The following is a 57,671-nucleotide window of genomic DNA, read 5'->3' on the forward strand; positions in this document are numbered from 1 at the left end:
CTTCCGCTTCAGCACGGCGGCGCAGAAGCCCAGCGACTTCGTCCCACTGATGCTGAACGGCGACAGCCGGGATGTCTTCCACACCCATACTGGCGGCTTCTTCGGCGACGAGACGGACATCGCCTTCACGATCCCCCAGGCCGTCGACCGGCTGGTCTTCATACGACGGCAGGGCGGGCCGACGGCCGAGGCCGACGCAGCCGAGATCATCGAATCCGTACGGCCGGGGCTGTCGGCGGCCGATGCGATGGCGGCGGGTCTGAAAGCCCTCGCCAGAGTTGCGCCGAGTGAATTCCTGCCGCTGGCCTTCGAGTTGCTCGACGTCTACTCCCACCGGTGGGACGCGTGGGCGACCTCCTTGGCCACCAAGAGGCTCGGCGAGAGCAGGGCGGCCGGCACCACCGGCATCCGCCTCGGCGGCTACGGCTGGGTGGAGAACCTCTACCCCGGTTCGGCGAAGCCGTCCGACGGGTACGTGCACGCCCCCTCGCTGCACCACGCGGCCACCGCAGCCGTGCTCCGGTCCGGCTATCTGGCTCATCGCGACGAGGCTCCGCCGCCCGTCGACGGGCAGCCCCAACCCCAGGCCGACGGTGCGCTCTCGCCGCTCGCTGTCGACCTGACCTCCCGGCGGGCCAGGACAGCCCGCTGGCTGCTCGGCGGGGTCCGGCGCGGTCAGAACCTGGGGGCGCTGCTCGGGTACCGCTTCGAGCGGGCTCTGCACGATGCAGATCTGGACCGGGAGAAGGACAAGTTCCGGCAGACGTTCCCCGCTCCGGTCACCCCCGAGCCCACGACCGGGCAGCCCGACCCCGAGCTCTGGGCGCGCAGTTCCGCGGCGATCGCCGCCCGGAACGTCGTCGACGGCATCGCGCTCGCGCGGGCCCACGCGGCCGGCACGGTGGACGGGCTGCTGCTCGCCCAGGGGCGGCCGGCCGCCGACCCGCTGGTCCTTCCCCTGCTGAACGATCTGGTCGACGCGCTCGACGCGGTGAGCGACCTGCTGCTCGCCGAGAGCGTGCACCAGCTCGTTGGCGGGAATCCTATTCGGGCAGGCCTGGCCGCCGACACCCTGGGCAGCGGTCAGCACGTACCGGACCGGTTCGACGTACTGCGCACCCCGCACCGGGGGCGGGCCGTCACCCACCGCATCGCGGCTGTGCTGCCCGCCTCCCCACCTCGTCCTGCCGGGTGGGGTGCGGACCTGTTCTCCGAACTCGAACCGCGGGTGGACGCCTGGGCGGCGGGTCTCCTCGGGCCTGCCGCCGCATGGAAGCTGGCCGGTAGAGTCAAGGACGGATCGGAGTCGAAGCCGTTCGACGTCACGCTCGAACGGATCGGGTTCAGCGCACTGGGACTGGTCCTGGATGCCGCCGGCAGCACGCACCGCAGGCTGTACGCCAGACTCGGTCGGCTGTCCCAGATCTCAGCGACGGAGGTCGAGTTCACCCGGGGCTGGGAGGAGCTATGCGCAGTCGCCGGCCGGATCCAGGGCCTGCTGGCGGGGGCCGGCCCCCTGCTGCTGGCACACGTTTCCGAAGACCAGCCCGGCGGCCCCGACCTGCCGGTCCCCGACAACGAGGAAGTGCGGCGGCGGGTCGCGGGCTTCGTCGCCGGCCTCGCCGACGCCGGGCTGCGCAACAGCCTCGGCATCGAAGGCGACCTGACCCGCCTCAAGGCACTTGCCGCGGACGCGACCGCTCCCGGCTGGCTGGGTAACGTGACCCGCGTCCTGGGCGAGCTGCTCGGCACCCCTCTTCCGCTCACCGCGCTGCTGCCCGGCGCCGCGCTGCCCGCTCCCGCGTCCGGTACGTCCGGCGCGGCCGTGGCCGACTGGGTGCGCCGCTTCGGCACGGTCCGGCCGGCGGTCCGGACCTGGCACGAGACGCTGCTGCTGGCGGGCGCCCGGGCCGGCAGGCCCTGCCAGCTGTCCGCGTCGCAGCTGCCCCGGGGCGGCGCATGGATCGGCGGGACCTTCGACCCCCTGAAGCGGCCCCCGGCCCGTCGGCACCTGGTCTGCCACACACCGGCCGATCTGCCCGCCGACAAACCGATCGCGGGGATCGTCTTCGACGAGTGGGCCGAGGTGCTGCCCGGCGCCGATGCGCTGGCCGCGACGAAGACGGGCCAGGACCCGGTCCCGGTGGAATCGGAGATGACCGGAGTGGCGTTCCACTTCGACCGGCCCGATGCGAAGGCGCCGCAGGCCGTCCTGATCGCCGTGCCACCCAATCCCGTGCGCGGCTGGACCGCGGACGGACTTGCACTCGTGGTCCGCGACACCCTGGAGCTGGTCAAGATGCGCGCGGTCGACCTTGCCGATCTTCCGCTGATCGACGACATACTCCCCGCCTGCCGGGTGGGCGACTTCGGCACCACGGCGCTGGCGTCGATGCTGGAGGACTTCTGGATCGAGCTGGCAGAGGAGTAACCGATGCCCCGGACAGCGTTTGAGCACAGCGGATTCTTCCGGTTCAGGCTGGAGCCGCTCTCGCGTACCCACGAGGTGGCCTCCGGGCTCGCGGCCCGCGTCCACGATCCGGCATGGGCCCTCGTCCGGCAGTGGCAGTTCGGCGAATTCGCCGGCCAAGACGCCGGCTCGCCCGTGCTCGCGCAGATCGACGGGCACAGCACCCTCATTTCCGCATGGCGGCCGGCAGGCCAGGGGGATCCGCCGACACCGGATGGTCCCCGGCCCTGGGTGACGTACGACCCGACGACCGGTCCGCTCGATGCGCTCGTCGAGTCGGAGGACGGCGGCGGGCCGGACGAATACCTGCGGGTGGAAGGCGGCGCGCATTTCGTCCGGCTGCTGGACGAGGCGGGCCTGATGGCCAAACTCCCGCAGGTCATGGCCGTATACGCGTTTGAGTCGATGCCGGCGGAGCCGGTGAGTCTCGTCACGCTGCTCGCGCCCGACGTCCCCGATGCGGTCTCACTGGCCAAGGATCTGGACGGCGACGGGCTGCGCGTACCGGGGCTGGCCGCCGTCGGCGAACAGTGGATCGGCTGGTGGCACGGGGTCGCGTCCGCGACAGCGCCCTCCGGACCCGGTACGCCCGATGCGCTCGACACCTTCGATCCGCACCGCTTCGAGCACAGCGCGGACTTCTCGTTCGGCGACCGGGTCTTCCATGCCGAGGAGTACCTCGGTGACGGCCTGGACTGGTTCAGTGTGGATCTCGACCCGGCCGCCTCACCGGCACCGGTAGCGTCCTCCGCTCCCGTCAGGTCGTTCCATCACGAGGTGGTCCCCTCGACCGTACGCTTCGGCGGAATCCCTGCCGACCGCTTCTGGGAGATGGAGGACGCCCAACTGGACTTCGGGTCGACGGACGTCTCCGCATTGGACACCGGCCGCCTGCTGATGATCGCCTTCGCCGAGGTCTACGGCAACGACTGGTTCCTGGTCCCGCTGGAAGTGCCGGCCGGTTCGCTGACGACGCTGAAGCCGATCGTCGTCACCGACTCGTTCGGCGCCACGCACACCGTCGAACGCGCCGGGCGCGACAACCCCCACTGGAACCTGTTCACGGTCACCGGCGCCGACGACGGACTGCTGCTCCTGCCGTCCGGACAAGGCGCCGTCGGCGAGCGGCTCGAATCGGTGATGCTGGCGCGCGACGAACTGGCCAATCTCGCGTGGGCCGTCGAGACATCCTTCACCGATGCCCGGGGCGAGCTCGTCGACCGCAGGGCGCGCTGGCTGCACATCGCCCCGCAGGGGCCGCCGCCCAACCCGGCCGGTTCGTACGCGGTGCAGACGATCGTGCCCGACTACTGGCTGCCGCTCGTGCCGCACGCGATGACGGCGGCGTCGATCCGGTTCGCCCTCGTGCCACTGCTGCAGCCCGGCGCGGACTCGAAGCCGCTCGGCAGTCTGCTGCACACCGACCACTGGGTGCACGAGGAGGAGGTGCCGAGGGAGGGGGCGCTGGTCACCCGCCGCCCGGTGCTCGCGCGGTGGTTCGACGGCTCCTGGCACGTGTGGGTCCGCCGCGAGAAGAACCCCAGTGGCGGTGAGAGTTCCAGCGGACTGCACTTTGATGTGGTCCGGCCGTCCGAGACATGGCCGTAGGCGGTACGTACCACAGCCGCGATGCAACGGTTACGTCACGCAGGCGGTTCGCCGACCATCGCGCTCGCCGAGAACGCCAGTTGGAACGGGCGCTGGAAGAGGATCCGCGCGAAGTTCGAAGCGGCCAGGCCCTCCCACCCGGGAGGGTCCTGGCCGGGGGCGAGGGCGGGCGGGCGTCCGCCGGTCACCCGGGGTACGACGAATCCGTTCACGGTCGGGACTTCGTCCCAGGTGAGGTTGGGCCAGGAGTCGAACGGCGGGGATTGGGGCGTGCGGACGTCGAAGCCGAACTGGGCGCCGCGCATGGGTTCGCGCATCACGAACATCCAGTGTTCGGCGACGGCCTGTGCGGCGGTCAGGCCGGCGAACCCGTACAGGTTGGTGCGTTCGTCGACGGGCAGTACGAACCTGGGTTCCTTCCAGGTGACGTCCGGGCTTTCCACCTTCCGGTCCACGGACTTGGCGGCGAGGACGACGGTGCCCGGATACCGCTGCAGTACCTCGCCGCGGATCAGGACGACGAGAAGGCTCGTGCCCCGGTCGGGGTCGTGGTCGCCCAGTTTGTCGTCCAGCGCCCAGCGGGCGATCTCGCCGTAGCCGGGGGCGGCGCCGCCCGGCGGCCAGAAGCGGGAGAACGGTGTGCCCGCCTCGTCCGTCGGATACTCGCGCCACCGGAGCTCGCGGTTGAACTCCTGGTTCAGTCCGACCAGCATCGCCTCCACGAAGGCCGGGTTGGGTTCGAGGAGCGTCGAAGAGTTGTCAGGGAAGGCCGAGATGCCCGGTACGGCCCATTCGGGCCAGCGGGTCAGCAGCTCCGCCCCGACCGGGAACCCGAACTCCGGGTGGGTCATGATCGGGCGCAGCGGGCGGGCGTCCTGGTCGGTGCGTTCGCCCATCACCACCTGGCCGAGACGCGACGTCATGTGTCCCATAGCCTGCGGGACCGGGCGGATAGCGCTCCGGATGCGCGTGACGAGTGTGCCGGACGTCATGCCCAGACCGGCTGCGGCCAGTAGGGGTGTGGCTCGCTCCTCGGCTCTGATCTTCCGACGGATCCCGCGCAGGGCCCCCTGCCGCGCTGGCGGCCGCGCCGCCGCATGAGGCTCACCCGGCTGTTCCCGTTCTTGCTTCATGACGAAGAGGGCTTCGAGCTCCTGTCTCGGGTTGCCGAACTCGGGGAACATCGGGCTTGCGATGCCTTCCTCGCAGAAGTCGACGGCGATCATCCACAGCCCGAACAGCACGTCGTTGAGGGTTTGGGATGCGAAGGCGGCCGACGGGTCGCCGGCACGGGCCTCCGATGCGGCCATCGGCCCGTGTACGACTTCGCCGGCCGGCGGGATCGCGGAGCGGTCGACCCCGGCAAGCCAGGTCGATGGCAAGGAGAGCTTCGAGGCGTCCAGGGCCCGGCTGAGGAAGGGCGCGGCGGCCGGCGCGCTCACGTCACTCGCCGGGACCGCTGCTGGCGCTGGCACCGTGGCCGCCGCCACCTGCATGGCCCGGCTGCTGCGGCGGCGGAGCGCGCCGCCGGGGCGGGTCAGCCGGACGAAGGCCGTCGTGGCGACGCCGTCCGGGACGGCTGAGTGGCGCAGCAGGCTCGCGACCGGCTGTCCGCCCGTGCCCTCCTCCTCGGTCTCGACGACGTCACGGTAGAGCGAGGACAGTTCGGTGAGCGGGGCGGTCCGCATGGGGTCGAGGTGTTTGGCCTGTGCCGCCCGGGCGGCCTCGGCGGCGAGTTCCGTGGCCGCGAGGGCCTGGTTCGCCTCGTTGACCTCCCCGACCTGCTCCCAGGCGCGGGCCATCAGGAATTCCTGTTCCAGCTGGACGTAGCGGGCGCCGATCGCGGCCGCGATGCGATATTTCACCTGTGTGTTCAGCTCGTTCATCCAGCCATCCGCGGGAACCTGCTGCGCGCCGGTGTGGTGGCTTCCGTACAGGGGTGCGGCGACGGCTTTCTCGTCGCGGTCCGGCGGCATCCCCACCCGGTCGGGCTGCCGCCGGGCCGCCGGCGCGTCCAGGTGGTCGACGATCAGCTCACGGAACTTCTGCATGCTGGCCGTGTCGCTCCACACGTCTTTCGCGGTGTCGGTGTGCGGCAGCCGCAGGGCGCCGTGGACGCGCACGGTGACCTGCGCGGGTGCCACGCCCTGCAGTACGTCCTTGTGCGGCCACGGGTGGCGTACGTCCACGGTGCGGGAGCCGAAGCCGTCGAGGCTGTCTCCCTCGACCGGTGCGACCTTGCGGGCGAGTTCCTCGAACGATCCTTTCGGCCCGGTGCGAAAGCGCCACGAGTGATAGACGGGCAGCCGGGCGTGCGGCTGTCCGGGCGACCATGCCGGGGCGGTGCCGTCCGGCGGCGGTGTGTCGCCGAGACCGGCGGCGACGCCCGCTTTGGTGGCAGGGACCACGCACGCCAGCCAGCCTTGGTCTGGATCGAGCGCGCGCGGGCAGATCAGCCGGGCGACGACGTTGTCGACGCCGCTGCGTACATCCCGGGTGACGGCGCCGTCGGGGGTCTCGCCGTCCTCCACCCGCGCCTCGACGTGTACCAACGCCCAGGCGTCGCCCAGGTCGGGCAGTGCGGTCGCGGGGGCTTCGACTACGGGCAGCGGGACACCCTGCTTCAGGTCGCCCTCGTCGTCGCGCAGGACGAGCAGGGCCAGCCATGGCACCTTCCGGGCGGCTGGGAAGCTGAGCAGCCACGGGAGGCTCGCGTCCGAGAACTCCACATGGGCGAGGTAGTTGGCCGGGCTGTTCGGGCATCCCGGCGGCGGTTCCTCCCGTACGACCACCGCGCGGTCGAAGCCGATGGTGTCGCCGGGGCCGAGGAGCTGGAGGGCGGGGCCGGGGCGGTCGGGGAAGGTCTCGTCCTCCATGCCTTTGATCGCCCGGGTGATACGGACGGCGGGGCTGAACGACGGCCTGGAGCCTGTCACCGATGTCGCGTCGGCCGCGGCGCCGACCTCTGCGGACGAGATGAACCAACGGCGGGTCATCGCAGGATCTCCACCTTCATCGTGTCGATCGGTCGTTGCGCGGCACGCCACCGGTCGGCCCTCTCGGGCGCGCGCACAGGGCGGGCGAAGCCTTCGAGGACGAATGCTCCGGTGCCGGCCAGGGCCCGGCCGTTCTGCGGCGGTGGCCCGGTGAACCAACCCGACTCGACCTTGTAGCCGGTCTCGTAGCTCTCGTCGACGAGGTGCCGTGAGCCGATCCGGACGTCGGTGTCGGAGAGCCGGACGCCGCTCGTACAGTCTTCGAAGGCAGGGCGGGACAACTGCTCTTCGTCGTTCATCGCGAAGAATTCGCCGGGTACGAACGGCTCCGTGAGCGGTCCGAAGGTATCCATCGGTTCGTCCGTCGCACGCTCGACAGGGGTGATCCGCCACGACTGCTCGGGCACGCCCACCCGGTGGAACCGGGTGATCGGCTTTTCGAGCGGAACGACCTTCTCGCTCACGCGGAAGGTGGCGTCCGGCGCTGCCACTTCGCCGCGGGCCAGCAATCCGTTGGCCACGTCGGTGTACCGCAGGCCACTGCGGTCCGCCAGGCTGCGCTCGGCCGTCCAGGCGTCCGGCTTGGCCAGTGCGTCGCGCAACAGCGGGAGGATGTCCTCGGCCCGGGCCGCCGACGCCGGGAGTTCGCCCCACCGCTCGTCGAAGTCCAAGGACACGTCCCAGAACAGCACGGAGATGGTCCCCGTGCCGAACGCGTGCCAGGGCGCGGGCCCTTCCAGGGTGAAGTCGAGCCCTATGGAGGCCAGTCGCTCGCCGAATGCAAGGACGGCGACCCCGGCGTACACGTGCACGGCGAAGGACAGCGTCGGCTCCCACACGAAGAGCGCGTCGAGGCCGAGGTAGCCCTCCACACCGCACCCGGCGATCACCGCGTCGAGGTGCAGCTTGGCGCCGAACTGCAGCGAGTTCGAGGTCAGCGCCAGGTATGCCTCCGCGCGCAGGCTGATGATTCCGTTACCCAAGTCCATGGACAGTCGCTGCAGTTGGGGTACGCCGGGCGGGCGGGCGTAGCGCGGGTGGAAGCCGCCGGCGGACAGGACGAACACCGCCTCGCGTCCGCCGCGCAGCTGCAGGAAAAACTCACCGGCGACGGGCAGGCCGACGATGCGCGACCCAGTGAGGGTCGCCAGCAGCTCGACCGACGGCACACCGGGATCGATCTTGCCGAAGACGTTGGCCTGGAGCCGGATCAGCGGCACGACGGGATCCGGCAGGGCGATCGTCAGCCGGCCGACAAGGAAGGCCCGTACCGGGTCGGGCATGTCGAGGATGAGCGCGGCGGACAGGGAGACGATCCGGCCGCCCCAGGTGATGCGCACCATCGGGCCGATGACGAACCGGCTCCTCGCGACCGGGAAACAGGCTTCCAGGGAGCCCGCTATCTCGTCGGCACGGGCGACGGCGTTGCCCGGGAACAGGATCCGGTCGGCGTTGCCATCGAGGACCAGCCCGCGCAGACGCTCCTCGTCGCCCCGCCGGTTGACGCCGACAAGGCCGCCGACCGCGTCGAGCGCGAAGCCGAAGCTGAGCTGGATCCCCGGGTACCCGAACTCCGCACCGAGCAGTACCAGGAACGACAACTGCTTTTCATTGACGGGGAGTTGCAGCAGTCCGATCGCCTGTACGCGGACCACGCCGAGGTCGACGTCCAGGACGCCCGCGTACGCACCGCTGCCGGCTTCACCGCGCTGCTGCACCGCCCCGCCGCCAGAGACCGGGCCCGCAGCGAGCCCGATGCCCATTCCGGTGGGGAAGTTCGCCGAGATGCGCAGTGGGTCGACACCGATCCGGTCGGCGTCGAAGCTGACGGGCAGGCTGAGCCCCAGGCCGTCGAGGTCGGCGCTCAGCGGGAGGGCGGCCGGCTTCGCGAACAGGGACAGCGTCGGTCTGAGGACGACTTCGGTGCCGTCGTCGTCGAGTTCCAGTGCGAAGCGCCGGGCGGTTGCGCCCGGAAGGTTCAGGCTGACGGGGAGTTCGAGGCGGGCGCCGCCGTCCTCGAACCGCAGGCCGTCCGCGCGGCTCGCCCGGATGGCGAAGTCGGTCTTGCGAGTAGTCGTGGCGCCGCTGTCGCCCAGGAAGGACGAGAGCGCGGGCGGCAGTACGGCTGCTTGGAAGCCCAGCACGCCGAGTTCGACGGTGAAGGGGACCTGGGGTGACGCTGTCGCCGTGAGGTGGAGGGCGTCCATCGAGATGTGCGGCCCGTCGGCCGGGCCGCAGGTGATCTGAGCACGATGGGCCAGGGTGATCGTCGCGGTCCCCGCCGGTGTCACGGACGCGCCGCCGGGAGAGAAGGACGCGGTCCAGGCGTCCTGGGACTGCGCTTCGGCGGTGACGCTCCAGAGGCCGTCGGGGTGTGCGCGGCTGAACGTCACGCCCGGGGTGACGACGACATCGACGGTCGGGCCGGTGTCGTCCGGCCCCGGTGACACGGCGAGCACGGCGCGGGAGCCGCCGTCGGTCAGAACCAGGGCCAGACCGCGTGCCGCTCCGGGTGCGCTCTCCCATCCATGGGCGCGGACGGGCGATCCGGCTTCGGTGACGTCGCCGAGTGCGTCGCGCAGCAGCCGGAGCAGGGAGTGGCTGTCGGGGAGGGCGGCCAGCGGCTCCAGGAGCCTGTCCTGCAGTGCAGGGTGCTCGCCGGTGAGCGCCTGAAGGCCTGCCAGCGGGTCCCGTAGGGTGCGGGCCGCGTCGTCGGCCAGCTTCCAGAACAGCGCCGACACGGTCTTCAACAGTGTGTTCGGGTCCATCGCCGCTCGCCTTCCCAGCGGATCGCGGGAAACGCCGTGCTCTTTCGACAGTAGGTCCCCCGCCTGCCCGCGGCGAGTTCACGGCCAGCGGTCGCGGATCGTGGCCGGTCCGCGACCGCCGGCGAGCAACGCTTGACGGATGCGGCGTGGAAACGGCTGCGGCCGTTCCTGCCGGTCAGCAACGGACGTTGTGGCCGGTGGCGGGACCATCGGCAGGTGATCGACGGGATCCTGCACCGCGTTCGGACCGGAGTGCAGTGGCGGGATCTTCCAGAGCGGTTCGGCCCCTGGAAGACCGTGTACGAACGGCATCGGCCGTGGTCGGCCGACGGCACGTGGGAGCGTCTGCTCCAGCAGGTCCAGGCCGCCGCGGACGCCGCCTCCAGCCAGCGCTCGCCATGCTCGCTCTCTGAAGCTCGAACAGGCACAGCTGCTCGCTCGGATGCAACGCCTGCGCTGACCGTGACAGACGTAGGCATCCCCGCCGCGTTCCTGCCCTCCGGCAGGGACTTCTGGCGGGGGAAGCCGCCGCCTTCGTGCGGCGTTCGGAGCGGCGGCGGGCTCGATCGTTTCCCGCCGCGCTACGGGGCGATGGGACCGTTTCTCTTGTCCGGGTGCGCCGACAGGACGTAGCGGGTGGCGGACAGATTGGACAGGCCGAAGAGCTCCATCAGCCGGACGGGGTCGGCGCAATGGCGGGCTTCGTCGTAGATCCGGTCCACGCGCAGGACGCCGGCTGGCAGGCCGAGCCGTTTGAAGGGTTTCTGGACAACGCCGGCGCTGATGGGCGGGGCGGAGTCGTCCACGGCGGTGTTGCGAGTGACGAAGAGGTGGGGGTTGGAACTGTCGGGCCAGCGTCGGTGGCGCTGGAGTTCCCACCTTGTGGCCAGGCGCAGGGTGAAAGCGTCGAGGTAGACGAGGTGGTCCATGCGTCCCGGCCGACGTAGGCGTAGCAGGCCCTTGCTGCGGTCGAGGTCGGTCCGTAGGAGGCGGACGAGTTGTCCGGGGAGGAGAGCGTGGATGGCAACGAGGGCGACCATGAAGCGGTCGCGGGGGTCATCGAGTCGGTCGAGGAGACCGGCGATGCGATCGGAGGGCAGCGAGGTGGGCAGAGTCCGGCTGCTGGTGAGAGAGACGCTGCGCGCGGGATCGCGGAAGACGAGGCGTTCGCGTTTGAGGGCCCTGAAAAGGGAGCGCAGCGAGGTGTGGAGGCGGCGGGCCTGGTCGCCTCGGAGCGGGTCCAGGGCATCCTCGATGTGCTTCTTGGTGATCTCTCGGGGATCGGTGAGCCCCTCGGCGATCCATGCTTCGAGGGTGTCCAAGATGGCGGCTACGGTAGTTCTCGACGGTCTTGGGGCTGCGTGCCCGGCTTGGGGTGCTGCCTTGACCGAGGAGCACGTCGATGAAGGTGTGGACCGCGGCGGTGAAGGCCGGTTGGCTGATGGTGGTGGCGTGGTGTCGGGCGCGGGCGAGGCAGGGGTCGCTGGGCAGTTGGGCATGGAGCAAGCCGCGTACACGGAGATAGTTGACGACGCGGGCGCCTTGGAGGCTGGCGCGCATGGAGGCCAGGGCCCGGATGTCGCTCTCACGGATGGGGACGTCGGTACCGAGGTGTCCCGTGACGATGCGCAGAGTGCGGAAGCTGCCGCTGAAGGAGTCGGTGTTCCATCCGCGGTCGCGCATGTAGGTGGTGAAGTCGGTGACCAGGCTGGCGGCCGCCTCGGTGAGGGCGGGTGGCCTGGTGGTGTCCAGGCGCGTCCAGTCCCGGGGCGGGGCCGGGAAGAGCTCCAACTGGGCCCCGTCGAGGAGGTGCTCGGACAGTCGGCGTTCGGACTTGGTCCGGGCGCGGACGCGGCGGCGTTTGAGGGCGAAGCGGCCTTGAGGCGCCGCCGTGGCGGCCAGCAGGCGTCCGACGGCCAGCCCTGGGGCGTGCGGGCGGGTGAACCACAGCTGATCGCCGTTCTCCATCGCGACCTGGGCAGTATCGACCTCGGTTTCGGCCAGGACGATCCGGCACATGCGGCACATGCCGCTGCCGAGCAGCAGCATCCGGTGACAGCGCTCGCACTCCGCCTCGCTCCCGCCGCGCTTGCGGATCTCAAGGCACCAGCTGGTGCACGGCACACACAGGACCCGTCGGTCGTTCGCCCAGGCCAGACAGTGCGCGCACTGCCCCCGCAGCTCAGGGTCCCGCTGCCCGCCTTGGCGGATGGGGCCCGTGTTTCGCGGCGGGACCATCCGCCGCGACGGAGGCGGCGCGAGGAGAGCGGCCCGCCCCAGGGCCTGCCCGAGGATCGGGCCGTTGTAGAGGAGGTCCTTCAGTGCCTCGGCAGCGACCTGGTGCTGATCGGGGTCCCGGGCCGCCAGGGCCAGGCGGGCGAACCCCTCCAGCCGCCAGATCCATACGGTCCGGGCCCGTACCCGGCGCTCGTCCGCCATCTGCCGCAGCTGCTCGGAGACGGCCTCGAACCCGGGGATGTTCCGGTCGCCGATGCGGGCCGCATGGGTGCGGGCGAACTGGCGGGCCGGGGTGGGGAAGAGCCCCAGCTGCCCGGCAACCTGGGGCGGGCAGATCCGGGGATCGTCCTGCACCAGCCCGGGACACCGAGCCCGTAACCACGAGGGGATGCTGTAGCGCCGCCCGGGTTTGGCCTGGGGCATCCGCACCGGCCTCGCCTCGGGCAGGGCGATCCCGTCGATGTCCAGGGCGAGCTGACGCGGCCGGCCCGGGGCGAGGACTTCGTCGTGGAGCTCGCCCCAGGCCCAGGGGTCGTCCTCCCCGAGGCGAACAGCCAGGAGACAGGGCGCGCACACTCCCGCCCGCGTCACCGGCACGGTCCAGGCGCAGCGGCGGCACGCAGCCTCCGTCCAGCCGTCCCGGCCCGAGGACACGCGGATCCACGCCCACGCGCACCGCGGGCACATGGCGTTCCCGTTCACCGCTCCCCAGCCCGCGCACGTCCCGCACGACCCGAGCAGCCCAAAGCCCCTGATCACCGTTCGACCCGGGTCAGTTCGGCGGCAGCGGGCGCCGGGCCCCGCCGCTGCCAGGACGGGGAATTGGGCGTGCGGGCCCGCTCTCGCCGACGGCCCGCTGCTCGGTCTCCGGGCGTCCCTCGGTCGCGGCCACCGGCTCGGCTTCCATCAGGTCCGCGACCGTGCACTGGAGGGCGGCGCAGATCATGTCCAGGTCCTCCAGCCGGATGGTGACCGGCTTGTTCGACCACAGCGCGGCCACCTTGCTCAGGGATGGGGTGAACCCCACTTCCCGAAAGGCCGCCTGCAGTTGGGTCGGGCGCCAGATGTCGCGCTTGGCCGCGGCCCAGCGCAGGTTCCACTTCAACGGATCACGCCTCCGTGCTCAGCCGGCGAACTGCCCGCCGGGAAGACTCCAGGCTTGCCCGCTCCGGGTCGCCCTTCGCCGTCGCGAGATAGCCAACCGTGGTGGATGCCCAGACATGGCCGAGCAAGACCTGCACGTCCCACAACGGCATCCCCGCCTCATAGTTGTGGGTCGCGCACGCGTGCCGCAGCAGATGCGGAAAGAGCTCGCTGACCGGCCCCCGCAGATGCTCGCGCGAAGCCATTTTCAGCGCGCGCCGGAACGTGTCGGGCACCACCGGCGGCGCGAGCAATCCCTCCATGCCGGCCAGCGACTTCGCCAGCCACTCGGAAGGGAACAGCGGCGCCCGCGGGTCGCAGGGGTCATCCGGAAACTCACCCCGCACCTCCTCGACGTACCACCACAAGAGCTCGCGCCCCTCCTGGAAAAGGAAGGCTTCACGGTCCCGGGGGCCGGAGCCGCCGGCGCCCTTGCCGTGGACCAGGAACCGGCCCCATTGCCCGTTCTCCCAGTGCACGTCCCCGAGCTGCACCTGACACAGCTCCGCCGCCCGGACCCCGGAGATGTACGTCAGCTTCGACATCACGTAGTTCCGGACCGCCACCGGATACTTTCGCGCCTGCGGCAGAGCCTCGCGCCACGCAGCGAAGAACTCCTTCGTCGCCCGCGCCGACGGCGGGATCCGCAGCCCGAAGTCACCCCGGTGGACAGGCCGGTTGAACGCATCGACCGGCGATTCGACCACCGCACCGAACCGGCGGTGAATCTCGCCGGCGTACCGCTGTTCCAGGAAGGCGTAGTAGAGATCGATCCGGTTGATCTTCGACCGGATCGTCGTGTGCCGCGGCCTCTTGCCCGGACCCGCAAAGTACTTGTCCAGCTGCCGCGAGCTCAAATGCCACGGCATGACGTCGTAGTACGAGCAGATCTCCAGCACCGGCTGGACCAGCGACTCCAGTGTCCTCGGTGACAGCCCCGCGACGTCCCGGGCCCACACGTACTCGGCGAGAGAGTCCTGGTACAAAGCCCGCTCGGCTTCCGCCGATGCGGTTGCCGCACTCTGCCGCTGGAGCGTCAGGACGTCGGCCAGGCCCGGCTCTGGCTGCTCTTGCTCGCCAGACCGGCCCTTCACAACGACGTCGCCACCCGTGATCAGGGAGAAGCGGCGGGTCCCGGAATCTGTCACAAGCAAGCAAATTACGGAGAGAACTCATGAAATCTGCGAGGAATCGTCAGATCCCCACACGATCGAGTGAAGCGACTACGCGCGGCCCCGACCTGCATGAACAGCCGCAACTCCCGCATGGAACGGCGGAACGAACCCGTCGGCGCTCCAGTTGGGTGAACAGCTCGCCCTCGCCCACGACCTGGCGGGGCACGCAGACAGATGGGCACCTGTCCCGACGACCGCACCATCGCCACGCCGCTCTTGCCCGCTACGACCGGTATCCTCGCACGCCGCTCCTCTCGAGTAACACGACCAAGACGCGACGCGGACCGTGCTGATGAACACCCGGGCGTGCGTCAGGCCTTCGCCGCGACCGCGCTGCAGATCGACGGCTACCTCGCCGGGCCCGCGGCCGTGCCGATGACCGTGGTCACCCAGTGCGCTGGCGGGCGCCCCCGGGCCGCCTCCGCCTCGCGGAAGGCCTGAGCCCGCCCTCAGCCGGTCGCGGTCCAGGCGCCGCTGAACAGTGCGCACTCCAGCAGGTCGGGAGCCGCATCAGAGGGCCAGGCTTCCGTGCCGGCGATCTGCCGGGCGGCTGCATGCATGAAGGAGAGGTAGACGCCGTACCGGTGGGACGTCCAGTCCCATTCAGCCCAGACCCAGGCCGCCACCGTGCCGTCGGGATCCAGACCAGTTGCACGGCCGACGGCGGCCGCCAGCGGGCGCAGGCTGAGGGAGAGCACCCTATCGAGGATGAGCGGCTGCAGGCCCGGCACGGCGTGCAGCGCCTGGCCCGCGAAGTACAGGAACTTGGTGAAGAAGGACGGGCCGAATTCGGGAACCGCCTTGTGGAGCACCATGTAGGCCTCCTTTGCGCCCTGCTCGCGTAGGGCCGTGACCGAGGCGGCGAGGGACGCGTCCAGATTCTCGGCCGCCAGGATCTTCTGCAAGGTCGACGGGCCGCTGCCGCCGGGTGTGCCGCTCTTGCCCTTGCCCCACACGTAGGTGGCGACCAGGGCCTCCCTGAATGCCTCACGCCGCAGCGCGTCGGCGACCATCCCGGTTACCTCCGCGCGGCTGACCCGGGCATCACCGGCGTGGGAGGCGGGTGCAAGGCCCGCGGGCCACGGAGCGATCGACGCCCACCGCGCCGGGACGTAGACGACTGCGTGGGCGCCGGGCGTCCCATCCGGGTACGCCGGCTCGTTCTTCGCCCACCAGCGGCCCAGCGCCGTCAACGCCTCCTCGGGCAGCAGGCGCACCGCCATCTCCTGGTCCACCGCGTCCGCCCGGCCCTGTCTGTCCACGCCGCCCCCTCCACCTGGACACCCTCGCCCATCTCACCAACGCCGGTGCGTGGGCGGCCTCTGTCCCCTCCAGCGCCCGCAATCCGGCAGGAGCGTCACCGTGGCCAGCCCTGCATCCGGCTTCGGCGTCTGAAGGACAGCGCCGCAAGAATCAGCAGCCCTGGGGCGATGATGCGGTAGGAGAGTTCGGTGTAGCGGCCTGCTGCGGTGAGCGAGACAGGCGATGACCGCAGCTGCGCCGCGTTCAGCAGGACGCTCAGTGCCTGTTCCAAGCGCACGGAGGTTATCCGCTGGTCCAGGGGCTGGTCAGGTGGGACCGGGCGGGGGGTGCTAAGGGTGACGGCGATGTCCTGGCCGGTGAGGGTTCCTTGCAGGTGCGGTTCGATCGGGCCTTTGGGCAGCCCCCAGAGCATGAGGACGAGCAGGCCGGCCGTCATCGACACGGCCAGGAAACTCAACACACGGCTGGCACGCAGGCTGTAGCCGGTCAGGAGCCAGTAAGCAGTCAGCAGCAGTCTCTCGGAGCGCGGCCTGGAAAGGTCGTGGCGGCGGAAGTCGTCTTCGGCGTAGGCGAAGTCGGCTGCTTCGGGGCGGTGGTGGTTGACCGCGGCAGTGCGCAGCGCCTGGTACAAGGAGACCAGTTGCTGCGGTACCAGGACCTCTACACCGGGTGGCGCCGGTGTCCATCCGCTGTGGCCCCGGGCTGCGTGCCAGTGGTGCTCCTCGGCCAGCGCTCTGCGGGGCAGGAATTTGATCGGCAGCCCACGGCGCCAGCGGATGCCCGGTGGTGTGGTGGCGAAGCGGCATTCACCGACCAGGTGGATCTGCTCGAGCTGGCTGGCGCCGTTGAAGCGGCACTGGGAGAGGTCGAGGTCTTTCAGACGAAGGCGGGCGGCGTCTGTTCCGGCCAGGGAGAGCAGTCGCACGAAGGCATCATCGCCCGATGGATCGGCCACAGGCGAGCCGTCACGGGCGATCAGAGGGGTGGGAGATCCGGTGATCTCCAATGGCCAGTCCAGGGCGACGTCCTCGACGACGAGGGCGGCGTGGCGCAGCAGAAGGGCGGCGGTGGATTCGAACCGGGTACGGCGGCACGTCATGCGGGTCGCAGAGGCCATGACTTTGGCCGGCTCGGTGAAGTGCGTCTCGGTCAAGTTGAGTGTTCCCTCGCAGGTGAGGGGGCCGAGGAGGCGTGTTGCTGCGAATGCCACGCGGCCGAAGTCCGCATCGGCGCGGAATCGGGCCTGTTCGAAGTCCGCGTGCTGGGAGAACACGCTGCCTGTGAAGTGCGCGTGTCCCCCAACCAGAGCACCGGTGAAGTGCGCCGTGTCGCCGAAGGCAGCGCCGTCGAAGCCGGTGTCGTGGGCAAAGGCCGTGCGGTCGAAGTGCACCGCGGCCGAGAACGAGACGCCTGTGAATCTGGCACTGCGGTGGAAGAGGGCGCTGTCGAAGCTCGTGGTGCCGCTGAAGGTGACCCCGTCGAAGGTGCTCACACTGTTCCATGCGGTCCTGTTGAACCAGGCGTCATCGGCGAAGGTGCTGCCGCTGAAGTCTGCGTCCTCACGGAAGGAGCTCTCGGCGAAGTCGGCCTCTCCGACGAAGGTGACGCCATGGAAGCTGCACGGCCCGGTGAAGGCGACCCGGGCGAAGTCGGCCTCTCCGGCGAAACGTGCGCTGTCCCACTGCGTGCGTCCCAGTTCCGCCGGAGGGACGTCCACCAGTTCCGCCACGGGTGTTTCGTGCATGGCGGGTCCTGACGGTCGGCGTGTGCGCCGTAGGACGTCTGTCAGCACATCCGACGTCAGCACAGTGCCGCGCAAGTCGATGTCCGAGCCGGGCCTGAGAGTGCTGAGGTAAGCCTCGCGCTCGTCGGTCGGCAAGTGGGGCAGGCATCCCTGATACGGCTCGATCCGGCGCCCCTGGCAGTGCGGGGCTCCGCTCTGGCACGCCGGCCACGGCGGGGGCGCGCTGACCGTGTGCTCGCCCGCGGCCCCAGGCGGGACCAGCCCCGGTTCGGGCATTCGGCTGTGCTCTCCATTCGCCCCGCCCGGTTCCGTCCCCGGCGCGGCAGCCTCCGGTACCGGGCCTGGGGGTGCGGGCGGCTGTGGTGTCCCGGCGGAGCCCGCCGCAGGAGCAGGAGCGGATTGCGCGGCTTCGACAACCACCGGTGGGCGGCCGCCCGCCTTGCGCTCATCGCGCGCCGCCAGCCGCAGCTGCTCCCACCACTGCCACTCGGTGGGCGCGCGGCCGGATTTCCTGCGGGCCTGCCCCTGCAGGTAGTCGATCATGACTTTGAAGTTGCGCTTGTTGGACGGCACCGAGCGGCCGGTGAACCAGTCACTGAGCGTCTGCGGCTTGAAGTCGACCGGCGGTGACTGATGCTGGCCGTAGCGGACGATGCGCGCATTGTCGACGAGCCCCGCCTTGGCCCTGAGGTCCCTCAACGCGGCGACCAGCCTCGCCTGCGCCCCCGACTCCTGCGCCACCGCCGCCGTTCCTCCTGCCCCTGCGCAATCCGCTCCGGATCCGCACCGGATGCGAGTTGCCGCTCCGGATCCCCTGCGTGAGCAGCATAAACGGCGTCCGGATCCGGTTTCAGGCGAATCAGGCTATCGCCGGATGGCACCCCGGCCCGGCTTTGTGGGGGCAGCTGCCACCGACCGGGGGCGGCAGTGACCCGGGAGGACCAATCATGGAACCGCGCAAGCCCAATCGCCGCCTTCGCACCCTCGTCCGTACCGTCGGCTACGCCCTGCTACGCGGGGCGGTCACCGCCCTGGGCACACTGGCCGTGCAGCACGCCTGGCAGTGGCTGACCACGTAAAGGGACCCCGCCCGGCCCCCTTCCACCAGGGGGCCGGGCGGGGTCCCTGTGGGGTGCGCTGCCGCCCCGGCGGACCGCACGCGCGGCTCCGGCCCCTCTTGCCCGCCAGGCCGGTACTTCACAGCTACGTCGCCACCCGTGATGGGGGAGAAGCGGCGAGTCCCGGAATCCGTCACAAGCAAGCAAATTACGGAGAGAACTCCTGAAATCTGCGAGGAATCGTCAGATCCCCACACGATCGAGTGAAGGGTCTACGCGCAGCCCCGACCTGCATGAACAGCCACAACTCCCGTACGGAGCACCGCAACGAACCCGTCGGCGCTCCAGTTTCAGGGCGAACAGCTGCCCTTCGCCGACCAGCTGGCGCGGGAGGGCCAGCACGTCCTCGACCGCTTCATCGGCGAGAATCGGCGTGCCGGCGGCGATCCTGCCGACCAGCGGAACGTGGGCCATGTCCGGCGCGGGAGGCGTTGGTGTCTCGTGAATCCCGCCGGTGGGGCGCGCGCGGACGCGGTAGGCGCGTGGGCGGTTGGGGTCGCGGTAGAGCACGCCTTTGCGTTCGAGGGCCATCACCTGATGCGCGACGGACGACGTGCTCTTGAGCTTGACGGCCTGGCCGATCTCCCGCATCGACGGCGGATAGCCCTGGCGCGCAACCTCCCGTTCGATGAAAGCAACGATGGCGGCCTGGCGGTCGGTGTGCCCGTCGTCGTTGACCCGAATACCAGGCGGCCGCCCGGCCCGGCCGGCGGCTTCGACTGCGTGCATGTCGTGGTGCTCCCCCTGGACAGGATCTTGCTTTTGTGGACAGTAACCCGCCAACCACCACAGATGGAACACTGTCGCGCTATCCAGCTCACCCGCCCGACGCCTACCCAATTGCAGACAGGTCAGAAGGTCAGGTGAGAGTCAGTTGACTGCCGGCCCTCTGGGTTGGGCTACTCGCCCTGCTCCTGCTCGGCTCGGGCTTCCGCCGCGTGACTTTGTCTATGAGAACGGGTTCTGGCTCAGCTTCCGTGCAGCGGCCACTACTGAACTTGATTGGGTGATGTCGGGACCGGCCGCCCGACAGGAGTCGCCGTGTCGCGGGCCTATAGGTGTTGCCGAGCAGTCCATCGGGAGAGGATCCTCCCGTGAGCCAGCCACTGCCGCAGTTGCCGAAGCCCGAGTTCGTCTTGATCCCCATCGAGGCCCCACCCGAGGTGCCCACCCAGATCGCTGTCGATCTCCGGGAGACTGGCATCCCAGGCGGGTTGATCGGATACGAGTACCGGCCGCTGAGCGAGCCGGTGTACTTCGGGGGGATCGGTGAGCGCGGGTCGGTCGCCATCGCGACGAGTGGCCTGTTCGGACACATCGCCGTCGACGTGGCCAGTGGTCACGTGGTGCAGGTTCCCAAGATCGAGTCAGCGACGGCCAGTCACGTAAACAGGAACCTCGACTCCTTCAACCGATGCGTCGCGGCCGTGATCGCACGCTTCCCGTTCTATGCGGAGGGCGACGAGGAGAGGCGCGAGGAGGTGGCGGAAGAGCTGCGCGATCTCGTCTCCGACATCGACGAGACCGCTGTCATGAACAACGGGTTCTGGGAGACCTTCTGCGACGACGTGGCGATCGGGGACTATGCGGACTGGGATGAGTGATCCGGGACCGGTCCCCGGCTTCGGCCAGCCATCCAGGCTCAGGCCGGTGGCAGCGATGCAGCCGTCAGGACGGGCCCGGGGAGCGCGGGTGCCGCGGGCGCCGGACACCGGCGCGGCACCCCTGGTGGCCGGTGGGCGGTCACTCACCGTGGCGGTCGGATGCGTCGGGGCGCGGGACGGGGGCCTGTCGCGTATGGCGATGGGCCGGGAGCGGGTTGTGGCGGCGCTGTTGGTGCTGCCACCGGGCGCGCCACCAGGCAAGCCGGTGCGCGGAGTCCTGGGGGAAGACCGACTGGATGGCGGTGACGAGCAGGCCGAGGGCGAAGCAGGTGAAGGCCACGGCGGTCAGCCACCACGGGGCGCCGATCAGGGCCAGGGCGAGGCCGCTGATGCCGGTGGCGGCGGACGAGATCAATGATCGGTTCGGGTAGTGCATCGAAGGTTTCCCCCTAGGGCGGGCGTACGTGTGCGGTACGCGGGATGTCGGAAATCCGGGCGCTTTTTGCTCGGCCTGCATCCAGTTCTACGAAGAGGGTTCTTCGGTGTTGTATCGGTGGGTGTCACATGCGCCGTCGGGCGCTGCGTGCCCTGGGGGCGTAGCGGTCGAACGCGTAGCTCCATGCCTGCTGCATCGACTGCTCCGCGATCAGTAAGCTCCTTGCGTGCGCGGCGGTGGCCAGCCACCGCACGAGGTCGGTGGAGGTTCCGGCGAGGAACTCATCGGCCACCGATAGTCCCGGCCACTGCCATATCGCCTTGTGCACCCGGAGCGGTGAACCGATCCGGCTGTTGAGGCGGGTGGCCACGAGCGTGAACTGACGGACGTTGCCGCGCGTTTCCCGTAGGTACTGCAGATCCTCCTCGTCGTGGCCGTCGTGTGTGAGGTCGTCGATGAGGTCGTCCATGTCCTGCAGGGTCGCCGCGCGTGCCTCGGCCATGGCGCGCCGGCGTTCCTCGGCGCTGATGAGGCCGAAGTGGTACGCCGTGCCCACCGGGATGTCCAACGCGAGGCGCAGGTCAGGGTCGTCCTCGGCGTCGAACTGGTGGTTCCAGTCGACGAGAAGGGCCTCGATGTAGCCGGTGATCTGCTCGGGCCGCAGTCTGCTCCCGGCGGCGAGCAGCGCTTCGGCGCCGGGCACGGGTTCGATGCCCGGCGGGTCCGGCCGGCGCTGCAGCGGCCACACCGCTTGCCGGTTGCGGTAGGGGAAGGTCAGGGTGCGGCTCTCGGCTGTCCACGCCGCGTACGGCTGCGGCAGCCGTCCGGTTGGTGTGAGGGCGGGGGCGACGGCATGCCATCCCGGTGGACGGGAGAGCACCCAGCCGGGCGGTTGGATCATGTGCTCGGCCGAGTCCGTCCCGGTGCGGCCGGTGAGCCAGTCCTCGAAGTGCTGCAGGCTCACCAGGCGTTCGGCCCGCCACACCGCTGTCCCGCCGCGCCCGCTCCAGTCGTAGCTCGTGGTTCCCCGCTGCAGGTATGCCCGACGGCCCTCGTCGGCGTGGAGGGCGTCCTGGTGCAGTTCGTTCCAGGCTTCGCCCTCCTCCTGCAGCAGCCGTTCGTTGTCCTCGGCTTGAGGACCGGTGAGCAGGTCGCGGGCGATGTTGGCCGCGACCTGGAAGCGGGCCGGGGAGTGCCAGGCCACGTCCTCCTCGAGGGCCGTCGCGACCGTCAGCAGGTGCCGGTCGTCATCCCGCACGCTGTCGGACGTCCAGGCCGTCGCCGTGCGCACCGCCGCGGCCGCGTCCAGGAGTTCGGTCTCCGGGCCGGTGCAGAGCGCGGCGGCCGCCAGCCTCCATAGGTTGCGGGCAGCACGGTGCCGCAGGAGGGGAAACAGCCCCTCCAGGAACTCGTCCGTGAACGGCTCGGCCGCCGCGATGGCGGTCACCACCGCATCGGTCAGCACCCGGCCCTGGTAGTCCCGGAACGCACGCTGGTACTGCCCCGGCAGCCGCAGCGAAACCGCGCGGGCCCGTTCCAGCAAGCCGGCACTGACCCGCAGCCGCAAGGGCCGGTCCGCACGCGGATCGCGTCGCCAGCGCGGTGGCGGCGGATAGCGCAACACGGTGGAGATATGCGTCAGCCTGTCGTCGGGATGTTCGCGCTCCTGCCGCTCGACGTGCTCGGCCAGCAGTCGACGCACGGTCGCATCCCGCGAGGCGCCCTCCCTTGTCATGACAGCGGCCAGCGCATCGAAGGCGCAGGGCGGGAGCCGGACGTTGGTCTCTGTGTTCTTCAGATTCTCCGGATGGACAGACACACCGCGATTATCAGGACCGGACCCGGCACGATGCACCCGGCCTGGTGGTCGGCGTGAGAATGACATGACCCTTCGTCACTCATGCCAGCAACGAGTGAGCACCACCCGTCAACGTCAACGACCAGATCGCTGCGCCTGCGCCACTGACACTCAGACGACGACGTTCAACTGACACTCCCGAGGCCGACGACGACCGGTAAGTCGATCGGCTCCGGCGCGTGGGTGCTGAGGCTCAAGAACTCTCACGGGTTTCGGTGTTCACCGGTGTGCGCGGAAGAACTCGGTGAGGTCGTGCGCGAGGAGCTCGGGTTCTTCGTGGGCGGCGAAGTGTCCGCCACGGGGCATGCGGGTGTACCTCGTGATGTTGTACGTGCGCTCGGCCCAGCTGCGGGGCGGCTGGGTGAGGTCGGCTGGGAACAGGGCGAGGGCCGTGGGCACGTTTACCCGCTCCACCCGCCTCGTCAGCCGCTGGGCGTATTCGTAGTAGGGCCGGAAGGAGGTCGAGATGGTGTGGGTGAACCAGTAGAGCGACGCCTGCGTGAGGAGGAAGTCGTCGCTGAACCGGGACGACAGGTCACCACCGCAATCGCTCCACGCACGGTACTTCTCGACGATCCAGGCAAGCAGCCCGGTCGGCGAGTCGGCCAGACCATAGCTCAGCGTGAGAGGGCGGGTGCTCTGTTCGTGCAGGTACCCGCCCTCTTCCGCGGACCACCCCGCGACGGAATCGAGGTACTCCTGCTCCTCTGGGGTGACACCGGCCGCGTCGTAGGCGACCGGACTGGCGATCGCCATCAGATGGATGCCCACCACGGCCTCGGGGTGAGCCTCGCCGAGCCGGGAGGTGATGCCGGCACCCAGGTCGCCCCCGTGCGCGGCGTAGCGGGCGAAGCCGAGTTCGTCGTGCATGAGCCGGTGCCAGATCTCATGTGTCTGCGGCTGCTTCGCGAGCGAGGGCCGCTGAGGTGAGAAGGCGAATCCGGGCAGCGAGGGGACGATGACAGTGAACGCGTCGGCGGCGTCACCCCCGTACCGCGAAGGCGTGGCCAGCCGGCGGGCGAGGGTGGTCAGTTCGATGAAGGAACTGGGCCACCCGTTGGTCAGGACGATCGGCAGGGAGCCGGGGTGTTCGCCGTCGAAGCGCAGGTAGTGGACGGGGGTTCCGTCGATGTCTGCGAGGTGAGACGGCAGGGCGTTGATGGTGGCTTCGTGGGTACGCCAGTCGTATTCGGAGGCCCAGTATGTGACGAGGCGTCGTAGTTCGCCGGAGTCGGTGCCGGTCTCCCAGCCGGTGGCGGGCCAGGGGGTCGGCCAGCGTGTGTTGAGCAGCCGTGAGCGCAGCTCGTTCAGCTCGGCCTCGGGGACGGCGATCACGGGCGCGTGGCGGGTCATAGGAGTCTCCAAGGTTTCGTTCTCACATGACAGCAGTGCGTGCCTGGGCGCCGGAGCCGCTCTGCGTGCGCTTTTCGGGGGACCGGCGGGTGGTACCCGCTATCACAGCGGACAGGGCCATGAGGATTGCGATGACGAGCAGGGCGTGCCCGACGGTGGTCTGGTTTGCGAGGAATCCGATGAGGGGCGGTCCGCCGACGAAGCCGCAGTATCCGATAGAGGTGATGACGCTGACGCGGCCGGCGGTACGAGCGGGCTCGTCGGCCCCGGCACTCATGCTGATCGGAAAGCCGAGCGCCGCACCCATCCCCCAGAGCAGACTTCCCGCGAACGCCAGTCCAGTGGACGGCCCAAGCGCGAAAAGGGCGACGCCGGTGGCGGTGACGGCGGCGGCTGTCCGAAGGACAGTGACCCGTCCGAACCGGTGGAGGACCGCTGGCCCGAGCCAGCGGCCGGCGGTGAGCGCGGTGAGGAACGAGGCGTACGCCAGCGTGCCGATCGTGGCGGTGACGTGGTGACGGTCGATGACCGAGACGCTGACCCAGTTACTGCCCGCCCCTTCCGCGACCGCGAAGGCCAGTGCGACGAGCCCGACCGCCACGGTGCGCGGTTCTCGCCACGCGCCCAGACCCGAGCGGGACATTTTCACCGGCGGTGGCACTGCGATGGGGTGCGCGGCGTGCTCAGGAAGGAAGTGCCGTGTCGCCGCGGGTATCGCCCCGGCGATGACCGCTGCGACCACGGCCACATGGATGCTTACCGGGACCCGCAGCGCGGTCATCAGCACACCGACCACGGCACCGGCGACCGTACCGAGGCTGAACGCGGCAAAGAAGCGTGGCATGACGGGACGGCCGAGCTGCCGTTCGACGGACGCGGCGTGCACGGTCATCGCGACATCCCAGAAGCCCGTAGCCGCGCCGAGCAGGAACAGTCCGGCCACCAGCAGGGATGTTGAGAAGGGGTATCCGAGCGCGATGACGCCGAGGCTCGCGCTGACGAGCAGTGCCACGGCGGTGATGGCCCGGCGGGGGCCGATGCGTGTGACGACAGGTCCCGACAGGGGCAGCACGATCACGCCGCCGACGGCGATGGTGAGCAGCAGGAGTCCCAGTGATGCCGGGTCGAGGTGCAGCTGCGTGCGGATCTGGGGGAGCCGGGAGGACCACGTCGATCCGGCGAGCCCCAGACCGGCGAAAACCGCGTAGGTTGCCCTCGCACCGGCCGTCACCTCTCGTGCTGTTGGCGCCGTCGGGACGGCTGCAGACGCTCTGGTCACGATCCCGGCCGGCCGGCTGGGCCGAGAGTCTGGTCGATCGCGTCCCGCGTCCTCTCGCGCGACTCCGGCGCGGTTGTGAGCAGAGCATGCATGATCATTCCCTCAAGCAGGGCGTCCAGGCGGGCGGCGCTGTCCGGGCCGGTGAAACGGGCCAGAACAGTGCGGCTGTCCGCCGTCCATTCCTGCGTCAGGGCTCGCAGTCCGGGGTTGCGGAGCGCCGCCAGGTGCAGCTCGAATCCGAGGACCGCACTGCGGTGCCTGGCAGGACCACCGTGGACGAGATCGACCAGGACCTCCACGAATTGCTCGTGCGTCTCGACGCTCTGGAACAAATTCTCGAACACCGCGGACTGCAGCTCGACATGCCGGGCGAACGCCTGCGTCTGGAGATCGGTCAAGCTGGCGAAGTGATAGGTGATCGACCCGAGCGGCACGCCGGCCCGGGCAGCGATGTGCCGATGCGTCGTCCCGGCCACCCCATGATCCGCAATGACGTCGAGAGTGGCGTCCAGGATGTGCGTCTTCCGGCCGGGGTCGTTGCGACGGGTCCGCCGCCCACCACCCGATCCACCGGAGGTCCGGCGCTCACCGCCGACCGCTTCCTTGGCCGTTTCACCTTCGGGAGGCTCCGCCGACGGCGGTTCGATGTGCAGCATGCGTACAAACGTACAAGCCTTAAGAACAGATGTACAAATCAATGGATGCTCACAGCCGCCACGCCGCGGCATCACACCTGCACCTTCGGCATGCACACAACCGGCCGTTCGCCATGGTCTGCGGTCCGGACGGCTACCCTCACGCTCGCCTCAGCCCCGCCTGGCCGAAGGAAGCACTGCGACTTCCGGTTGGGCGCACTCGACATCCACATCGGCAGCCACCACACGATCCAAGCTCCGCCAGCGGCCGCCCCGGATCAGCGCCTGCTGTCACCCGGCGCGAGCAGGCTGGTGACTTCGGCGATCGCCTCCGGGGAGGGATGGAAGTACTTCCGTACGTTCTCGGGCTTCTTGTGCCGGGACTTCGCCATCAGCATCAGCAGGCTCGCCCCCGCCTCGCCGAGGTGCGTGAGCCCGGAATGCCGCCACTCGTGCAGATCCCAACCCGTGCCACTTTTGCCGCCGAGGGCGGTGTGCTCGTCCAGCAACATACGGGCCTGCCCGTACGACAGCCGGACCAGCCCGGTGTCCGGGCACACGTCGCGCGGCGCGAGGACCTTGCCTGGGCCCGGCCTGCGGTGGGTGACGAACACCGGCCCGCGCGTACGGCCCTTGAGCAGGCGGGGCAGCAGCCGGGCGGTGCCCGCGTCCCAGTACACGGTCTCCAGCACGAAGTCCTCGTGCATCGCGCCGCGGCGCCGGGTGCGCGGCCGGGCGCCCTTGGCCTTCACCGGGGCCCGGCGCCCGGCGAGGTCCAACTCCTCGATGTTGACTCCGAGGATCTCCTCCGACCGCGCGACCGTTTCGTAGAGCATCCGCCACAGGGTCTTCTCCCGGAGATGGACATTGCGGCGGGCGATCAGCCGGTCGATGGCCATCTTCGAGCGGGCCGGGGTCTCAGAGGGCGTTTTCTCCCGTTGTTTCATCCCGGGTTGCCGGGTTGAAGGCGGTTCAGGTGCCGCGCCAGCTGGGGGTGGATTCGGCGGTGAGTCTGCGGGTCATGAGGTTGATCATTGCGAGGTGGATTATGGCTTCGGAGCGGTGCGGGTGGGCTTCGTAGTCGCGGGCGAGGCGTCGGTGGTTCATGAGCCAGCCCAAGGTTCTCTCGACGGTCCAACGGCGGGGCAGGACGGCAAATCCCTTGGTGGCGGGGTCGCGGCGGACGATGTGCATGTCGATGCCGAGAGTGGCGGCGTGTTCGACGAGGTGCTGGCGGTAGCCGCCGTCGACCCAGGTCTTGCGGACGGTGGGATGTTCGGTGGCGACCCGTTCGATGAGCGTCTGGCCGGCGATGGAGTCCTGCACGCTGGCCGCGGTGACGAGGACTCCTAGGAGGAGTCCGACGGTGTCGATGACGATGCTCCGCTTGCGGCCCACAATCTTCTTGCCCGCGTCGATGCCCTGCTCGCAGGCGGGAACATTGGTGGAGGTTTTGATGCTCTGGGAGTCGATGACACATGCGGTCGGTTCGTCCTCCCGGCCTTCCTGCCTGCGGACTTGCCGACGCAGGAGGCTATTGAGCTGGTCGAAGACACCCTCTTCCTGCCAGCGCGCGAAGTAGGCATAGACGGTGTTCCAGTGCGGATAGTCGTGTGGCAGGTAGCGCCAGGGGATCCCGGTGCGGTTCACGTAGAGGACCGCGTCCAGCAGACTGCGCAGGTCGTGGTCGGGAGGCCGGCCGATGTCCAGTCCGCGGCCGCGGCGTTCGGACCGCCAGGCGGTCAGGACCGGCCTGGCCGTTACCGAGGACGAACTCGCGGCGTGCGCTGGACGACTGGAAGAGGCAGGGGCTTTGCCCGGAGGGACCCCTCCTCATCGACTGCCGACTCACTTGGAGGAGCTGTGGAAGGAGCGCGATCTGAGCACTGAGGCTCACCGGGCTGCCTTCACCGCCCTGGCCCGGGAAGCGTCGTTGCCATCCGATGACCTGGCCGAGGCCCTGTATGGCCGTTCTCAGCTGTCCGCAGCCTGGAGACCTTATCCCGATACCGAGGACACTCTCAGTGCCCTGCGTATGCGAGGCGTCCCGGTCGCCGTCGTCAGCAATATCGGCTGGGACATGCGTCCTGTCTTCCGCGACCACGGTGTCGATCACCTCGTCGACGCCTACTTCCTCTCCTTCGAGTACGGCGTGAAGAAGCCGGATCCCCGGATCTTCCAGGCGGCCTGCGACAAACTCGGGGTGGCGCCCGACGAGGCTCTCATGGTTGGCGACGAACGCGTTGCGGACTCCGGTGCCGTCGCTCTTGGTTGCCAAGTCCACCTGGTCGATCACTTGCCCGTGGACCGGCGCCCAAACGCCCTGGCGGCAGTGCTCCAGCTCCTTTGACATGGTCGAACCGAGGTCGGTGGGCCCTGCCATTTGATGGGCTCAGTTTGGTGTGACATCAGCGGCGGGGCAGGGGGACGACGCCCTTGGTGTCGTCCCCCTGCCGTTGATCCGGGACCGCAGCGAACGTACTCAGCTGGCGGCGCAGACGCTGGACCTCGTCGTCCTTGGCTGCCAGGGCCGACAGCAGATGCCGGTGGCGCTCCTTGAGCTGGGTGAGTTCGGTGTGGGTGCGGGCGAGTTTGCCGGTGAGCCGCTGGTTGAGGTCCCGCAGCCGGGCGATGCGGGCCTCGCGTGGGTCGGGTTGCAGGCCTGCTGCCCAGGCGGCTGCCCGCCGTTTCTCGAACTCGTCCTTCAGATGGCCCCAGGTCCGGTAGAGGGACGCGCGGGAGATGCCAGCTTCACGGGCGAGTGTCTTGGCGTCGCAGGCGCCGTTGGGCGGGATCTGCCCGGCCAGGAGCCGGTCGATGGCCGCGCGGATGCGTCGCTCGACTTGGTCTCGCTGCTGGTGGCTAAATGCCATGTCATCCGGCCTTTCCGGCTGCCGTGTCGATCTCTTCGAGAACCCGCATGGACCGCTCATGCTCGGCCCGCATCCGGTCCTTCTCCGCGGGTGAGATGCGAGGGCTGGCCAGCAGGACGGCGCCGTTGTCGGCTGCGGTCTGCCAGACCGAACGGTGAACGAGGTGGTGGGTGGCCATCGAGCCCCCAGGACTGCCAGCCCTCGGCAGAGAAGAAGTGCACCAACATGCGCCGGGACGGTAGGCCCGTGACGCGACCTTCATCAACTGCTAACCCCACGACCAATCAACGGGAGTTGAGGGATGTGAGACACGCCAAGAAAGCAGCGACAATCTGGGTCCAGAACGACTTCTGTGCCCGAGTGAAGGGCGCCTCCGACAACTCCCCCGTCACCTACGAGGACCCGCAGACCAAGGAGAAGACCACGCACGGCACGGCCGACGGCCAGAAGGCGTGCCTTCACCACTGCCTCACGTACACGGCCACGCAGGCGATCGTCGTCGGACTCGGGGCCCGCGCGCTGGGCATCCGGCTTCACCCCGCCGCCGGAGCAGCCGTGCTCGCTCTGTCTTTCGGCACGCACTACATCGCAGACCGCAGGGTGCCGGGCGACGGCGTCCTGGAGAAGCTCGCCATCAAGACCGGCAAGGAGAACTTCTACCGCCTGGCCGACTTCGGCATGAACGGCGCCTTCCACCTCGACATTCTCTGCACCAAGTCTCGGGCAGCGGCGATGCTGTGATCGCAGTCGATCACGCCTCGGGTCTGGCCTGGTCAATGGCGGCGCCAGCGTCGAGTGCCAGTTCTTCGATCCGCTCGATGAGCTTCGCATTGAGGTCTGCCCGGCGTTGAATCAGGCGCCCGAGCTCAGTGCTCAAGATGCCGAGGGTGTTGAAGCGGTTCGGTTCCCCACCCTCGGCAGTTCTAATAATTTCGCGCCGCAAGTACCAGGACAGATCGCTGAGGCCATCGGAGATCTCTGCCGCTAGTCCTTCGACGGAAGGATCGGGGAGTACTACGCGGTAGCCTTGCTGGGCTGCCGCTCCACCTGCTTCCTTGACGTCCTGGTCAAACTTCTCAAGATCGACAGCCACCCCCGCGTCCAGGTTCTGCTTCGCTCGAAGGACAACGTCCAGCCACGCCCGTCCGGCAAAGCGCAGTGATGTCAGCCGGACTATCTCTTCTCGTGCTTGCAACCTGCTGCGCTCTTTATCCCGTTCCGCTATCTCGCGGCGGAACTGGCGGATCGAGACGTAGACCGTGGCTCCGGCCCCTAGTGCTGCACCGCCGAGTCCGCTGATGAGGGCGTAGATCGCTGATGTATCGGCCACCAGAAGACTATGGCACGCCAGAGCACAGCCCTCCCAGCATCACGCTTCTGTAAGCGTCCGGGGTGAATGGCGTATATCTCGCCGATCGCCCTACTGGTGTCCGCGCTGCTAATCACTCTGTTGTGAGACGGCCGTGAGGGACAGAGTGCCCAGGTTCCCGGAGGCAGCTGCCGCGACAGGTGAACCTGGGACCGCTTGGAGCGCAGGAACGTCAGGGTCAGCTCGATGCCTTCGACCTCGGCCTTCCAGCCCTGGGCGGTCACGTGCTGACGGCGGGCGGCCAGGTCGTCCAGCCGGGGCAGCAGCGGATCCCAACTTGGTGCAGTCAACAGACCACTCCTGGCACCACGGCTGGGAGACCGTCGTCGCCCTCATCGCCACCACCAAGGCGACCACCCAGTGAACACCCGCACCCGCTGAAGCGCGTTCCCTCCTCAGTCGGCATCGCCTCGCTGGGGAGCACGCGGACTGCGCCCTGGCTGGGAACTCGACTGGACGGCGGCGGAAGCCGGCCGCTGGGGCGAGCCCTTCACCTGGCCCCGCGTCACCGACACCGAGCTGTAGCTACGCCCCGGGACGGCCGCCAAAGGCCGGAAAACCAGTCGGCCACCCCGGGCCTACCCACCCCGTACGAGACGAGACAGGGAGACCCCAGTATGGACTCCGTCCCGCGCGTACAGACCCGGATCGGGCAGCGCGCACTCTTACTGACCACCGCAGCCGTGCCGTTGGCCGGCTGGACCGTCCACGCCGTGACGCTCCACCAGCGCCTGGCCGCGAGCCGCCGCGACCCCCTCACCGGGCTGCTGCGCCGCGACGCGTACACCACCGAGGCCCGGCAGGTCCTACGCCGCCACGGCGACGACACAGCCGTCGTCCTGGTCGACCAGGACCACTTCAAGGCCATCAACGACACCTTCGGCCACGCGGCCGGTGACACCGTCCTCGCGGCGACCGCAGCCCGGCTCACCGCCTGGGCGGGCCCGCACGCCGCCATCGGCCGCCTCGGGAGCGATGAGTTCGCGATCGCCCTCGAGGCGCCCCGCGGCCGCCGCGAGGACCGCCTCGCACAGCTCATGAGGATGCTGCACACGCCGGTGCACCTGGACTACGGACAGACCGTCGACGTCGCCGCCTCCGTCGGCGCAGCGACGCCCGACGTCCTCAACACCCGCGACCTGTCCGTGCTCCAGCAGGCCGCCGACGCTGCCCTGTACGACGGCAAGCACTCCGGCCACGCAGTCCTCGCCGACGCCCGGCACGCAACGCACACGTCCATCAACGGGCGCCGCGCCGGCCGCCCCGGAACCGGAATCAGGGGGCGAACCGCATGAGCACCGCCACCCTGCCCGAGGACGACTGGATCCGCGGCCTCACGATTCACCAGCTCTATGCCACCTGCATCCTCGCCGGGAAGAACCTGGAAAACAGGCCCCGGCCCTGGTCGTGGCCGGGCTCGGTCCTGATCCACGCCGGGCAGAAGCTGGAGCGCCCGCCCTGCGTACCCGCTAGATGATCAATTCCAAGGGATGCCTGCGGAGGGTGTGGGGTGGGCGGCGGCCAAAGCCACCGCGAGACGGTCAGGCGGCGGGCTGCCGGCCCTGGTTGTCGAGGTGGCAGCGGGCGATCAGGCGTCAGGGTCGACTTCGGGGTGCGTGAACCGCACGAGCTTGCCCAGCGACCGGGCGTAGGCGATTTCGGCTCGGGTGCTGTCTCCGATGTAGTCGCCGACTACGAGCACCTCATCAGCGAGCCGAATCTTCGCCCGGTGCAGATCGTCAAGTCGAACCTTCAGCGCCTCGGCCTCGACAGGATCGGACCAAAGTTCGTGCGGCGACTTCATGTCACAGCCCGGTTTGACGACAATCTTTCCGGCTTTGGTCTCCCGCAGATCGGCCTCGTTCATCTCGGTCATGAAGCGGGTGGAGCCGCAGATCACGACGATACGCGGCAGGCTCAACAGCTTCTTCGCGTCGGCGAGCTTCTCCTCGGGGGTGAGCAGTTGCGGGTATGACACTGGTTCCTCCTGGTGGTGTGCTCCAAGGGGTGCCTGCGGAGACGAGAACGAGGGTGTCCAAGATCGTTTTGTGACGAACGACGTGGACACCCTCGCGACAGCACTCTATGCGACGACCGACGACATGCTGAAGGAGCATCCCGACCTGGCGCCATGGCACCCGCCGGTCGGCATTACGCCCCGCCTGAGCGATGCCGAACTGGTCACCCTCGCCACGATGCAGGCCATACTCGGCTACACCTCCGAGGCCAAATGGCTCCGCCATGCCCGTGCCCACCTGCGCCACCTCTTCCCCTACCTGCCCCAGCAGCCCGGCTACAACAAGACCGGGCGTCCGGGCTGGCGGCCAGCGAGCCCGGACGACTGGACGGAGAGTTGGCCGTTCGGGCGCGCGCTGCCGGGCTCGACTTCATGGCGACGACGGAGCACAACTCAGCTGCGGAGCCCGGTGTAGAGGAGGAGCGTGATCGCCGGCGTGACGAAGAACGTGAAGTCGGACACCACGCACCCCCAGGTCGGCAGTCGTGGGGTGATCCAACCACTGCAAAGATCATTTCGCTAGGAGTTCTTACTCGGGCGGGGCAGGCTGCCCTACCCCGTGCCTTCCGGCGGCTCACCGCGGCCAATTGTCATTGACCAGCGCACCGTTGACGGTGCTTGGACCGAGACCGTGCCCTTTTTCTCCACTCCGGCGACGCCAACCTGGTTGTAGGTGGTGGTGACTTCACCACCGACACACTTTAGTGGGAAGCTGACCTTCACCGGATTCAGGGAGACCTTGATCTCCCCCTTGCCTCGGCATCGCACGGCAATGATGAGGTCTTGCCCCTTCTCGCCCTTGCGGTACTCGAGGGTCCGTCCTCCACGAGTCCCGCTTTGGCGGCCGGCGACAGTCTCGGTCCCGTCCAACTCGGGCGGGGACTTCACTGACTCCTGTGCGGGGGTGGCGGATGCGGACTTGCTGGGGGCAGCCGGTTTGGAGGCTCTACCGGAGGCTGCGTGGTCGGGCGAGCAGGCAACTACGAGCGGCAGCATGACTGCAGGCAGAAGGGCCAGCCTCGCGAGGAGCCGCCGGGGCATTAGTGGGTCTCCCAGATGTACCAGCCGACGCGGTTGGGTGTGTACAGCGTCGCGCTGTGCTTAACCCCCTTGGTGCAGTTGGCGTAGACCCACTGGCTGTAGCCATCGGTCTTCAGCCGGTAGACCCCGTACTTGGCGTTGGTGCTGTACTTGGAGGGCGTGTCGACCGTGATCTTGTTACCCATCTTGGCGGTGAGCTTCGCGGAGAGCTGGACGCTGTACTCCTGCTCGATCTCGGCCACCGCAACACCGGCTTTCGCCTTCAGTGTGCCGCTGACAGCGATGCCTACCTCACCCGTCACTTCGGAGGTGAACTCCGATTTGGCCGTACGCGAGGTGCCGTTGTAGTTGGACTGCGTGGGGCCCACGCCCTTGTGGTACTTCTTGTGCTTCGCCGTGGACTCCCACAGATATCCCGGCTCGCACGGCTCCCTCGGAGGAACCTGCGGGTCCTTCGGAGGGGCCTCCGTCGGCGGCGTCTCGACCTCGCTGCCACCCCCTTCAACGAGGTCGCCCTCCTCGGGGTCCGCGGGAGGCACCGTCTGCACTGCCTCGGTCGGGGCAGGAGTCGGGTCCTCCGCGAAGGCCGGGTTAGCCGTGCCCAGCACCGCTATCGCCAGGGTCGGTGCAACCAGCAGCGACGCTGCTCGTGAAATGCGCATAAAGATCCCCCTCTAGTTGGGCGAGAAGGGGGCTGTGTGCGGCAATCCCCCGATCGCAGGCCCTGATCTTGCAGGGGAACGCACCAACAGAACAAGATCCCCATGAAGATTCTGAGGAGAACGTGAGCTTCCGGTTATGGGTATGCGGAATTTACGCGACGCCAATATCTCCATTCTGGACACTTTCGGCACCCGTGATGCCGACTCAAGGAAAGTTCAATCCTGCACTTATCCCCTCGCGTACACCCTGTCGCCCGGACTCAGGTGGTCGATAGCTCGACGGGAAGAGTCTCGCGACAGCAAGAAACAACTAGGCACTGTTTCCCGGATCTCCTTACGTGAGCGGGGTGTTGGGGGCAGGCTGGCTGTATGGGCCGTGGAGATCTGACGAATGCGGAGTGGGATCGACTGGAGTCGTTCTTACCGGTTGGTGGGACGCGTGGGGGCCGGTGGAGTGATCACCGTCGGGTGATCAACGGGGTGTTGTACCGGGTGCGGACGGGGGTGCAGTGGCGGGATCTGCCGGAGCGGTTCGGGCCTTGGGAGACGGTCTACAAACGGCATCGCCGCTGGTCGGCGGATGGAACGTGGCAGATGCTGCTGTCGAAGGTCCAGGCTGCCGAAGATGCCAGGGGCGGGATCGACTGGGACGTGTCGGTGGACTCAACAGCGGTGCGGGCTCACCAGCATGCCGCCGGCGCCAGGAAAGACTCGCCCACCACACCGCCTCAAAAGGGGGCAGTCCAGGGGGCGAACCGGGCCGATCCAGTGCTCCGGAAACTCATCGTCCGGCTGGAGGAGGTGGTCAGATCGGCGAATGCCTGGGACGTTCCCGCGGCGGCTTCACGACCAAAATCCACCTCGCAGCCGACGGGCGATGCCGGCCCCTCGCCCTCGTCCTGACACCCGGCCACTACGGTGACGGCCCGAAGTTCGAGCACATCCTGCAGCAGATCTCCGTGCCACGCGCCGGAGTTGGTCGACCTCGCACCCGGCCCGACAGTGTGTTGGCCGACAAGGCCTACACGTCCCGCAAGAATCGCCGCTATCTGCGGCGACGCGGAATTCGGCACACCATCCCCGAGCGCCACGACCAGCAAAGACACCGACACAATCGTGGCTCCCGAGGCGGCCGTCCCACCGGGTTCGACAGCGAGCACTACAAGAAGCGCAACACTGTCGAACGCGCCATCAACCGGCTCAAGGGCTTCCGTGCCGTCGCCACCCGCTACGAGAAACGTGCCTACATCTACCTCGGCACCGTCACCCTCGCGACCCTCGTCATCTGGCTCCGCACCTGATCCGAGAAACAGACCCTAGGAGCGAGGTTGGACGCTCCTCCGGTTGACCTGGGGATGGAGCACTCCGGTGGACGTGGGGGTCGCGCCCTCTTGGCGCCTGCCGTTCCCCGCGGTTCCCCGCTTGTTCTGGCACGGTTGTGGCACGGGTCTGCCCACTCGCGGGCCGGCCACCGTCGCGGTTGGTGGCCCTCGCCCGGACTGTCACGGGGCGAACCGCTCCGGGTGGAAGTCCGCAAGCATCTCGTCTCTCTTCCCGCTGAGGATCTCCGAAGCAAGCAGTCGGCCGATTACCGGCCCGAGTGTGATGCCGCTGTGGGAAACGGCTTCGTAGTAGCCCGGCACAGACGGCACTGCTCCCACCGAGGGGAATCCGTCGGCCGGGATTGGTCGGTTGGCCACCCGTGTCTGCGCGATGCGACCGCCGCTGAGCCCAGGAACGACGTGCCGCGCCGATTCGTGGAGCAATCGTGCGAGTTCCGACGGATCTTCGCCTGTGTCGATGAGTGCGTCGATCTCGCGGCTGTGGAGGACCACCGAAGAGTCCCCGTCAGGACGGATCTCAACGTGAGGCGCGTGCATGGCCCGGCGGACCGGGACCTGAGCACAGCCAATCCGGGTGACGACGCCGGGTTCCCGACGCATCGGCAATTGCCGTGAGACGAGCCCGGCGACGTCGGCAGCGTTGGGGCCCGCTGCGTTCACGACGATGTTGACATTGAGACAACTCCCGTCGGACAGAGCAACTGACTGGATGCTCCTGTCGGCACCGATGGCGATTTCACGGACTGTGGTGCCGAATCGGTGTTCGGCGCCGGATGCGACGGCCTGATCTACCAGGCGGCTGACGAGATTACGTCCGTGCACCCAGGCTTCGTCGGGGTAGAACACTACGGGAACGTCGTCGGGCACCGTGAGAGCAGGTTCGAGGCGACGGCGCACCTCGCCCCCTGTACACACCTCGACCTCGTAGTTCCAGCTAGCCAGCAGCTCCGCTGTTTTCAGGAGCTGTCTCTCTGCTGCGGGATCGTCTGCCCAGCGCAGGTGACCGCTGGGATACCACCAGGAGTCTGGCCCAATAGTCCGGGCAAGCTCACGGTGCGCTTCCATACCCGCGACGTTCAGGTCGAAGTAGGACTTGCGCACTGTCTTGTTGCTGGCATTGGCCCACGAGAAAGACCAGTTGGTGACTCCTTCACCTGGCTGGCCTGCGTCGATGAAGACCACTTTGACGCCGCGCCGGGACAGGTTCCAGCCCACGCTGGCTCCGAGGATGCCCACTCCGACGACAGCAACGTATTCAGGCTTCACGAACACCTCCTTCCCCTCCCAGTGCGCCGCAACCCAGCACTCACCCCTGCTCCCATCCCGCCCGCCGTCGACCCACACACCGTGGAGCGGGCGTGGTTCATGGCGTCCAGGTGGAGCGCGCCACTGTACGAACGACCTGGACGCCATGGGCCGCGTCTGCTCGGCTCTGCCTGGGTCGATGGTGGACGGGATGGGAGCCCCCAACGCTCGCCACGATGTGCCCGCGGCCGGGAACGGCGCCCCCTCCACCCCGGTGCCGGCCGATCCCCCGCCGGAGGCATCCTCTGTGACCGTGGGCCGCGTAGGTCGGGCGCTCGACTCATGACCTCCGGCCCTATCCACACGTGGGCGGGCGTCGGCGCAGCCTGGGCGGAACGGGCCGAAGGCAGGAGCGGCGCCCCGAGCGGAGCCGGGAGCCCGCCCGGCGGAGCGGAGCGCAGCCGGGTGCTTGATGAAGTAGGGAAAGTTCCACCGCGCTGTCTGGTCGTGCTCGGCTCGGTACTCATCGAACAGGCTGAAGAACAGGTCAATGGCCTGCTGGTGAGATGCCTGCGCCCTGGCCGTCAGTGACCGCCCGCGTTGATGTCAGAAGCAGATGTGAAAGGCCACCTACCAAGATCGGTAAGTGGCCTTATCGCTTGTGCCCCCAGCAGGATTCGAACCTGCGACACCCGCTTTAGGAGTTCGATCCGAGCCCGCTGTGATTGCGGCCCCCTGTGCGCACGGGCGCCACATATGGTTGTCGGCAGCCACCGCGGTCCGTGGTCGTTGATGTCAACGTTGGATGTCAGCGGAACAGCTCTGGCACCGGACAGACTTGCAACGGCTCTCCCGGTCAGTCGGCCCAGCGTCACCGGACATGCCGACCGGCGACATCCACAGCAGTCGACAGGTCGGCGAAAGTGCGCTTGCGGCAGTCTGCTTGGATGCCGGAGATGACGACGAGTTCTCTTGTTCCCCGCGCAGACGACGCTGATTCCGACCGCCTGAAGGCCTTGCTGGAACGTGCCGCCACGGGCCGGGACAGTCAGGCCTGGAGCGACCTCTGGACGGAGCTCTACCACAACGGCTCTCTGGACGTCGCCCATCCGCTGGTGCTGCACACGCTGGCCGACATGGCGGAGGCCGACAAAGCCGGCGTGGCGCCTTCGGCCCTCCACTTGGCTGGCGCACTTCTCGTCCAGGCCGACCAGCGGTCCGAGACCCGGAACCTGCGGCACCAGTACGCGCCGGAAGTTGCACGCCTACTGGGCGCCGCACACCGGTGGCGGCAGGTCACCGCCGACCGCAACGACTACTGCTATCTGGTTGAGGCGGTCCTGAACCTGGAGGGTGACATCCACTGGGCGGAGGACTTGGTCTGGGGCGTCGTCAGCGAGGAATACGAGCTCGAGTGCCCCGATCCCGACGGGTGCGCGTCGCTGTGGGTGATTTTCGGAGAGCGGGGCTTCTTCAGCGCGGCGGAGGACTACGCCCTCTCTGACGACATCGAGACCTTCCCTCTCCATCCGGCCGATCCTCGCGCCCTGGAAGGTCTCGGCCGACGCCTCTACGACCTTGCCCTGGCCGACGGTCATGAGGAAGTCGCGCGCGCCCTGACTTATGCCTTCGGTGAGGCGACCTGCCCGGAGTGTGAGCAGCGCTTCTCCGTCATTGGGCAGGTCGTCGACTGTTCCAGCTGAGAACCGCGTCGGGGAGGCAAGGTTTGAACCCACGACCTCTTCGTCCCGAAGCAACTTGGGCGGGCGGTCGACCTTGGATCAGTGCGCTCGTGACCTGCGGCGACAGTCCATGGGCGTTCGTGGGTGTTCGCTGCTGTGCGCGGGTGATGGGTGGTGAGTACCCCCGCGCCGCCTGACCGGACCCCATCACCACAGCTCACCGCACCAACTCGTATGTCCGAGCGGCACAAGGCAGAGCGCCGCGGATCCCACCCCTTCTCAATAGTGGATCACCTTCGCTATCGTGGAGGTATGAGTGACGGCATCACCTTGTCCAGCGGTCTGTCCATGTCCGAGCTGGGGGCCAGGATCCGGGGCGAGCGACGGGCCCGTGGTATCAGCCTGGAGCGGCTCGCCGAGCTCAGCGGCGTGAGCCGGAGCATGGTGTCCGAGGTGGAACGCGGCGCCAAGACACCGAGCGTGCTGGTCCTCGATCGCCTGGCGACCGCACTGGGCACCTCAATCGCTCGACTCCTGGACGAACCGGTCCGCCCCGACGTCATGGTGCTGGCTGCTGACCGGCAGCACGTGGTACGGGACCCCGCCGGGTGGGAACGGCGGATCCTTTCCCCGGTCCTGCCGGACATCGAATTCGAGTTCATGCGCACCACCCTGGAACCGGGCATGGACGCAGGAGAATTCTCCCCACACGCGCCGGGATCCCACGAGTACGTGGCAGTGGAACACGGGTGTTTGCACCTGACCGTCGACGGCGTGGCCTACCGGCTTGAGGCCGGGGACGCGGCCTATTTCCCCGGCAACCGCCGGCACGCATTCGCCAACGACTTTGCCGACGAGTGCGTGTACTACCTGGCTATGACGCTGGCCCCGGCAGCCGACTCCCACCTCCACCTCACGTCGGGAGGGCACGATGCATGACCTGCGGAAAGCAGTCCGGTCGGCAGCGGACCTGGCAGCCGATCATCTGGCAGGAGTGGCCGAGAGCCCGGTGTGGCGGCCGGTGCCTGAGGCAGACCGCACATGGCTCACCCGGCAACCACTACCCGCCGGCAGCCGCCCGCTGGCGGACCTACTGGATGAGGTGCGCGACCGGATCCTGCCGTATCCCATGGGCAACGGGCATCCCCGGTTCTTCGGTTGGGTCAACTCCCCGCCGTCCCCGGCCGGCGTCCTGATGGCCCCCCTGGCTGCGGCCATGAACCCCAGCTGCGCGGGCGGAGACCACACTGGCGTTCTGCTGGAGCGCACCGCCGTGCGGTGGCTGGCAGAGCTGGTGGGATTCCCCCACCCACCGGGGGCCGGGCTGCTGACCAGCGGAGCCTCCATGGCCACCATCGTGGCACTGGCCACCGCCCGCCACCATGCCTTCCGCGACCAGGGCCACGACGTGCGCGAGACCGGCCTGTACGGGCATCGCCCGCTGGCTCTCTACGTGTCCGCCGAGGCTCACAGCTGTCTGCGCAAGGCGGCAGAACTTCTCGGCCTGGGCACCCGGTACCTCCGCACCGTCCCGGTCGACTCGGCTTTTCGTATGGACACCGGCGAGCTGCGCCGTCTGATCGCGGCCGACCAACGAGCCGGGGTGCGGCCGTTCTTCGTCGCCGCCAGCGCGGGAACGGTCAACACCGGAGCCGTCGACCCCCTGGATGAGATCGCCGCGATCGCGCTCGAGTACGGACTGTGGTTCCACATCGACGGTGCCTATGGCGCGCTCGGCATCCTCGCCGACGACGCCGCCCCTGGCTATGCGGGACTGGAACGGGCGGACTCGCTGGCTCTGGACCCGCACAAGTGGCTTGGCGTCCCCGTTGATGCCGGCTGCATCCTCTTCCGTGAACCGGCCGGCCCGCGCGACGCCTTCAGCCTGGTTCCCCCCTACCTGCGCGACGAGAACGCCGGGGAGCTGGGCTGGTTCTCCGAGTACGGCACCGAACAGACCCGCCCGTTCCGCGCGCTGCGGGTATGGGCCACGATCGCCCACCTCGGACGGGACGGCATCGTTGACCTGGTGCAGCACACCACCAAGCTCGCGCGCACGCTCGCCGAGCTGATCGAAGCCTCCGACGACTTCGAGCTGCTCGCCCCGGTGGTCACCTCCGTCACCGCATTCCGCCACCGCCCTCCAGCCCTCGACACAGACCGCACGGAAGCACTGAACGAGGCAATCCCGGCCGCCGTGCAGCGCCGTGGGCACGCCTTCCTCACCGGCACACGGATCTCGGGTGCCGCGGCCCTGCGCGCCTGCGTCCTCCACCCGGGCACCACGAAGGACGACCTGACCGTCCTGCTCGACGAAATCCGAGCCGCTGCGCGGGAGATCACCTCATGAGTACTCAGCACCTGGTCGTCGACCTCGGCGGCGTGCTGTTCCATTTCGACCACGCCCATCGCCTGCAATGCCTGGCCGATGTCTTCGCGCTCCCCACAGACCGAATCGACATGCTGCTGTGGCGCTCCGGCTTCAGCGCCGACTGCGATTCGGGCAAGTACCCGCACGCGGCAGAGATCCGGGACCGTATCCGGGCTGCCACCGGCTTCACCGGCAGCGACGATGACCTCGACGCCGCATGGTGCAGCGCCTTCCGGCCCGACCATGCCGTCCGGGCGACACTGGAACGCCACCGCGGCTCCCTGCCCCTGGCCCTGTTCACCAACAACGGCCCGCTGGAGCAGGAGGCGCTGATGCGGCTGTACCCCACGATGTTCGACGGCTTCAGCCACCTACTGTCCAGCCACCGGCTCGGACACCGAAAGCCCGACCCGGCAGCCTTCGACGCCGCCGCGAAACATTTGGGCGCTTGCCCCGACGACATCCTCTTCATCGATGACAGCGCGGCCAACACCGACGCAGCACGCGCCGCAGGCTGGACCGCTCTCCGCTTCCGGAGCAGAGAGACCCTCGAACAGACCCTGCACTCCCGAATCCAGTAACTGATCGTTTCAGAATGAAATCGTTGTGGCGGCTTGGCAGTTGGGTGTTGGGTTGGCAGGATCTGTTGGGTGTCTGCCGACCTTGTGCCTGATGACCTGTGGGAACGTATAGCCCCGCTGCTACCGGTGCGTCCGCCTCGGCGGCATCGGCATCCCGGGCGGTTGCCGGTGGATGACCGTGCTGCTCTGCGAGGCATCGTTTACGTGCTGTGCAAGAGCGTGAGCTGGCGGGACGTCCCCGCCGAGCGGATCGGCTGCAGCGGGGTGACGGCCTGGCGGCGTCTGCGGGACTGGACCGAAGCCGGAATCTGGCCCCGCCTGCACGAAGTCCTGCTGGCGGAACTACGCAAAGAAGGCCTGCTGGAGATGGACGACGCCGCGATCGACGGCTCGCACGTCCGGGCTCTCAAAGGGGGGCTCACACCGGACCTTCGCCGGTCGACCGGGCACGCCCCGGCAGCAAACACCACATCATCGTCGACCGGCACGGAACCCCGCTCGCTATCACACTGACCAGCGGAAACCGTCACGACGTCACCCAGCTCATGCCTTTACTGGACGCCATACCGCACATTCGCGGCCTGCGCGGCCGACCCCGGCACCGGCCCCGGCGGCTGTTCGCCGACCGCGGCTACGACTTCGACAAGTACCGGCGCCTCGTCCGGGCTCGCGGGATCACACCCAAGATCGCCCGCCGTGGCACCCCGCACGGCTCCGGCCTGGGCAAGACCCGATGGGTCGTCGAGCGCACCTTCGCCTGGCTCCACCAGTTCAAACGACTCCGCATCCGCTACGAGATACGCGCCGACCTCCACCTCGGACTGCTCCAACTCGCCTGCAGCATCATCTGTTTGAGACGACTCCGGACCTCATTCTGAAACGATCAGTAAGCCACGGCGTGAAACCGGGCCCTACGCGGTGAGTCGGAGTGAGCCGCTTGTAGCGGCAAAAGGCTGAGCGAAGCCGAGAAAGCCAGATAGTTGCAAGGATTGCGCTCGAAGCGGCGGTTGAGCCGGCGGTACCCAGTCGGGAAGGACATGGTCCGCTCGATAACCCACAATCCGCCAACGGCGGCGGCGCGCATCACGCTTCAGTCGACCGAGGCGTCTCAGGCGATGCCGCCCTCGGCGTCAACCCGGGCGATGCGGCGACGATCCAGACGTGCCCGGGAATGCGGACACCGTCGATGATCTCGAACTCCACGAGGGCGTCGCGCACTTCGGAGCGGATACGGGCGGTGGTCTCCGGGTCGACATCGCGCAGGTTGTAGCGCACCGGGCCCATGGCGAGGATGAAGTCGGTGGCGTCGCCCGCATCGGCGCCAAAGGTCATGGGAACCTCGGCGGGGGCTACGTCGATGTCGGTGAACCCGGAGGCGGTGAGCATCTGGCGGATGCGCGCAGGGTCGAGGAGAGACCCCATGCCCCTGGCGGCGGGGGATGCCTCGCGCAGGAACGGGGAGAGTGCAGCGGTCGCACGGGCGTAGGAGCTGTCCGGGCCCGCAGGCTGTGGGCCGAGGAACGCAAGTCGCCCGGCGGGCACGAGCGAGTGCCTGAGATGAGTGAAGGCCGCGATGTGGTCGGCGAAGAACGTGACACCGCCGCGGCTCAGGACGACGTCGAAGCCTCGGCCGGGCAATGGATGCACTTGGGCGTCGCCCTGTTCGAAGGTGACGTTGCCGATGCCTTCCGCGGCGGCGTCACGGCGGGCGCGGTCCAGCATGGGCGCGGACAGGTCAATTCCGACGACGTCTCCGCAGTACGCCTGCCGCGCGGCGATGCGCGTCGTCTGGCCGGTGCCGCAGCCGACGTCGAGGACCCGGTCACCGGCCGCGCTACATGGACCGAGTTGAAGGCCTGGCCGGACGGCGAGGCATAGCGGCCTCCTGTGCTCGTCAGGCCGCCGCAGCGTCAAGCTCGGGGTGACGCACCGCCCGCTTCAACGCCATCTCCACGTCGAACCGCGACTCCCCTGCCTCTTCCTGGACCCGGCCGATGGCCTGCTGCACGGCGAGCGCCGTGGCCACCGTCAGCCGCCTCTCCTGGATCTCCGTTTAGGCAGCGCGTTCCAGTTCGATCAGATCGTCAGGGAGTTCGATAGCCACATCGCAGAATCTTAAGATGCCGGCGCGGTCGGCCCAGCATGCCGCACCGTCCTGACCGGCTCGGTTCCCTGCGCCTTGGCGTGCCGGATAGCGCCGCGGCCATGACGGGGTGGCTGCCGCAGTGCTGACGCTGCCGCTCGGCTCATACCGAGCCCTCGTGATCGGGGGCCTGGCCGCGGCGTATCTGGCGCTGGCGATACTGACCGTCCGCGACCGACGACGCACCCTCCCATGATCGTCACCTCTGTTTATCTCGCAGCCGTTCGGCCTCGGTCCTGGCGGTGCGGTGGAGGGAGGCGGCGGTCTCCATCGCGTCGTCGGTCGCGGTCACCGCGCGGGCTTTCAGGTCGGCGAGGAGGCTGCTGGCGATGCCGCGTAGTTCGTCGCTCATGTCGACGAAGTCGGCCAGCCGTTTGAGAGCCGCGAGTTCACCGGCACGCAGGGGGACGCTGAGGAGCGTGTCGTCGGACAGGATGTCCGCTGTGGCCAGCCTCTGGCTGGCGGCGTTCCGCATCGGCGGAAGCGTTCGTTGAATTTGTTGTTCCGGTCGAATCGGCTTAGTACTCCAGCTGTAGATCGTGATCTTCATGCCTGAGTAGCTCACAGGAGCGGTCGAGAGCGCGTGTTTCGAGGACGCGGCGGAAGTCGGCGTCGTGCTTGCCGCTTTCAGCGGATGCTGTCGGCCGGTGTCGAGCGAGTGTCCGTGCCCTGTCTGACCAGGACGACCAGTCGCTCTGCTTGAGTGGCGTCGGTGGTGGTCAAGGCGATCCCGTTGGCCAGGGCGAGTAGTTCCGATGCGTTGAGGTCGGCGCGGACAACACCGGCGCTTTGCGCCCGAGTCAGCAGTGCGGACGCGGCTGTGTGCATCGACTGGTGCCAGCGGTCGAACAGCGCCGATCGCTGACCGGTGCGGTCATCAGTGATCGACAGCGCCAGTTCCCGCTTGGCTGCCACGTGTGCGATGAAATCCTGAAGCCAGGCGAAGAGGGCGTCGCCGGGAGGATCCTCGGCCAGCAGGGACTGGCTCCGGGCGCAGAGCTCGGCCACTTCCTCGGAGTAGACGGCGATGATCAGTTCGCGACGCGTCGGGAAGTGCCGATACATGGTGGCATTGCCGACGCCGGCCCGGCGGGCGATGTCGTCAAGCGGGGCGTCGACGCCGTGGTCGTGGAAGACGTCTCTGGCCGCGGCCACGAGCAGGTCGTAGTTGCGCTGGGCGTCCGCGCGACGACGACGCTGGGGTTCCGAACGCGGCGCAGGTCCGGCGCTCTGCGATGGCATGACCCTCCTTGTTAATCGGGGACTTCCCCGGTTACGGTAGCCGAACGCGGCAAACGGGGAGCTCCCCACTTGCTGCCTCGTATTCCCACCAGAGGAGATGCCGCATGCCGCAGGGGACAAAAGACACCGCGCACCCAGGACCGGGAGAGATTCACCGGCGCATCGTCGAGAGCTACGCGCAGATCCTGGAAGGCCGGCTCGAAGACGCCCTGGAACTGATCGACCCCGAAGTCGTCGACCACCGGGGAGGCACCCAAGGCGATCACCGGGGACGCGAAGCCTGGCGACAGAAGTGGGAGCGGATGAGCGCGGGCAGCGCGTTCCACGACGTCTCCGTGACGATTGAGCAGAACGTCGTCTCCGGCGACACCTCCGTCAACCGGTACACCAGCAGGGGCACCCACACAGACTCCGGCCGACGCTACGAAGTCCTCAGCATGGACATGGTCCGCGTCCGCAACGGCCGAATCGTCGAGCACTGGGCCCTGCGCGACGCCGATGCGATGCGCGACCAGTTGGGCCTGTGAAAGAACCTCCTGCCTCTGGCGGCCAACTGGTGACCGCCGGGCCCAACGGGAACCTCGCCCGCTGGCAGGAGGCGTTCGACAACCTCATGGGCCGGGTCGCGGGTCGGTTCGCCCGGGTCGAACCCCGTCGCCGGATGAGGAAGTTGGTGCTGGGACTGCTGTCCGACCTGCCGCGCAAAAACTGCTGGACCATCGCCGAGTGGGCCGGCGACACGCCCCCGGACGGCATGCAGCACCTGCTGGGCAGGGCCAAGTGGGATGCCGATCAGGTCCGCGACGACGTACGCAGCTACGTGGTGGAGCACCTGCACGACGACCAGGCGGTACTGGTCGTCGACGAGACCGGCGACGTGAAGAAGGGCGTCGACACGGTCGGCGTCCAGCGCCGCGGGCCTGTGCAGGGCACGGTGGCGTGGCCGGCCGATGTGGGTGGTGAGCCGGTTCGCCGACATCCGGCAGGCTTTGAGCGATCCTCGGCTCAGCGCCGACGACCGTACGCCCGGCTTCCCCGTCCCGGCCCCCGCCGACTCGGAGGTGGCCCAGTCCTTCGTACGGATGGACGACCCGGAACACATCCGGCTACGGAGGATGCTCACCGGCGAGTTCACCGTCAAGCGGATGGAGCGCTTGCGCCCGCTGATCCAGGAGCAGGTCGAGCACTTCCTGGAGCAGATGATCAGTCAGGGGTCAGCGGCGGATCTGGTGAGCGCCTATGCCTTCCCGATCCCGTCCATGGTCATCTCACTGATGCTCGGTGTGCCCTACGAGGACCACGCCTACTTCCAGGAGCACAGTGCCACCCTCGTCAGGTCCGACGCGACCGACGCGGAGAAGCAGGCCGCCACCATGGCGCTGGCTGGCTACATGTACGAGCTGGCGGTGCGCAAGGAGCGCGAACCGACGGACGACCTGATCAGCCGGCAGCTGAGGCGGGTCGCCGCCGGGGAGATCAGCCGTGACACCGTGGTCGTCAACGGTATGGCCCTGCTGGTGGCCGGGCACGAGACAACGGCCAACATGATCGCCTTGGGCACCCTGGCCCTGCTGGAGCAGCCCGACCAGCTCGCCCGGATCCGCGACACCCATGACCCCACCGTCGTGGCCAACACGGTCGAGGAACTGCTGCGCTACCTGACCATCGTCCAGGACGGGATCTTCCGCGTCGCCACCGAGGACGTCACCATCGGCGGGCAGCTCGTCCAAGCCGGCGAGCCCCTGCTCATGAACCTGCCCGCAGGCAACCGCGACGCGTGCTTCACCAGCGACCCCGACGCCTTCGACCCGGAACGCAACACCCGCGGCCACCTCGCCTTTGGCTACGGCACTCACCAGTGCCTCGGCCAGCTCCTGGCCCGCGTGGCACTCCAGATCGCCCTGCCCGCCCTGCTGCGCCGCCTGGCCAACCTCCGCCCGGCAGTGCCGCTGGACCAGATCGCCTTCCGCAACAACACCATTGGTCGGGGCGGCTGCGCGGCCGACCGACTCCGGTGCGGGGCACGGAGATCTGTTCCAGCACACGCTCGAGCTGGGGGCCGTCACCATAGTGTCCGGTTCACCGTCCAGCGCAACGGCGACATCGGATCGCCCCGCTCGTCAGGTTCCACCAGTGCCAGCAGCGCGGGCCGCAGACCCGGATCAAGGTCCACGGCCTTCTTCCGGCCACCACCGGCCCTGCGCACCCGTCCCAAAGGCTCTTCGCCGGCCTCCAACTCGCGCGCCCCTTCGCGGACCGTCGTCTCGCTGACCTGGGCCGCCTGCGCGACCGCCCGGATACCGCCGTGGCCCAGGAGCCGGGCCTCGGCCCCCATCATCAGCCGCCGCTGCCGCTCGTCCAGGTGCGGGAACAACACCCCGAACTTGATGGCGAGTTGATCTCGAGTTTCGTCGGATATGCGCATACCACGTGAACGAGCTCGCCCGTGGGAAGCAACACGTTGATTCTCTGCGAGCCCTTACAGTTCCACGCCGTACGGCGGTTCCGCCCCGGCCCGCGAGCAGGTGACGGCCGCCGCTCGCGCCGCGAACCGCAGGACATCGCTCCAGTCTGCGGGCCCGAGCCCTGCGAGCCCGTCACGGGACAGACGGTCGCGGGAGTCCAGGGCGTGCAGCAGCGCCGCGTTCACTGTGTCGCCGGCCCCGATCGTGTCGACGACCTCGACGTCCACGCCGGGCACCGCGTGCGGGCCGTCGCCCATGGCGGTGAAAGCCGTCAGACCCGCACCGCCACGGGTCACGACGACGGCCGACGGCCCGGCTGCGAGCCAGCCCTCGATGCCGCCGCCGAGCCACTCCGCATCCTCCTCACTGAGCTTGAGCAGGGAGACGTACGGCAGCCAGCTCTCGAAGCGTGCCCGGTAGGCGTCCGCGTCCGGGATCAGACCGGCGCGGATGTTCGGGTCGAGGGCGACGAAGACGCCCCGCGCGGACTCGCGCCGCATCAGGTGCTCATACGCGCTCGCACCCGGTTCGAGGACGAGCGAGCACGTACCGACGGACAACGCCCTTACCCCCGACGGGAATTGAGCCGGGGCCGTGAACAGGCGGTCCGCGCTGCCCTCCGTATAGAAGGTGTACGTCGCCGAGCCGCCCTCGGCGACGGACGCGACCGCGAGGGTGGTGGGTTCGGCGCCGCGCTGGACGAGGTCGACCGCCACTCCTTCCTTCTCCAGGTGCGAGACGAGTGCCGTACCGAACGCGTCGGTCGAGACGCGGGAGCAGAACGCGACGTCTGCGCCGAGCCGCCCGAGCGCGACGGCCGTGTTGTACGGTCCGCCGCCGCGCGCGGGCAGCAAGGGGGCGAGCGGGTCGCCGGTGCCGCTCTGCGGCACCAGGTCGATCAGGGCTTCACCGGCGACGACGATCACGCCAGGGCTTCCTTTCCGGTCAGGGTGATCCCCTTGGAGTCGGGGCGCAGGGTGAGTACGGAGACGGCGGTGACAGCGGCGACGCAACAGCCCATGACCACATACGTGCCGCGGTAGCCGATGCTGTCGTAGCCGAGGCCGGCGAGCGGGGAGATGATGGCGGCGCCGAGCTGGGTGGCCAGCTGGAAGCCGACCAGATAGATCGTGGACGACAGCCGGGGCTCGAAGTGGCGGTTGATGTACTTGAAGATCGCGATCAGCATGATCGGCAGCTCGACGGAGTGCAGCAGTTTCACCGCGGAGATCGCGAGGGCGCCGGTGACCAGGCCGGAGAGCAGGATCCGGGCCGCCATGACGCAGCCGGAGATGAGCAGCGACTTCTTCGGCCCGATGCGGTTGACCAGGAACGGCGCGAGCGCCATGCCGCCCGCTTCGAGGAAGACCTGCACGGAGTTCAGGTCGGAGAACATCCGGTTGCCCTCGGCCTCGGTGGAGAAGAGCGAGGTGAAGTAGGAGGGGAACATCGCGTCGTACGTGTTGTACGTAGCTGTCACCGCGACCACGAAGAGCAGCAGGCCCCAAAAGGCGGGGTAGGCGAAGAGGGACTTCACGTCCGAGAGCGAGACCGAGGAGGCCGCTTCGTCGACGGCCTCGGCGCGGCGGCCGTCCGCGACCCGGATCGCGACGATCAGGCCGACGAAGACGGCGGCGGCGACGGACGCGGCCCAGAAGTTCAGATTCGGGTTGATGTTGAACAGGCGGCCCGCGAAGAAGGTGGCGGCGGCCCAGCCGAGCGAGCCGAACATCCGGGCCCGCCCGAACTCGAAGCCGTGGAAGCGGCCGAGGCGCTCCGTGTAGCTCTCCAAGGTCGCGACGGCGACGGCGAAGGCCATGGCCAGGTAGGCAGAGCCGACGACCAGGCCGAGGGCGAAGTGGTGCTTGAGCAGCGGCCCGTACACGTAGATGTACATCGGGCCGACCAGCAGCATCAGGCCGCCGATCCAGTACAGGAGGTTCTTGCGCAGGCCGAGGCGGTCCTGGAGGTAGCCGTAGACCGGCATCGTGATCAGACAGCCGATGGCGTTGGCGCTGATCACGAGAGAGCTGCGGCCGGCGCTCAGACCGATGTCCTGGGTCAGCCAGATCGAGAACAGCGACCAGGACAGCGACCACGTCACGAAGAACATGAAGAGCGCGGCGCTGGCCAGGGTGAAGTTCACCTTGCGCCGGCTGTGCCCGGGAGCAGGCGCGGCCCCGGACGCACCGGTGGGCCGATCTCCGCCGGGGTCCGCGCCCGTCTCCTGCCGGCCGGGACTGCCCGCGGCGGGGGACGTGGCCGTCGCCGCTTCCTTCTGCATGGTCATGTGTGCGCTCCCTCGCGCCAGGCACCGCGTCGTACGCGCGGAGCCGCTTCATCATGCCGGAATGATTCATTCCGAATCTAGTCCCTAACACGTGCTAGGGCGGGATTACTATCACGTGTTAGGTTCCGTTTGGCAAGAGGCAGGACACGCACCGGCAACACGCCCGACACCGTGCGCCGGGCAGAACCACACACCGACGGCGGCGCGCCCCCGCCTCGACGCACCGCCGACACGGCGCACCCGAAACGGCGCGCCCGCGACGGCCCGACCTCCGGGCCCTACGGCAGTAGCCGTGGGCCCTATGACAGAAAGTGATGCCGCCATGGCCGACCGGAACACACCCCGCCTCCACGTACGGCCCGCCGCCGGTCAGTGGTGCAACGACCCCAACGGCCCGCTCTTCCACGACGGCCGCTACCACCTCTTCTTCCAGCACAACCCGGGCGCGCCCGTCTGGGGCGACATCCACTGGGGCCACGCCTCCAGCCCCGACCTCGTGACCTGGACCGACCACGGCATCGCGCTTACCCCGACCCCCGGAACCCGCGACGAGCTGGGCGCCTGGTCCGGCTGCGCGGTCGTCGACGGCGGTGTGCCCACCGCCGTGTACACCGGAATGGACCGCACCGACGGCATCGGCTCGGTCATGCTCGCGCGCGCCGCCGACGAGGCGATATCGACGCTGAAGGCCGAGCCGGAAGCCGTCGTCCCCGGCCCGCCGACGGGCCTCGACCTGCTCGCCTTCCGCGACCCGTTCCTCTTCTCGTACGAGGGCCGGCGCTGGGCCGTGATCGGCGCCGGGCACCGTCGCGCGCCGGAGGCGGGCGGCCGCCCCGACGTGCTGCTCTACCGCGTCGACTCGCTCAACGAGTGGACCTACGCCGGCTCGCTCCTGGACGCGGCCCACCCGCTCGCGGCCCGCCACGCCGCGCCCGCCGACGCCTGGGAGTGCCCCGCGCTGCTGCCCACCGGTGACGGCCGCTGGATCCTGCTCCTGTCACTGTGGGCCGCCGACATCACGTACTCGACCACGTATCTGATCGGTGATCTCGCGCCGTCCGGCACCGGGTTGACCTTCGTGCCGTCCTCGGGCGGCATGCTCGATCACGGCCGCGACTTCTACGCTCCCACCGCCCTCGTCGAGGACGGCCGAAGCCTGCTGTGGGGCTGGAGCTGGGAGTCGCGTACCGAGGAGGAGTCCGTGACCGTCGGCTGGGCGGGCTGTCTGACGCACCCGCGCGAGATCGGCGTGCACGAGGACGGCACGTTGCGGCTCGCGCCCGCGCGGGAGTTGACGGGGCTGCGGGGCGCCGAACTGGCAGTGGGAGACGCGCTTCCCGCCGCGTACGAGATCGAGCTGGACGTGGCCGTCGGCCACCCCGACTCCGAGGTAGAACTGCACCTCGGGGACACCATCGCGCTGCGTCTGAACCCGACGCGCGGGCTCGCCACCCTCGACCGGACAGGCGCGCCAGCCACCTCGCACCATCCGCTGCCCAGGACCGCGCAGGTCACCGCCGTCGTGCCGGGCGGGTCCCGGGCGCGGCTGCGGGCTCTGGTCGACGGGCCGCTCGTCGAGGTGTTCGTCGACGAGCGGGCCATGCTGACGGAGAAGGTCTACCCCGCGCCCGAGGGCATGCTCGGCGTCGCGGTCGTGCGCGGTGCGGCCGAGGTCCGGGTGACGGCCTGGGAGCTGACCGGTCGCTGAGCCCGCAGGCGGGCGGCGAGAGCGCTACGGGGCGACGGCCCGGTCGCCCTCCCGACACCTGGACAAGGCCCTTCCCACCCTCGGGCTCGTCGCCCCACCCCGTCGTGGTCGCCACCGGTCCCGCCATGGCGCTCGGCACGTGCATCGGCGGCCTGCGCACCAGGACGACGGGTCACGGCATCACGGAGCTGTCCGGCACCCAAGGCGCTTGCGCCGCCGCCGGTTCGCGGTTCAGCTTGGGCTGCCCACCGACTCCCGTTCCACCACCGGGCAGTCAAGCAGCAGGCCCGCCGACCGGTCGACGTCGTGCCCCGCGTCCGCCGCGTCGAGCAGAGCACGGACCGCCTCCGCGCCCATCTCGTAGTGCGGCAGCGCGACCGTGGTGAGTGCCGGGACCAGATGGGCCGCCATCTGGTCCTGGTCGTCGTAGCCGACGAGGGACAGCTTGCCGGGGACGTCGATCCCGAGTCGGGCCGCCGCCAGCATCGCGCCCGCCGCGACGCGGTCGTTGGCGCAGACGATGCCCGTCGGGCGGGTCTCACCGGGCTGGTCGAGGATCCGCAGGGCCGCCGCGTAGCCCTCGTCGATCTGCCAGCCCGCTCGCACCGTCCATCCCTCGCGCGCCGTGAGTCCGGCGGCGCGCAGGCCGTCGGTGAATCCGCGGGCGCGGTCGGACGCCGCGATGTTGCCGGTCTCGCCCGCGAGCAGCGCGATGTCGCGGTGGCCCGCCGCGATCAGCACGTCCACGGCCGAACGGCCGCCGCCCCGCTCGTCCGCCACCACGTACGCGTATGAATTCGGCTGCTGTGGGAGGCAGTTGGCGAGCACCGTGCGGGCCGGGTCCAGGCTGTCCGGGACCTGGGTACGGCGCATCGACATCGCCGCGTAGACGACGCCGTCGACCCGGCGGGCCCGCAGTTCGGCGATGGCCTCCGTTTCGGCGGCCGGATCGTTGCGTGACTCCAGGAGCAGGACCTGGTGCCCGCGTTCGCGGGCCGCGTCCATCGCGCCGAGCACCATCCGCCCGGCGAACGGGCTCGTCGCGATCTCGTCACTGAGCAACCCGATGACCGCGCTCCGCTTGCGCCGAAGGGAACGGGCCACCTCGTCGGGCCGGTAGCCGAGTTCGTCGGCCGCCTTCTTGATCCGTTCCTGCGTCCCGGCGGAGAGGTTGCCCGCCGCGCGGCCGCTGAAGACGAAGGAGACGGCGGCCCGTGACACCCCGGCGAGTTCGGCTACGTCGCGGGCGGTGGGGCGGCGGTTCACGGTGTCGTCCTCGATTCATGGGGCCCTGGGTCGCGCCCGTTCCTGTACGCGGCCCGTGCATGCGTCCAGTATCTCCGTACGAGGTCACGAGTGCCGTCGGTAGGGTGCTCTCATGGTGGGCAGAGGCGGTTCGGGCGGCAAAGCGGTCGGTGCGCGGGGGCAGGACGCCGCCGGTGCCGGTGGCACTTCGGGCGCCAGCGCCCGGGGTGATGCGGGGGCAGCCGAGCCGGGTGCCGTCGCGCGGCCCACCTCCCGTGACGTGGCACGGCTCGCGGGCGTCTCGCACACCGCCGTGTCGTTCGTGTTCAACGGCCGCGCCGACGGCAATCTCTCCGCCGAGACCCAGCGCCGGATCCGCGAGGCCGCGACGGAGCTCGACTACCGGCCGAACGCCGTGGCACGCGGTCTGCGCAGTCGGCGTACCGCCGTGATCGGCCTGGTCACCGACCACATCGCGTCGTCGCCGTTCGCGGGCGCGCTGCTGCGCGGCGCGATGGAGACGGCCTGGGAGCATGAGCATCTGCTGTTGACCGTCGACTCCTCGGGCGACGCGGCGAAGGAGGACGCCGCCGTCGCCGAGCTGCTCGACCGGCGGGTCGACGGCATCGTGTACGCGGCGATGTCGCTGCGCCGCGCGGACCGGCTGCCGAAGGGGCTCGACCGCACGCCGTTCGTGCTGGCCAACTGCCTTCCCCCGGAGGGGAGTCCGCACGCCGCCGTGGTGCCCGCCGAGCGGGCCGGCGGGCGGGCCGCGGCACGGCTGCTGCTCGACGCGGGGCACCGGCGGCTCGCTCTCGTCGGCGGGCTCGACGACATCGCGACCGCCGAGCGGCTGCGCGGCTTCCGTGACGCGCTGCGCGGGGCCGGGCTGCGCGCGGCGGCCGAGGACGTGGTGCGCACGGGCGGCGAGATCTCGGCGGGGTACGAGGGGGGCCTGGGCGTCCTCGACCGGCCGCGCCCGGACCGTCCGACGGGCATCGTCTGCTACAACGACCGCGTCGCGGCGGGGGTGCTGCATGCCGCCACCCGGCTCGGGATCGACGTACCGGGCGAGGTGTCGCTGGTGGGGTACGACGACCAGGAGCACATGGCGGCGTTCCTGAATCCGCCGTTGACCAGCGTCGCGCTCCCGCATCGCGCGATGGGCGAGGAGGCGGTGCGACTGCTGCTCGACGCCATCGGCGCGCGGCGCGCGCCCGAGGCGCGGGTGCTGAAGCTGGAGTGCCCGGTGGTCGTGCGGGAGTCGGTGGGAAACGGGCCGGGCGCGCGACGGTAGCCGGGCGCCCAGAGAACCGGTTGCCGGGAACGGTTCGTTTCGGGTAGCGACCTAAATCGTGTCAGGAAAGTGAACCTGGCCCCTTTCCACCTTTAACGAGTTAGGTCTACAGTCCTGGTCGCCCCCCGTCAGTGAAGCTGGGAGAACCGAGGACCGATGACGCCCCCTGAGCCGCGCCTGAACCGCAGGACCCTTTTCCGTACGGCCACCGCCCTCGGCGCCGCCGCGGCGCTGCTGCCCGTCGCCGCGCCCGCGCAGGCCGCCGCCCCAGCGGCGCACAGGGTGAAGGCGAAGTCGAAGGCGAAGTCCACGTCGACGGCCACCGGCTACCGCGACACGTACCACTTCACAGTCCCCGACCAGTGGAAGAACGACCCGCAGCGGCCGATCTGGATCGAGGGCGAGTACCACTACTACTACCTCTACAACCCGGACTACCTCACGGGCGGGACGGAGGCCGGTACCACCTGGCGCCTGGCCACCAGCACCGATCTGGTGTCCTTCCGCGACCGGAGTGTCGCCGTGCCCAAGGACACGACTGTGAACGGGGACGTGTGGTCGGGGTGCGCGGTGGTCGACCCCGGCAACACGGCCGGGTTCGGTGCGGGCGCCGTCATCGTCGTCGTCACGATGGAGCCTGACAGCACCGCCAACTCCCAGGCGCAGTACCTGTACTACTCCACAGACGGCGGCCACACCTTCACCAACCACGGCACCGACCCGGTCCTGGCCAACCCGGGCGTCAAGGACTTCCGCGACCCGAAGGTGATCCGCGACGAGGAGCGGGGCCGCTGGGTGATGGCCCTCGCCGAGAAGACCAAGGTCGGCATCTACCACTCCGACGACCTCAAGTCCTGGACATACGCGAGCGGCTTCACCCACGAGGGCCTCGGCACGCTGGAGTGCCCGGACCTGTTCCACATCGCCGGCACCGGCGGCACGGCCACCTGGGTGCTCGGTGTGAGCGCCAACGGCAAGGCGTCCGGCCTGCCCAACACATACGCGTACTGGACCGGTTCCTTCGACGGCACCACCTTCACTCCGGACGCCGCCGCCCCCCAGTGGCTCGACCACGGCTTCGACTTTTACGGCGCCGTCACCTTCGACAAGCACCGCGCCGACGGCTCCGTCGACCCGGCCATGCGGTACGCGATCGGCTGGATGAACAACTGGGACTACCCCAACACCACGCCCACCATCGACTCCGACGGCTTCAACGGCACCGACTCGATCGTCCGCGAGGTGACCCTGCGCAAGGACCCCTCCGGCACGCTGTATCTCGCCGCCAGCCCGGTCACCGCGCTCGACGACCACGTCTCCAAGACCGTGGACCTCGGCGATCTCACGGTCGACGGGGAGCTCGCGCTGTCGTACACCGGCATCTCGTACGAGCTGACCTGCGAGATCACCTGGGACGGCGCGCTCACCGGAGCGGGCGTCCAGCTGCGCAAGTCGGTCGACGGAGGGCGGCACATCGACGCGGGCGTCTATGACGACTTCGCCTTCGTCAACCGTCGTGGCGTGCCGAATCCGGACTCCTCCGGGAACTACCAGGAGAGCCATACACCCTTCGACGCGGCCACTCGGTCGGTGCGGCTGCGCGCGCTCGTGGACCGGACGACCGTCGAAGTGTTCTTCGACGACGGGCGGTACGTGCACTCGATGGAGGCGTTCCCCTACCTGGTCGACATCGGGGTCTCGCTGTTCACCACCGGGGGCGCGGCGGTGTTCCGCGACACCATGATCCGGGAGTTCACCGTCTGAGGCACGTCACACAGGAGTGAACCACTTTCCTGCTGCCCGTCACTCGGACACCGAGTGACGGGCAGCAGGAAAGCCGCGGAACGCGAGCGCCGCGCGAACCGGAGCGCACAGGTCTTCACGGGGCGGGGTGCTCCTTGTGCTGGGGCCGTCCCTGCCCGCGTGGAGCGCACTCGGGGGCGCGCTCGGTGTGCTGCATGCACCAGGGCCGTACCTGCGCACACGGAGCGCACCTTGCTGGCCTGGGACCTCTCATAAGCCCACGACGCTTTCCGACTACTTTCACAGGTTCCGGCAAACAGCACTTAATGGCGCATACGCGTTAAGGACGGGTGGCTCGGTCACCCGGCCACGGTGCCTGCCTGCTCGCAGGAGCAGGCAGAGCTGCGCCGCTTCCTTCCGTGCCGTGCACGGGGTTTCCTGCCCTTGCCGTAAAGCCGGTGCGTCCACGGGCGTTCTACTCCCCCACCCAGGGGGCGAGTTCACCCCCGCCAACGGCGAGGCGAACACCAGCACCATAGGACCGCCACGACCGGGAACCGAGAACCGACACATAACAGAAATATCATCGCATATCGATTGCCAGTGGTGGCTGTAACGCTAGCTGGCATGAGTGAGAACACTGTCACCGTCGTCCGTGAGGCTCTGGACCCGAGCCCCGCACAGCGCGAGATCCTGCACCGCTACGCCGAGGCGTCCCGCCGCAGCTTCAACTTCGCCTACGGGATCAAACACGCCTGGCAGCAGCAGTGGAGCCACGGACGTGACTGGCTGATAGCCCAGGGGCAGTCTCCGCAGGAGGCTGCGCGGAACGCGCCGGTGAAGGTCCCGGGCCAGTTCGACATCCAGAAGATCTTCCTTGCCGTGAGGGACAGGCCGTTGGCGGGGCCGGTGTGGCCGGGTGAGGAGCTGCGGTCGTTGTTTCCGTGGTGGCGTGGGGTGAACGCGATCGTGTGCCAGCAGGCGTTTCGGGACGCGGACACGGCGTTCTCGAACTGGAAAAGTGCTGCGCGGCGCGGTGTTCAGGTCGGCTATCCGCGGCCGAAGCGGTACGGGCGGTGCCGGGATTCGTTTCGGATGTTCAGCGTGCGGCTCGTGTCGGAGAACCTGCGCCATGTGCGGATCGGCGGAGAGAAGACGCCCGGCGGGCAAAAGGCATTCGTCGTGCGCCTGCACCGCCCCGCGCGGCGTCTGGCACGGCTGCTGGCGCGGGGCGGGGAGGTCAAGTCGGTGACGATCGCGCGGGAGGGACGCGCCTGGTTCGCGTCCTTCAACGTGCGTATCCCGGCGCCGGAGCCGGTGCGGGCATCGCGCCGCCAGCGCACCGCAGGCACCGTCGGCGTAGCCCTCGGCGTGACGGTGTTCGCTGCAATGTCCAGCCCGCTGGTCATCGGCGACGACAAGGTGCAGCTGTTCGAGAATCCGCGGCACTTGGACAATGCCCGGCGGCAGCCGCACAAGTGGCAGCGGCGCATGGCCCGCCGGCACGTGAAGGGGCTTCCCGCCTGGCGGCAGTCGGCGGGCTGGCGCCAGGCGCGGGACGAGGTGGCGCGGCTGCATGCGCTGGTCGCGGCGCGGCGTGCGTCAACGCAGCATCTGCTGACCAAGCGTCTGGTGACGCAGTTCGCGCACGTCGCTCTGGAGGATCTGCAGGTGATGAATATGACCCGCAGCGCGCGGGGGACGGTTCAGGAGCCGGGACGGAACGTGAAGGCGAAGGCGGGCCTGAACCGGTCGATGCTGGATGTCGGGTTCGCGGAGATCAGGCGGCAGATCGAGTACAAGGCCCCCTGGTACGGGGCGCGGGTGAGCGCGGTCAACCCCGCCTACACCTCACAGACCTGCAACCGGTGCGGCCACGTGGACGCCAAGAGCCGCCGCACCCGTGACCTGTTCACCTGCACCCGATGCGGGCACCACACGCACGCCGACATCGGCGCGGCCGTCAACATCAAGCACCGCGCCCTCGCCGCCCAGGAAGAAGCTGCTGGACAGGAGCCGGACGGCGCACAGCGCCCAGGGGCGGACGGGAAGTGAGTCGAAGGATGAGTGACGCTACTGCCAATGGCCCTGACCTGCCCGATCCCCGCGACCCGATGACCGTCGAGGCGGTCCTGACACGGTGGCCCACCGGCGCATGGAAACGCGAGCTCATCGACGGAGTCATCTACTTCTACGGCGAGTTCGACCAGCGGGACATCGAAATCGCCCAGCGGACATACCCAGGGCGCCGGATGCTGGTCAACCGCGCCAAAGACCTGGAAGTTCATCCCGGCGGCGCGGGCCCGGCACGGTCCGTGCTGGACAGCTCGTGAAGCCCGGGGACGCTGCGACGCTGCCCGCTCGTAGGGGGCACGCCGTCTTCAAGACGGCTGCCGACGGCCCGCGCCGCCTCAGCGCAGTCTTGAGCCGGCGTGTCTCCGACGGGCGGCCCTCCCTCCTCGCCTGGGCCGAGCCTCATCTACTGGGTCACCTTCTAGTTCTTCAGCTCCCCGACCTGGACCGCGAGCTCCTTGTTGCGCGACGCGCTGGATGAGCATGACGGCGACACTATCGTTGATGACGTGCGGGCGTGAAATGCCCCTGCTGCCGCAGGGCGCAGGGGTTCTTGGTGTTCACGGTGTCGGCTTCGTGTTCACGGTGTCGTG

Annotated in this window: 47 protein-coding genes and 11 pseudogenes (1 of these 58 only partly in view); 26 read left to right on the forward strand and 32 right to left on the reverse strand. The window is 69.1% G+C overall.

Annotated features, from left to right (window positions below; translation table 11 throughout):
- Window positions 1-2,431, forward strand: partial view of a hypothetical protein gene (locus tag OG698_RS00225; protein ID WP_406100650.1) — the final stretch only. The gene continues 5,546 nt to the left of window position 1, outside the view; 2,431 of the gene's 7,977 nt are visible here — the last part of the coding sequence; the start codon falls outside the window, past its left edge; the stop codon is at window positions 2,429-2,431.
- 3 nt (window positions 2,432-2,434) lie between these two features.
- Window positions 2,435-4,078, forward strand: coding sequence for a hypothetical protein (locus OG698_RS00230; protein WP_406100651.1), 1,644 nt, complete (start codon window positions 2,435-2,437; stop codon window positions 4,076-4,078).
- A gap of 35 nt (window positions 4,079-4,113) precedes the next feature.
- On the opposite strand, the gene OG698_RS00235 is transcribed toward OG698_RS00230, so the two are convergent.
- Window positions 4,114-7,074, reverse strand: coding sequence for a hypothetical protein (locus OG698_RS00235; RefSeq protein WP_406100652.1), 2,961 nt, complete (start codon window positions 7,072-7,074; stop codon window positions 4,114-4,116).
- Window positions 7,071-9,842: a DUF6603 domain-containing protein gene (locus OG698_RS00240; protein ID WP_406100653.1), complete on the reverse strand. Its 2,772-nt coding sequence runs from the start codon at window positions 9,840-9,842 to the stop codon at window positions 7,071-7,073. The genes OG698_RS00235 and OG698_RS00240 overlap by 4 nt, the downstream gene beginning before the upstream one ends.
- A 132-nt stretch (window positions 9,843-9,974) precedes the next feature.
- On the opposite strand from OG698_RS00240, the pseudogene OG698_RS00245 reads away from it, so the two are divergent.
- Window positions 9,975-10,220 (forward strand): annotated as a pseudogene (locus tag OG698_RS00245) (transposase); the annotation flags it as partial.
- Window positions 10,221-10,423: 203 nt separating this feature from the next.
- On the opposite strand, the gene xerC reads toward OG698_RS00245, so the two are convergent.
- The gene (gene xerC / locus OG698_RS00250) at window positions 10,424-11,164 is read right to left on the reverse strand and encodes a tyrosine recombinase XerC (protein WP_406100654.1); all 741 of its coding nucleotides are present in this window, start codon (window positions 11,162-11,164) and stop codon (window positions 10,424-10,426) included.
- A 61-nt stretch (window positions 11,165-11,225) separates the two neighbouring features.
- Between xerC and OG698_RS00255 the strand changes: the two genes are divergently transcribed.
- Complete coding sequence (locus tag OG698_RS00255) at window positions 11,226-12,458, forward strand: hypothetical protein (RefSeq protein ID WP_406100655.1); 1,233 nt, start codon at window positions 11,226-11,228, stop codon at window positions 12,456-12,458.
- A 394-nt stretch (window positions 12,459-12,852) separates the two neighbouring features.
- On the opposite strand, the gene OG698_RS00260 is transcribed toward OG698_RS00255, so the two are convergent.
- Both OG698_RS00260 and OG698_RS00265 read right to left on the reverse strand, forming a co-directional pair.
- Window positions 12,853-13,185, reverse strand: a complete 333-nt coding sequence (locus tag OG698_RS00260) for a helix-turn-helix domain-containing protein (RefSeq protein ID WP_406100657.1) — start codon at window positions 13,183-13,185, stop codon at window positions 12,853-12,855.
- Window positions 13,186-13,189: 4 nt separating this feature from the next.
- Entirely contained in the window at window positions 13,190-14,371 is a 1,182-nt protein-coding gene (locus tag OG698_RS00265; RefSeq protein WP_406100658.1) for a tyrosine-type recombinase/integrase, read from the reverse strand.
- A gap of 333 nt (window positions 14,372-14,704) precedes the next feature.
- On the opposite strand from OG698_RS00265, the gene OG698_RS00270 reads away from it, so the two are divergent.
- Window positions 14,705-14,839, forward strand: a complete 135-nt coding sequence (locus tag OG698_RS00270; protein WP_406100659.1) for a hypothetical protein — start codon at window positions 14,705-14,707, stop codon at window positions 14,837-14,839.
- An 8-nt stretch (window positions 14,840-14,847) separates the two neighbouring features.
- Here the strand turns inward: OG698_RS00270 and OG698_RS00275 are convergent, their stop codons facing one another.
- The 3 genes and pseudogenes from OG698_RS00275 to OG698_RS00285 all read right to left on the reverse strand — a co-directional run.
- The gene (locus OG698_RS00275; RefSeq protein WP_406100660.1) at window positions 14,848-15,660 is read right to left on the reverse strand and encodes a hypothetical protein; all 813 of its coding nucleotides are present in this window, start codon (window positions 15,658-15,660) and stop codon (window positions 14,848-14,850) included.
- Window positions 15,661-15,755: 95 nt separating this feature from the next.
- Window positions 15,756-17,153 carry a pentapeptide repeat-containing protein gene (locus OG698_RS00280; protein ID WP_406111721.1) on the reverse strand — a complete coding sequence of 466 codons (1,398 nt, stop codon included), beginning with the start codon at window positions 17,151-17,153 and terminating at the stop codon, window positions 15,756-15,758.
- Between the two features lie 24 nt (window positions 17,154-17,177).
- Window positions 17,178-17,948 (reverse strand): annotated as a pseudogene (locus tag OG698_RS00285) (pentapeptide repeat-containing protein); the annotation flags it as partial.
- Window positions 17,949-18,352: 404 nt separating this feature from the next.
- On the opposite strand from OG698_RS00285, the gene OG698_RS00290 reads away from it, so the two are divergent.
- Window positions 18,353-18,484 carry a hypothetical protein gene (locus tag OG698_RS00290; RefSeq protein ID WP_398379255.1) on the forward strand — a complete coding sequence of 44 codons (132 nt, stop codon included), beginning with the start codon at window positions 18,353-18,355 and terminating at the stop codon, window positions 18,482-18,484.
- 324 nt (window positions 18,485-18,808) lie between these two features.
- Here OG698_RS00290 and OG698_RS00295 read toward each other — a convergent pair.
- A pseudogene (locus OG698_RS00295) lies at window positions 18,809-19,252 on the reverse strand (LexA family protein); the annotation flags it as partial.
- Window positions 19,253-19,617: 365 nt separating this feature from the next.
- On the opposite strand from OG698_RS00295, the gene OG698_RS00300 reads away from it, so the two are divergent.
- Window positions 19,618-20,127: an SUKH-4 family immunity protein gene (locus tag OG698_RS00300; protein WP_406100661.1), complete on the forward strand. Its 510-nt coding sequence runs from the start codon at window positions 19,618-19,620 to the stop codon at window positions 20,125-20,127.
- A gap of 139 nt (window positions 20,128-20,266) precedes the next feature.
- Here the strand turns inward: OG698_RS00300 and OG698_RS00305 are convergent, their stop codons facing one another.
- From OG698_RS00305 to OG698_RS00335, 7 genes and pseudogenes are all read right to left on the reverse strand, one after another.
- Window positions 20,267-20,563, reverse strand: a complete 297-nt coding sequence (locus tag OG698_RS00305; RefSeq protein ID WP_406100662.1) for a hypothetical protein — start codon at window positions 20,561-20,563, stop codon at window positions 20,267-20,269.
- A gap of 124 nt (window positions 20,564-20,687) precedes the next feature.
- The gene (locus OG698_RS00310; protein ID WP_406100663.1) at window positions 20,688-22,382 is read right to left on the reverse strand and encodes a hypothetical protein; all 1,695 of its coding nucleotides are present in this window, start codon (window positions 22,380-22,382) and stop codon (window positions 20,688-20,690) included.
- A gap of 258 nt (window positions 22,383-22,640) precedes the next feature.
- Window positions 22,641-23,774, reverse strand: a complete 1,134-nt coding sequence (locus OG698_RS00315; RefSeq protein ID WP_406100664.1) for an epoxide hydrolase family protein — start codon at window positions 23,772-23,774, stop codon at window positions 22,641-22,643.
- A gap of 22 nt (window positions 23,775-23,796) precedes the next feature.
- On the reverse strand, window positions 23,797-25,005 hold the full coding sequence (locus OG698_RS00320; protein WP_406100665.1) for an MFS transporter: 1,209 nt from the start codon (window positions 25,003-25,005) through the stop codon (window positions 23,797-23,799).
- Window positions 25,006-25,049: 44 nt separating this feature from the next.
- The gene (locus OG698_RS00325; RefSeq protein WP_406100666.1) at window positions 25,050-25,709 is read right to left on the reverse strand and encodes a TetR/AcrR family transcriptional regulator; all 660 of its coding nucleotides are present in this window, start codon (window positions 25,707-25,709) and stop codon (window positions 25,050-25,052) included.
- 257 nt (window positions 25,710-25,966) lie between these two features.
- Window positions 25,967-26,617, reverse strand: a pseudogene (locus OG698_RS00330) (tyrosine-type recombinase/integrase); the annotation flags it as partial.
- A 43-nt stretch (window positions 26,618-26,660) separates the two neighbouring features.
- Window positions 26,661-27,479: pseudogene (locus OG698_RS00335) on the reverse strand (IS5 family transposase); the annotation flags it as partial.
- Window positions 27,480-27,540: 61 nt separating this feature from the next.
- Between OG698_RS00335 and OG698_RS00340 the strand changes: the two are divergent.
- The gene (locus OG698_RS00340) at window positions 27,541-28,038 is read left to right on the forward strand and encodes an HAD family hydrolase (protein ID WP_406100667.1); all 498 of its coding nucleotides are present in this window, start codon (window positions 27,541-27,543) and stop codon (window positions 28,036-28,038) included.
- A 58-nt stretch (window positions 28,039-28,096) separates the two neighbouring features.
- Here OG698_RS00340 and OG698_RS00345 read toward each other — a convergent pair whose 3' ends face one another.
- Both OG698_RS00345 and OG698_RS00350 read right to left on the reverse strand, forming a co-directional pair.
- Entirely contained in the window at window positions 28,097-28,561 is a 465-nt protein-coding gene (locus OG698_RS00345; protein WP_406100668.1) for a hypothetical protein, read from the reverse strand.
- A 1-nt stretch (window position 28,562) separates the two neighbouring features.
- Complete coding sequence (locus OG698_RS00350) at window positions 28,563-28,739, reverse strand: hypothetical protein (RefSeq protein ID WP_406100669.1); 177 nt, start codon at window positions 28,737-28,739, stop codon at window positions 28,563-28,565.
- Between the two features lie 125 nt (window positions 28,740-28,864).
- On the opposite strand from OG698_RS00350, the gene OG698_RS00355 reads away from it, so the two are divergent.
- Entirely contained in the window at window positions 28,865-29,302 is a 438-nt protein-coding gene (locus OG698_RS00355) for a hypothetical protein (protein WP_406100671.1), read from the forward strand.
- A 10-nt stretch (window positions 29,303-29,312) separates the two neighbouring features.
- Here the strand turns inward: OG698_RS00355 and OG698_RS00360 are convergent, their stop codons facing one another.
- Window positions 29,313-29,891 (reverse strand): hypothetical protein, encoded by a 579-nt coding sequence (locus tag OG698_RS00360; protein WP_406100672.1) that lies wholly within the window; start codon window positions 29,889-29,891, stop codon window positions 29,313-29,315.
- A 656-nt stretch (window positions 29,892-30,547) separates the two neighbouring features.
- On the opposite strand from OG698_RS00360, the gene OG698_RS00365 reads away from it, so the two are divergent.
- Window positions 30,548-31,225: a GGDEF domain-containing protein gene (locus OG698_RS00365; RefSeq protein WP_406100674.1), complete on the forward strand. Its 678-nt coding sequence runs from the start codon at window positions 30,548-30,550 to the stop codon at window positions 31,223-31,225.
- A complete protein-coding gene (locus OG698_RS00370) occupies window positions 31,222-31,407 on the forward strand; it encodes a hypothetical protein (protein ID WP_406100675.1) in 186 nt (61 codons plus the stop codon). The genes OG698_RS00365 and OG698_RS00370 overlap by 4 nt, the downstream gene beginning before the upstream one ends.
- Before the next feature lie 111 nt (window positions 31,408-31,518).
- Here OG698_RS00370 and OG698_RS00375 read toward each other — a convergent pair whose 3' ends face one another.
- Window positions 31,519-31,908, reverse strand: a complete 390-nt coding sequence (locus tag OG698_RS00375) for a hypothetical protein (protein ID WP_406100676.1) — start codon at window positions 31,906-31,908, stop codon at window positions 31,519-31,521.
- A gap of 70 nt (window positions 31,909-31,978) precedes the next feature.
- Here OG698_RS00375 and OG698_RS00380 point away from each other — a divergent pair.
- Window positions 31,979-32,233: pseudogene (locus tag OG698_RS00380) on the forward strand (IS982 family transposase); the annotation flags it as partial.
- A 266-nt stretch (window positions 32,234-32,499) separates the two neighbouring features.
- Here the strand turns inward: OG698_RS00380 and OG698_RS00385 are convergent.
- Window positions 32,500-32,835 carry a hypothetical protein gene (locus OG698_RS00385; RefSeq protein ID WP_406100677.1) on the reverse strand — a complete coding sequence of 112 codons (336 nt, stop codon included), beginning with the start codon at window positions 32,833-32,835 and terminating at the stop codon, window positions 32,500-32,502.
- A gap of 152 nt (window positions 32,836-32,987) precedes the next feature.
- On the reverse strand, window positions 32,988-33,650 hold the full coding sequence (locus OG698_RS00390; RefSeq protein ID WP_406100679.1) for a hypothetical protein: 663 nt from the start codon (window positions 33,648-33,650) through the stop codon (window positions 32,988-32,990).
- A 369-nt stretch (window positions 33,651-34,019) separates the two neighbouring features.
- Here OG698_RS00390 and OG698_RS00395 point away from each other — a divergent pair.
- Window positions 34,020-34,951 (forward strand): annotated as a pseudogene (locus OG698_RS00395) (IS5 family transposase).
- Between the two features lie 201 nt (window positions 34,952-35,152).
- Here the strand turns inward: OG698_RS00395 and OG698_RS00400 are convergent.
- A complete protein-coding gene (locus OG698_RS00400) occupies window positions 35,153-36,259 on the reverse strand; it encodes an NAD(P)/FAD-dependent oxidoreductase (protein WP_406100681.1) in 1,107 nt (368 codons plus the stop codon).
- 926 nt (window positions 36,260-37,185) lie between these two features.
- Here OG698_RS00400 and OG698_RS00405 point away from each other — a divergent pair.
- The 5 genes from OG698_RS00405 to OG698_RS00425 all read left to right on the forward strand — a co-directional run bounded on the left by OG698_RS00405 (window position 37,186) and on the right by OG698_RS00425 (window position 41,750).
- Entirely contained in the window at window positions 37,186-37,941 is a 756-nt protein-coding gene (locus OG698_RS00405; protein WP_406100682.1) for a hypothetical protein, read from the forward strand.
- A gap of 291 nt (window positions 37,942-38,232) precedes the next feature.
- Entirely contained in the window at window positions 38,233-38,859 is a 627-nt protein-coding gene (locus tag OG698_RS00410; RefSeq protein WP_406100683.1) for a helix-turn-helix domain-containing protein, read from the forward strand.
- Between the two features lie 82 nt (window positions 38,860-38,941).
- Window positions 38,942-40,270 carry a pyridoxal phosphate-dependent decarboxylase family protein gene (locus OG698_RS00415; protein ID WP_406100685.1) on the forward strand — a complete coding sequence of 443 codons (1,329 nt, stop codon included), beginning with the start codon at window positions 38,942-38,944 and terminating at the stop codon, window positions 40,268-40,270.
- On the forward strand, window positions 40,267-40,872 hold the full coding sequence (locus tag OG698_RS00420; RefSeq protein ID WP_406100686.1) for an HAD-IA family hydrolase: 606 nt from the start codon (window positions 40,267-40,269) through the stop codon (window positions 40,870-40,872). The genes OG698_RS00415 and OG698_RS00420 overlap by 4 nt, the downstream gene beginning before the upstream one ends.
- A gap of 69 nt (window positions 40,873-40,941) precedes the next feature.
- Window positions 40,942-41,750, forward strand: a protein-coding gene (locus OG698_RS00425) for an IS5 family transposase (protein WP_406100688.1) whose coding sequence is annotated in 2 segments (ribosomal slippage) — window positions 40,942-41,281 and window positions 41,281-41,750 — 810 coding nt in all. Because the reading frame shifts where the segments join, the coding sequence is not laid out codon by codon here.
- Window positions 41,751-41,802: 52 nt separating this feature from the next.
- Here OG698_RS00425 and OG698_RS00430 read toward each other — a convergent pair.
- The 5 genes and pseudogenes from OG698_RS00430 to OG698_RS00450 all read right to left on the reverse strand — a co-directional run.
- Window positions 41,803-41,929: pseudogene (locus OG698_RS00430) on the reverse strand (IS5/IS1182 family transposase); the annotation flags it as partial.
- Between the two features lie 26 nt (window positions 41,930-41,955).
- A complete protein-coding gene (locus OG698_RS00435) occupies window positions 41,956-42,786 on the reverse strand; it encodes a class I SAM-dependent methyltransferase (protein WP_406100689.1) in 831 nt (276 codons plus the stop codon).
- Window positions 42,767-42,898 (reverse strand): hypothetical protein, encoded by a 132-nt coding sequence (locus tag OG698_RS00440; RefSeq protein ID WP_406100690.1) that lies wholly within the window; start codon window positions 42,896-42,898, stop codon window positions 42,767-42,769. The genes OG698_RS00435 and OG698_RS00440 overlap by 20 nt, the downstream gene beginning before the upstream one ends.
- A 316-nt stretch (window positions 42,899-43,214) precedes the next feature.
- Window positions 43,215-43,565 (reverse strand): hypothetical protein, encoded by a 351-nt coding sequence (locus OG698_RS00445; RefSeq protein WP_406100691.1) that lies wholly within the window; start codon window positions 43,563-43,565, stop codon window positions 43,215-43,217.
- 77 nt (window positions 43,566-43,642) lie between these two features.
- On the reverse strand, window positions 43,643-44,257 hold the full coding sequence (locus OG698_RS00450) for a TetR/AcrR family transcriptional regulator (protein WP_406100692.1): 615 nt from the start codon (window positions 44,255-44,257) through the stop codon (window positions 43,643-43,645).
- Window positions 44,258-44,361: 104 nt separating this feature from the next.
- Here OG698_RS00450 and OG698_RS00455 point away from each other — a divergent pair, with 104 nt between their 5' ends.
- The 3 genes and pseudogenes from OG698_RS00455 to OG698_RS00465 form a co-directional block, all read left to right on the forward strand.
- Entirely contained in the window at window positions 44,362-44,784 is a 423-nt protein-coding gene (locus tag OG698_RS00455; protein ID WP_266528649.1) for an ester cyclase, read from the forward strand.
- Between the two features lie 86 nt (window positions 44,785-44,870).
- Window positions 44,871-45,173, forward strand: a pseudogene (locus tag OG698_RS00460) (transposase); the annotation flags it as partial.
- Between the two features lie 475 nt (window positions 45,174-45,648).
- Window positions 45,649-46,167, forward strand: a pseudogene (locus OG698_RS00465) (cytochrome P450); the annotation flags it as partial.
- A gap of 161 nt (window positions 46,168-46,328) precedes the next feature.
- On the opposite strand, the pseudogene OG698_RS00470 reads toward OG698_RS00465, so the two are convergent.
- The 3 genes and pseudogenes from OG698_RS00470 to OG698_RS00480 form a co-directional block, all read right to left on the reverse strand.
- Window positions 46,329-46,682, reverse strand: a pseudogene (locus OG698_RS00470) (ISAzo13 family transposase); the annotation flags it as partial.
- Window positions 46,683-46,736: 54 nt separating this feature from the next.
- On the reverse strand, window positions 46,737-47,648 hold the full coding sequence (locus tag OG698_RS00475) for a carbohydrate kinase (protein ID WP_406100693.1): 912 nt from the start codon (window positions 47,646-47,648) through the stop codon (window positions 46,737-46,739).
- On the reverse strand, window positions 47,645-49,012 hold the full coding sequence (locus OG698_RS00480; protein ID WP_406100694.1) for an oligosaccharide MFS transporter: 1,368 nt from the start codon (window positions 49,010-49,012) through the stop codon (window positions 47,645-47,647). Before OG698_RS00480 ends, OG698_RS00475 begins: the two co-directional genes overlap by 4 nt.
- A gap of 322 nt (window positions 49,013-49,334) precedes the next feature.
- Here OG698_RS00480 and OG698_RS00485 point away from each other — a divergent pair, with 322 nt between their 5' ends.
- On the forward strand, window positions 49,335-50,720 hold the full coding sequence (locus OG698_RS00485) for a glycoside hydrolase family 32 protein (protein WP_406100695.1): 1,386 nt from the start codon (window positions 49,335-49,337) through the stop codon (window positions 50,718-50,720).
- 231 nt (window positions 50,721-50,951) lie between these two features.
- Here the strand turns inward: OG698_RS00485 and OG698_RS00490 are convergent, their stop codons facing one another.
- Window positions 50,952-51,986: a LacI family DNA-binding transcriptional regulator gene (locus OG698_RS00490; protein ID WP_406100696.1), complete on the reverse strand. Its 1,035-nt coding sequence runs from the start codon at window positions 51,984-51,986 to the stop codon at window positions 50,952-50,954.
- Between the two features lie 112 nt (window positions 51,987-52,098).
- On the opposite strand from OG698_RS00490, the gene OG698_RS00495 reads away from it, so the two are divergent.
- The 4 genes from OG698_RS00495 to OG698_RS00510 all read left to right on the forward strand — a co-directional run bounded on the left by OG698_RS00495 (window position 52,099) and on the right by OG698_RS00510 (window position 57,338).
- Window positions 52,099-53,262 carry a LacI family DNA-binding transcriptional regulator gene (locus OG698_RS00495; RefSeq protein WP_406100697.1) on the forward strand — a complete coding sequence of 388 codons (1,164 nt, stop codon included), beginning with the start codon at window positions 52,099-52,101 and terminating at the stop codon, window positions 53,260-53,262.
- Window positions 53,263-53,418: 156 nt separating this feature from the next.
- Entirely contained in the window at window positions 53,419-55,026 is a 1,608-nt protein-coding gene (locus OG698_RS00500) for a glycoside hydrolase family 32 protein (protein ID WP_406100698.1), read from the forward strand.
- Window positions 55,027-55,632: 606 nt separating this feature from the next.
- Complete coding sequence (locus OG698_RS00505) at window positions 55,633-57,060, forward strand: RNA-guided endonuclease InsQ/TnpB family protein (protein ID WP_406100699.1); 1,428 nt, start codon at window positions 55,633-55,635, stop codon at window positions 57,058-57,060.
- Between the two features lie 8 nt (window positions 57,061-57,068).
- Window positions 57,069-57,338, forward strand: a complete 270-nt coding sequence (locus tag OG698_RS00510; protein ID WP_406100700.1) for a hypothetical protein — start codon at window positions 57,069-57,071, stop codon at window positions 57,336-57,338.
- The last annotated feature ends 333 nt before the right edge of the window (window positions 57,339-57,671 follow it).

It is taken from the genome of Streptomyces sp. NBC_01003, assembly GCF_045162695.1.
Lineage (GTDB): Bacteria > Actinomycetota > Actinomycetes > Streptomycetales > Streptomycetaceae > Streptomyces.

Bases quoted from the DNA above. Each gene is read 5' to 3' on its own strand.
- OG698_RS00370 (WP_406100675.1), top strand. From the start codon at position 31,222: ATGAGCACCGCCACCCTGCCCGAGGACGACTGGATCCGCGGCCTCACG.
- OG698_RS00235 (WP_406100652.1), bottom strand. From the start codon at position 7,074: ATGACCCGCCGTTGGTTCATCTCGTCCGCAGAGGTCGGCGCCGCGGCC.
- OG698_RS00450 (WP_406100692.1), bottom strand. From the start codon at position 44,257: ATGCCATCGCAGAGCGCCGGACCTGCGCCGCGTTCGGAACCCCAGCGT.
- OG698_RS00485 (WP_406100695.1), top strand. From the start codon at position 49,335: ATGGCCGACCGGAACACACCCCGCCTCCACGTACGGCCCGCCGCCGGT.
- OG698_RS00455 (WP_266528649.1), top strand. From the start codon at position 44,362: ATGCCGCAGGGGACAAAAGACACCGCGCACCCAGGACCGGGAGAGATT.
- OG698_RS00315 (WP_406100664.1), bottom strand. From the start codon at position 23,774: ATGACCCGCCACGCGCCCGTGATCGCCGTCCCCGAGGCCGAGCTGAAC.
- OG698_RS00290 (WP_398379255.1), top strand. From the start codon at position 18,353: ATGGAACCGCGCAAGCCCAATCGCCGCCTTCGCACCCTCGTCCGTACC.
- OG698_RS00365 (WP_406100674.1), top strand. From the start codon at position 30,548: ATGGACTCCGTCCCGCGCGTACAGACCCGGATCGGGCAGCGCGCACTC.
- OG698_RS00505 (WP_406100699.1), top strand. From the start codon at position 55,633: ATGAGTGAGAACACTGTCACCGTCGTCCGTGAGGCTCTGGACCCGAGC.
- OG698_RS00305 (WP_406100662.1), bottom strand. From the start codon at position 20,563: ATGCACTACCCGAACCGATCATTGATCTCGTCCGCCGCCACCGGCATC.
- OG698_RS00420 (WP_406100686.1), top strand. From the start codon at position 40,267: ATGAGTACTCAGCACCTGGTCGTCGACCTCGGCGGCGTGCTGTTCCAT.
- OG698_RS00240 (WP_406100653.1), bottom strand. From the start codon at position 9,842: ATGGACCCGAACACACTGTTGAAGACCGTGTCGGCGCTGTTCTGGAAG.
- OG698_RS00495 (WP_406100697.1), top strand. From the start codon at position 52,099: ATGGTGGGCAGAGGCGGTTCGGGCGGCAAAGCGGTCGGTGCGCGGGGG.
- OG698_RS00405 (WP_406100682.1), top strand. From the start codon at position 37,186: ATGCCGGAGATGACGACGAGTTCTCTTGTTCCCCGCGCAGACGACGCT.
- OG698_RS00410 (WP_406100683.1), top strand. From the start codon at position 38,233: ATGAGTGACGGCATCACCTTGTCCAGCGGTCTGTCCATGTCCGAGCTG.
- OG698_RS00230 (WP_406100651.1), top strand. From the start codon at position 2,435: ATGCCCCGGACAGCGTTTGAGCACAGCGGATTCTTCCGGTTCAGGCTG.
- OG698_RS00500 (WP_406100698.1), top strand. From the start codon at position 53,419: ATGACGCCCCCTGAGCCGCGCCTGAACCGCAGGACCCTTTTCCGTACG.
- OG698_RS00445 (WP_406100691.1), bottom strand. From the start codon at position 43,565: ATGAAGATCACGATCTACAGCTGGAGTACTAAGCCGATTCGACCGGAA.
- OG698_RS00325 (WP_406100666.1), bottom strand. From the start codon at position 25,709: ATGCTGCACATCGAACCGCCGTCGGCGGAGCCTCCCGAAGGTGAAACG.
- OG698_RS00510 (WP_406100700.1), top strand. From the start codon at position 57,069: ATGAGTGACGCTACTGCCAATGGCCCTGACCTGCCCGATCCCCGCGAC.
- OG698_RS00480 (WP_406100694.1), bottom strand. From the start codon at position 49,012: ATGACCATGCAGAAGGAAGCGGCGACGGCCACGTCCCCCGCCGCGGGC.
- OG698_RS00345 (WP_406100668.1), bottom strand. From the start codon at position 28,561: ATGGCATTTAGCCACCAGCAGCGAGACCAAGTCGAGCGACGCATCCGC.
- OG698_RS00350 (WP_406100669.1), bottom strand. From the start codon at position 28,739: ATGGCCACCCACCACCTCGTTCACCGTTCGGTCTGGCAGACCGCAGCC.
- OG698_RS00390 (WP_406100679.1), bottom strand. From the start codon at position 33,650: ATGCGCATTTCACGAGCAGCGTCGCTGCTGGTTGCACCGACCCTGGCG.